The 56,107-nt window shown below is 50.5% G+C and carries 61 protein-coding genes (2 of these 61 only partly in view); 34 read left to right on the forward strand and 27 right to left on the reverse strand.

Annotated elements, in window-relative coordinates:
* A protein-coding gene (locus BZG84_RS04410) for a DUF2956 domain-containing protein (protein WP_077480218.1) crosses the window boundary here: on the forward strand, positions 1 to 47 show its final stretch. 301 nt of this gene lie to the left of the window's left edge; only the last 47 of its 348 coding nucleotides appear in the window; its start codon lies off the left edge, out of view; its stop codon occupies positions 45 to 47.
* Between the two features lie 71 nt (positions 48 to 118).
* Positions 119 to 490, forward strand: coding sequence for a DUF1499 domain-containing protein (locus tag BZG84_RS04415; RefSeq protein ID WP_158011465.1), 372 nt, complete (start codon positions 119 to 121; stop codon positions 488 to 490).
* Here BZG84_RS04415 and BZG84_RS04420 read toward each other — a convergent pair.
* Complete coding sequence (locus BZG84_RS04420) at positions 487 to 765, reverse strand: winged helix-turn-helix domain-containing protein (protein ID WP_025740011.1); 279 nt, start codon at positions 763 to 765, stop codon at positions 487 to 489. The two genes, BZG84_RS04415 and BZG84_RS04420, sit on opposite strands and share 4 nt — an antisense overlap.
* 233 nt (positions 766 to 998) lie before the next feature.
* Between BZG84_RS04420 and BZG84_RS04425 the strand changes: the two genes are divergently transcribed.
* The 4 genes from BZG84_RS04425 to BZG84_RS04440 are packed head-to-tail and all read left to right on the forward strand — an operon-like array spanning position 999 to position 3,383.
* The gene (locus tag BZG84_RS04425; RefSeq protein ID WP_069587405.1) at positions 999 to 1,346 is read left to right on the forward strand and encodes an ArsC family reductase; all 348 of its coding nucleotides are present in this window, start codon (positions 999 to 1,001) and stop codon (positions 1,344 to 1,346) included.
* A gap of 38 nt (positions 1,347 to 1,384) precedes the next feature.
* Positions 1,385 to 2,518 carry a succinyl-diaminopimelate desuccinylase gene (dapE, locus tag BZG84_RS04430; RefSeq protein WP_069587406.1) on the forward strand — a complete coding sequence of 378 codons (1,134 nt, stop codon included), beginning with the start codon at positions 1,385 to 1,387 and terminating at the stop codon, positions 2,516 to 2,518.
* Complete coding sequence (locus tag BZG84_RS04435; RefSeq protein ID WP_108743590.1) at positions 2,515 to 3,213, forward strand: M15 family metallopeptidase; 699 nt, start codon at positions 2,515 to 2,517, stop codon at positions 3,211 to 3,213. Before dapE ends, BZG84_RS04435 begins: the two co-directional genes overlap by 4 nt.
* Positions 3,201 to 3,383 carry a DUF2897 family protein gene (locus BZG84_RS04440; protein ID WP_077480220.1) on the forward strand — a complete coding sequence of 61 codons (183 nt, stop codon included), beginning with the start codon at positions 3,201 to 3,203 and terminating at the stop codon, positions 3,381 to 3,383. The genes BZG84_RS04435 and BZG84_RS04440 overlap by 13 nt, the downstream gene beginning before the upstream one ends.
* Before the next feature lie 62 nt (positions 3,384 to 3,445).
* Here BZG84_RS04440 and purC read toward each other — a convergent pair whose 3' ends face one another.
* Genes purC through dapA form a run of 3 tightly spaced genes read right to left on the reverse strand, consistent with a single transcriptional unit; the run spans position 3,446 to position 6,144 of the window.
* The gene (gene purC / locus BZG84_RS04445) at positions 3,446 to 4,159 is read right to left on the reverse strand and encodes a phosphoribosylaminoimidazolesuccinocarboxamide synthase (protein WP_077640509.1); all 714 of its coding nucleotides are present in this window, start codon (positions 4,157 to 4,159) and stop codon (positions 3,446 to 3,448) included.
* A gap of 59 nt (positions 4,160 to 4,218) precedes the next feature.
* On the reverse strand, positions 4,219 to 5,250 hold the full coding sequence (gene bamC, locus BZG84_RS04450; RefSeq protein ID WP_077480222.1) for an outer membrane protein assembly factor BamC: 1,032 nt from the start codon (positions 5,248 to 5,250) through the stop codon (positions 4,219 to 4,221).
* 15 nt (positions 5,251 to 5,265) lie between these two features.
* The gene (gene dapA / locus BZG84_RS04455; RefSeq protein WP_069587411.1) at positions 5,266 to 6,144 is read right to left on the reverse strand and encodes a 4-hydroxy-tetrahydrodipicolinate synthase; all 879 of its coding nucleotides are present in this window, start codon (positions 6,142 to 6,144) and stop codon (positions 5,266 to 5,268) included.
* Between the two features lie 271 nt (positions 6,145 to 6,415).
* On the opposite strand from dapA, the gene bcp reads away from it, so the two are divergent.
* Complete coding sequence (gene bcp, locus BZG84_RS04460; protein ID WP_077480223.1) at positions 6,416 to 6,886, forward strand: thioredoxin-dependent thiol peroxidase; 471 nt, start codon at positions 6,416 to 6,418, stop codon at positions 6,884 to 6,886.
* Between the two features lie 81 nt (positions 6,887 to 6,967).
* On the opposite strand, the gene BZG84_RS04465 is transcribed toward bcp, so the two are convergent.
* From BZG84_RS04465 to BZG84_RS04475, 3 genes are all read right to left on the reverse strand, one after another.
* Complete coding sequence (locus BZG84_RS04465) at positions 6,968 to 8,404, reverse strand: FAD-dependent oxidoreductase (protein WP_077480224.1); 1,437 nt, start codon at positions 8,402 to 8,404, stop codon at positions 6,968 to 6,970.
* A 104-nt stretch (positions 8,405 to 8,508) separates the two neighbouring features.
* Positions 8,509 to 9,588 (reverse strand): AI-2E family transporter, encoded by a 1,080-nt coding sequence (locus BZG84_RS04470; protein ID WP_077480225.1) that lies wholly within the window; start codon positions 9,586 to 9,588, stop codon positions 8,509 to 8,511.
* Between the two features lie 10 nt (positions 9,589 to 9,598).
* Positions 9,599 to 9,820, reverse strand: coding sequence for a sulfurtransferase TusA family protein (locus tag BZG84_RS04475; protein WP_077480226.1), 222 nt, complete (start codon positions 9,818 to 9,820; stop codon positions 9,599 to 9,601).
* 168 nt (positions 9,821 to 9,988) lie between these two features.
* On the opposite strand from BZG84_RS04475, the gene BZG84_RS04480 reads away from it, so the two are divergent.
* From BZG84_RS04480 to BZG84_RS04495, 4 genes are read left to right on the forward strand one after another with little or no spacing between them, the layout of a single operon-like run.
* Complete coding sequence (locus tag BZG84_RS04480; RefSeq protein ID WP_077480231.1) at positions 9,989 to 11,467, forward strand: beta-barrel assembly-enhancing protease; 1,479 nt, start codon at positions 9,989 to 9,991, stop codon at positions 11,465 to 11,467.
* Between the two features lie 24 nt (positions 11,468 to 11,491).
* Positions 11,492 to 11,848, forward strand: coding sequence for an arsenate reductase (glutaredoxin) (gene arsC / locus BZG84_RS04485; RefSeq protein ID WP_069587416.1), 357 nt, complete (start codon positions 11,492 to 11,494; stop codon positions 11,846 to 11,848).
* Positions 11,845 to 12,435: an NAD(P)H:quinone oxidoreductase gene (wrbA, locus tag BZG84_RS04490; RefSeq protein ID WP_077480227.1), complete on the forward strand. Its 591-nt coding sequence runs from the start codon at positions 11,845 to 11,847 to the stop codon at positions 12,433 to 12,435. Before arsC ends, wrbA begins: the two co-directional genes overlap by 4 nt.
* A gap of 36 nt (positions 12,436 to 12,471) precedes the next feature.
* The gene (locus tag BZG84_RS04495; protein WP_077480232.1) at positions 12,472 to 12,879 is read left to right on the forward strand and encodes a DUF2069 domain-containing protein; all 408 of its coding nucleotides are present in this window, start codon (positions 12,472 to 12,474) and stop codon (positions 12,877 to 12,879) included.
* 54 nt (positions 12,880 to 12,933) lie between these two features.
* Here the strand turns inward: BZG84_RS04495 and BZG84_RS04500 are convergent, their stop codons facing one another.
* The gene (locus tag BZG84_RS04500; RefSeq protein ID WP_077480228.1) at positions 12,934 to 13,419 is read right to left on the reverse strand and encodes a zinc ribbon-containing protein; all 486 of its coding nucleotides are present in this window, start codon (positions 13,417 to 13,419) and stop codon (positions 12,934 to 12,936) included.
* 107 nt (positions 13,420 to 13,526) lie between these two features.
* On the opposite strand from BZG84_RS04500, the gene leuS reads away from it, so the two are divergent.
* The 12 genes from leuS to lipA all read left to right on the forward strand — a co-directional run bounded on the left by leuS (position 13,527) and on the right by lipA (position 25,831).
* Complete coding sequence (gene leuS, locus BZG84_RS04505) at positions 13,527 to 16,103, forward strand: leucine--tRNA ligase (RefSeq protein ID WP_077480229.1); 2,577 nt, start codon at positions 13,527 to 13,529, stop codon at positions 16,101 to 16,103.
* A gap of 15 nt (positions 16,104 to 16,118) precedes the next feature.
* On the forward strand, positions 16,119 to 16,742 hold the full coding sequence (locus BZG84_RS04510; RefSeq protein ID WP_077678001.1) for an LPS-assembly lipoprotein LptE: 624 nt from the start codon (positions 16,119 to 16,121) through the stop codon (positions 16,740 to 16,742).
* A complete protein-coding gene (holA, locus tag BZG84_RS04515; protein ID WP_077479440.1) occupies positions 16,742 to 17,764 on the forward strand; it encodes a DNA polymerase III subunit delta in 1,023 nt (340 codons plus the stop codon). The genes BZG84_RS04510 and holA overlap by 1 nt, the downstream gene beginning before the upstream one ends.
* Positions 17,765 to 17,834: 70 nt before the next feature.
* The gene (rsfS, locus tag BZG84_RS04520; protein ID WP_069587421.1) at positions 17,835 to 18,152 is read left to right on the forward strand and encodes a ribosome silencing factor; all 318 of its coding nucleotides are present in this window, start codon (positions 17,835 to 17,837) and stop codon (positions 18,150 to 18,152) included.
* A 3-nt stretch (positions 18,153 to 18,155) separates the two neighbouring features.
* Entirely contained in the window at positions 18,156 to 18,626 is a 471-nt protein-coding gene (rlmH, locus tag BZG84_RS04525; protein ID WP_077479405.1) for a 23S rRNA (pseudouridine(1915)-N(3))-methyltransferase RlmH, read from the forward strand.
* 6 nt (positions 18,627 to 18,632) lie between these two features.
* Positions 18,633 to 20,519, forward strand: coding sequence for a penicillin-binding protein 2 (gene mrdA / locus BZG84_RS04530; protein ID WP_077479406.1), 1,887 nt, complete (start codon positions 18,633 to 18,635; stop codon positions 20,517 to 20,519).
* A complete protein-coding gene (rodA, locus tag BZG84_RS04535; RefSeq protein WP_077455581.1) occupies positions 20,516 to 21,634 on the forward strand; it encodes a rod shape-determining protein RodA in 1,119 nt (372 codons plus the stop codon). The genes mrdA and rodA overlap by 4 nt, the downstream gene beginning before the upstream one ends.
* 5 nt (positions 21,635 to 21,639) lie before the next feature.
* Positions 21,640 to 22,458 carry a septal ring lytic transglycosylase RlpA family protein gene (locus tag BZG84_RS04540; protein WP_069587425.1) on the forward strand — a complete coding sequence of 273 codons (819 nt, stop codon included), beginning with the start codon at positions 21,640 to 21,642 and terminating at the stop codon, positions 22,456 to 22,458.
* 112 nt (positions 22,459 to 22,570) lie between these two features.
* Positions 22,571 to 23,722, forward strand: coding sequence for a serine hydrolase (locus tag BZG84_RS04545; RefSeq protein ID WP_415752717.1), 1,152 nt, complete (start codon positions 22,571 to 22,573; stop codon positions 23,720 to 23,722).
* Positions 23,723 to 23,864: 142 nt separating this feature from the next.
* A complete protein-coding gene (gene ybeD / locus BZG84_RS04550; protein ID WP_069587426.1) occupies positions 23,865 to 24,134 on the forward strand; it encodes a DUF493 family protein YbeD in 270 nt (89 codons plus the stop codon).
* A gap of 84 nt (positions 24,135 to 24,218) precedes the next feature.
* Entirely contained in the window at positions 24,219 to 24,869 is a 651-nt protein-coding gene (gene lipB, locus BZG84_RS04555; RefSeq protein WP_077479407.1) for a lipoyl(octanoyl) transferase LipB, read from the forward strand.
* Positions 24,866 to 25,831: a lipoyl synthase gene (gene lipA / locus BZG84_RS04560; RefSeq protein ID WP_069587428.1), complete on the forward strand. Its 966-nt coding sequence runs from the start codon at positions 24,866 to 24,868 to the stop codon at positions 25,829 to 25,831. Before lipB ends, lipA begins: the two co-directional genes overlap by 4 nt.
* 82 nt (positions 25,832 to 25,913) lie before the next feature.
* On the opposite strand, the gene BZG84_RS04565 is transcribed toward lipA, so the two are convergent.
* From BZG84_RS04565 to BZG84_RS04590, 6 genes are all read right to left on the reverse strand, one after another.
* The gene (locus tag BZG84_RS04565; RefSeq protein WP_077479409.1) at positions 25,914 to 27,167 is read right to left on the reverse strand and encodes a glutamate-5-semialdehyde dehydrogenase; all 1,254 of its coding nucleotides are present in this window, start codon (positions 27,165 to 27,167) and stop codon (positions 25,914 to 25,916) included.
* A gap of 19 nt (positions 27,168 to 27,186) precedes the next feature.
* A complete protein-coding gene (gene proB, locus BZG84_RS04570) occupies positions 27,187 to 28,341 on the reverse strand; it encodes a glutamate 5-kinase (protein ID WP_077479410.1) in 1,155 nt (384 codons plus the stop codon).
* Positions 28,342 to 28,426: 85 nt separating this feature from the next.
* Positions 28,427 to 28,828, reverse strand: a complete 402-nt coding sequence (gene crl, locus BZG84_RS04575; RefSeq protein ID WP_077479411.1) for a sigma factor-binding protein Crl — start codon at positions 28,826 to 28,828, stop codon at positions 28,427 to 28,429.
* Positions 28,829 to 28,942: 114 nt separating this feature from the next.
* Positions 28,943 to 30,196: an esterase FrsA gene (frsA, locus tag BZG84_RS04580; protein ID WP_077661855.1), complete on the reverse strand. Its 1,254-nt coding sequence runs from the start codon at positions 30,194 to 30,196 to the stop codon at positions 28,943 to 28,945.
* 157 nt (positions 30,197 to 30,353) lie between these two features.
* Positions 30,354 to 30,809: a xanthine phosphoribosyltransferase gene (gpt, locus tag BZG84_RS04585; protein WP_069587432.1), complete on the reverse strand. Its 456-nt coding sequence runs from the start codon at positions 30,807 to 30,809 to the stop codon at positions 30,354 to 30,356.
* A gap of 56 nt (positions 30,810 to 30,865) precedes the next feature.
* Positions 30,866 to 32,158: an NCS2 family permease gene (locus BZG84_RS04590; protein WP_077479412.1), complete on the reverse strand. Its 1,293-nt coding sequence runs from the start codon at positions 32,156 to 32,158 to the stop codon at positions 30,866 to 30,868.
* Positions 32,159 to 32,909: 751 nt separating this feature from the next.
* Here BZG84_RS04590 and BZG84_RS04595 point away from each other — a divergent pair.
* On the forward strand, positions 32,910 to 34,373 hold the full coding sequence (locus tag BZG84_RS04595) for an aminoacyl-histidine dipeptidase (protein ID WP_108743591.1): 1,464 nt from the start codon (positions 32,910 to 32,912) through the stop codon (positions 34,371 to 34,373).
* Here the strand turns inward: BZG84_RS04595 and dinB are convergent.
* From dinB to bolA, 10 genes are all read right to left on the reverse strand, one after another.
* Complete coding sequence (gene dinB / locus BZG84_RS04600; protein ID WP_077455575.1) at positions 34,370 to 35,419, reverse strand: DNA polymerase IV; 1,050 nt, start codon at positions 35,417 to 35,419, stop codon at positions 34,370 to 34,372. The two genes, BZG84_RS04595 and dinB, sit on opposite strands and share 4 nt — an antisense overlap.
* An 82-nt stretch (positions 35,420 to 35,501) precedes the next feature.
* Positions 35,502 to 35,723 (reverse strand): (Na+)-NQR maturation NqrM, encoded by a 222-nt coding sequence (gene nqrM / locus BZG84_RS04605; protein ID WP_069587436.1) that lies wholly within the window; start codon positions 35,721 to 35,723, stop codon positions 35,502 to 35,504.
* Positions 35,724 to 35,753: 30 nt separating this feature from the next.
* Positions 35,754 to 36,770 (reverse strand): FAD:protein FMN transferase, encoded by a 1,017-nt coding sequence (locus BZG84_RS04610; RefSeq protein WP_077479415.1) that lies wholly within the window; start codon positions 36,768 to 36,770, stop codon positions 35,754 to 35,756.
* An 84-nt stretch (positions 36,771 to 36,854) separates the two neighbouring features.
* On the reverse strand, positions 36,855 to 38,078 hold the full coding sequence (nqrF, locus tag BZG84_RS04615) for an NADH:ubiquinone reductase (Na(+)-transporting) subunit F (protein ID WP_077479416.1): 1,224 nt from the start codon (positions 38,076 to 38,078) through the stop codon (positions 36,855 to 36,857).
* A gap of 31 nt (positions 38,079 to 38,109) precedes the next feature.
* On the reverse strand, positions 38,110 to 38,706 hold the full coding sequence (gene nqrE / locus BZG84_RS04620; RefSeq protein WP_069587439.1) for an NADH:ubiquinone reductase (Na(+)-transporting) subunit E: 597 nt from the start codon (positions 38,704 to 38,706) through the stop codon (positions 38,110 to 38,112).
* Positions 38,707 to 38,712: 6 nt separating this feature from the next.
* On the reverse strand, positions 38,713 to 39,345 hold the full coding sequence (locus tag BZG84_RS04625; protein ID WP_069587440.1) for an NADH:ubiquinone reductase (Na(+)-transporting) subunit D: 633 nt from the start codon (positions 39,343 to 39,345) through the stop codon (positions 38,713 to 38,715).
* Complete coding sequence (locus BZG84_RS04630; protein WP_077455572.1) at positions 39,338 to 40,141, reverse strand: Na(+)-translocating NADH-quinone reductase subunit C; 804 nt, start codon at positions 40,139 to 40,141, stop codon at positions 39,338 to 39,340. The genes BZG84_RS04625 and BZG84_RS04630 overlap by 8 nt, the downstream gene beginning before the upstream one ends.
* On the reverse strand, positions 40,131 to 41,372 hold the full coding sequence (locus BZG84_RS16165) for an NADH:ubiquinone reductase (Na(+)-transporting) subunit B (RefSeq protein WP_069587442.1): 1,242 nt from the start codon (positions 41,370 to 41,372) through the stop codon (positions 40,131 to 40,133). The genes BZG84_RS04630 and BZG84_RS16165 overlap by 11 nt, the downstream gene beginning before the upstream one ends.
* Positions 41,373 to 41,375: 3 nt before the next feature.
* Positions 41,376 to 42,716 carry a Na(+)-translocating NADH-quinone reductase subunit A gene (locus BZG84_RS16170; protein WP_108743592.1) on the reverse strand — a complete coding sequence of 447 codons (1,341 nt, stop codon included), beginning with the start codon at positions 42,714 to 42,716 and terminating at the stop codon, positions 41,376 to 41,378.
* A 410-nt stretch (positions 42,717 to 43,126) separates the two neighbouring features.
* Entirely contained in the window at positions 43,127 to 43,435 is a 309-nt protein-coding gene (gene bolA, locus BZG84_RS04640; RefSeq protein WP_077479418.1) for a transcriptional regulator BolA, read from the reverse strand.
* Between the two features lie 193 nt (positions 43,436 to 43,628).
* Between bolA and BZG84_RS04645 the strand changes: the two genes are divergently transcribed.
* The 7 genes from BZG84_RS04645 (at position 43,629) to BZG84_RS04675 (ending at position 49,953) form a co-directional block, all read left to right on the forward strand.
* Positions 43,629 to 44,756, forward strand: coding sequence for a methyltransferase (locus BZG84_RS04645; protein WP_232111986.1), 1,128 nt, complete (start codon positions 43,629 to 43,631; stop codon positions 44,754 to 44,756).
* Positions 44,757 to 44,775: 19 nt separating this feature from the next.
* The gene (locus BZG84_RS04650; RefSeq protein ID WP_069587446.1) at positions 44,776 to 45,345 is read left to right on the forward strand and encodes a YajG family lipoprotein; all 570 of its coding nucleotides are present in this window, start codon (positions 44,776 to 44,778) and stop codon (positions 45,343 to 45,345) included.
* 2 nt (positions 45,346 to 45,347) lie between these two features.
* Entirely contained in the window at positions 45,348 to 45,908 is a 561-nt protein-coding gene (locus BZG84_RS04655; protein ID WP_077479420.1) for a peptidylprolyl isomerase, read from the forward strand.
* A gap of 21 nt (positions 45,909 to 45,929) precedes the next feature.
* On the forward strand, positions 45,930 to 47,321 hold the full coding sequence (locus BZG84_RS04660; RefSeq protein ID WP_077479421.1) for an AmpG family muropeptide MFS transporter: 1,392 nt from the start codon (positions 45,930 to 45,932) through the stop codon (positions 47,319 to 47,321).
* Positions 47,322 to 47,536: 215 nt separating this feature from the next.
* Entirely contained in the window at positions 47,537 to 48,352 is an 816-nt protein-coding gene (locus BZG84_RS04665; RefSeq protein ID WP_077479422.1) for a nucleoside-specific channel-forming Tsx family protein, read from the forward strand.
* 108 nt (positions 48,353 to 48,460) lie between these two features.
* A complete protein-coding gene (locus BZG84_RS04670) occupies positions 48,461 to 49,348 on the forward strand; it encodes a 2-dehydropantoate 2-reductase (protein ID WP_077678002.1) in 888 nt (295 codons plus the stop codon).
* Between the two features lie 2 nt (positions 49,349 to 49,350).
* Positions 49,351 to 49,953, forward strand: a complete 603-nt coding sequence (locus BZG84_RS04675) for a DJ-1 family glyoxalase III (RefSeq protein WP_077479424.1) — start codon at positions 49,351 to 49,353, stop codon at positions 49,951 to 49,953.
* Positions 49,954 to 50,009: 56 nt separating this feature from the next.
* Here the strand turns inward: BZG84_RS04675 and thiI are convergent, their stop codons facing one another.
* The 3 genes from thiI to pomA all read right to left on the reverse strand — a co-directional run bounded on the left by thiI (position 50,010) and on the right by pomA (position 53,356).
* Positions 50,010 to 51,458: a tRNA uracil 4-sulfurtransferase ThiI gene (gene thiI, locus BZG84_RS04680; RefSeq protein ID WP_077479425.1), complete on the reverse strand. Its 1,449-nt coding sequence runs from the start codon at positions 51,456 to 51,458 to the stop codon at positions 50,010 to 50,012.
* A 157-nt stretch (positions 51,459 to 51,615) separates the two neighbouring features.
* A complete protein-coding gene (locus tag BZG84_RS04685; protein ID WP_077661866.1) occupies positions 51,616 to 52,551 on the reverse strand; it encodes a flagellar motor protein MotB in 936 nt (311 codons plus the stop codon).
* Between the two features lie 43 nt (positions 52,552 to 52,594).
* The gene (gene pomA / locus BZG84_RS04690) at positions 52,595 to 53,356 is read right to left on the reverse strand and encodes a flagellar motor protein PomA (protein ID WP_077479427.1); all 762 of its coding nucleotides are present in this window, start codon (positions 53,354 to 53,356) and stop codon (positions 52,595 to 52,597) included.
* Positions 53,357 to 53,578: 222 nt separating this feature from the next.
* Here pomA and xseB point away from each other — a divergent pair, with 222 nt between their 5' ends.
* The 3 genes in view from xseB to dxs are tightly spaced (at most 27 nt apart) and all read left to right on the forward strand, a layout consistent with a single transcriptional unit that may run on beyond the window.
* Positions 53,579 to 53,824 carry an exodeoxyribonuclease VII small subunit gene (gene xseB, locus BZG84_RS04695; RefSeq protein ID WP_069587455.1) on the forward strand — a complete coding sequence of 82 codons (246 nt, stop codon included), beginning with the start codon at positions 53,579 to 53,581 and terminating at the stop codon, positions 53,822 to 53,824.
* Complete coding sequence (gene ispA, locus BZG84_RS04700) at positions 53,817 to 54,716, forward strand: (2E,6E)-farnesyl diphosphate synthase (protein ID WP_077479428.1); 900 nt, start codon at positions 53,817 to 53,819, stop codon at positions 54,714 to 54,716. Before xseB ends, ispA begins: the two co-directional genes overlap by 8 nt.
* Before the next feature lie 27 nt (positions 54,717 to 54,743).
* A protein-coding gene (gene dxs / locus BZG84_RS04705) for a 1-deoxy-D-xylulose-5-phosphate synthase (RefSeq protein ID WP_077678003.1) crosses the window boundary here: on the forward strand, positions 54,744 to 56,107 show its 5' portion. Its footprint extends 517 nt past the window's final position; 1,364 of the gene's 1,881 nt are visible here — the first part of the coding sequence; it begins with the start codon at positions 54,744 to 54,746; its stop codon lies beyond the right edge, outside the window.

Below are 56,107 nucleotides of genomic sequence, written 5' to 3' on the forward strand. Positions count from 1 at the left end.
TGGTGATCAGTTGGATTGGCTTTATTAGTTACCTATGGGTGGGATAATGATACGAACACGGACATTGGGGTTACTCGTGGCATTGACGCTTACAGGGTGCTCGACAGGAGACAAGATCATGAAACAGCCGCCGGTCACCGCCTGCGAAGACAGTCCTAACTGCGTATCAAGCAAGGACACTCGACCCAAGTTTGCATTATCACCTTTCACGCTGACCAGTGAGTCTGTCCGGTTTGACGATATCGTCAACACCATTGCCAGTTTGTCAGGCGCGACGCTTATCTCACAACAAGATAGCTATGCCCACTTCACCTTCACGACCCCAGTGCTGCGCTTTGTCGACGACGTCGAGATATCAGTGCACGGCACAGAGCTGACGCTGCGCTCCGCATCTCGTATTGGCTACTATGATTTTGGTGCCAATCGACGACGCGCTGACGCAATTCGTCAGGCGTTACGCGATAGCAAACTCATTACACCGTCGCCTTAGTTGATATAAGAACGAATATCGCGCTTCTTATCTTCAACCCAATCACGGCGGAAGGGGCCCCAGTCTTTTAGCTGGTAGTACCCATCATTATGGCGTTTGCCATCTTGGATAAAGGTCATGTCGATTCCCAAGCCCGATAATGACTTTAAGACATCTTGAATAGTGCGACGTGGCCAGCCCGTCGCTTCAATCAAGCGCGGAACATTAGGACGTTCCATTTCTTCAACAAGCGCGGCGAGATACAAGCGCCGAGCAAACACAGGATTTAGTTCCATACGAACCTCCGAAAGTTCTGATTAATCCCATTATTCATGTCGGGTAATAGGAGGTTTTGCGTTCGATCAAAACGCCATCAAATCGACGTGCTGCAGACCTATTTAGCGGGAGAATTCACACTCTGCGCGAGATCTCTACCTTGCTATTCATCAGCACATCGATCCCGCGCTAGGTATTGCGTTCACTCTCAACCAGTGTCACTCTTTAATCATGCAAAAACACGACCTAAAAAATCATGACAACTGTATTTGGCATTAAAAACTGCGACACCCTAAAAAAAGCGCTGAAATGGTTAGATAACCAAGGCATCGACTATCAGTATCACGATTATCGCAAGGATGGCTTAGACGCGTCGCTGCTGCGCACCTTCGTTGCTGAGCTCGGCTGGGAAGCGTTGGTGAATAAACGCGGTACGACCTACCGCCAACTGAGCGATGAGCAAAAAGCCAGCCTCGATGAAGCCAGTGCGATAGCCATCATGCTCGATAACCCTGCGATCATTAAACGCCCCCTACTCGTACACAAGGGTAGCTACTATCTCGGCTTTAAAGAGAACCAATACGCTGACATTTTTGCGTAATGTAATGTTCCGTTCATTCTCGTTGTAAGGAAACTAAGATGACTGACAGTGCTACCCTGTCTTTGGCAAAAGATTTGATCAACCGTGAATCAGTCACCCCAGAGGATGCGGGCTGCCAAGATGTAATGATTGCACGCTTAAAAGCATTAGGCTTTACCATTGAGCCGATGGTCTTTGAAGATACCACCAATCTGTGGGCTCGCCGAGGCACCCAAGGGCCATTATTTGCCTTTGCCGGTCATACCGATGTGGTGCCTGCCGGACCGCGCGATCAGTGGCACACGCCACCGTTTGAAGCCGTGGTGATTGACGATCATCTCCATGGTCGCGGCGCCGCCGATATGAAAGGCTCACTGGCCGCAATGGTGGTGGCAGTTGAGCGTTTTGTCGCTGAAAACCCAAATCACCCCGGCTCGATTGCCTTTTTGATCACTTCGGATGAAGAAGGACCATTTATCAATGGTACGACCCGCGTGGTTGATACACTGGTCGCACGCGATGAAATCATTGATATGTGCATTGTTGGTGAGCCTTCGAGTACCCATCATGTGGGGGATGTGGTCAAAAATGGCCGTCGTGGATCGATCACCGGCGATTTGTATGTGCAAGGCACTCAAGGGCATGTTGCCTATCCTCACTTAGCCAATAACCCCGTGCATCAGGCTATGCCTGCCCTTACTGAGCTCGCGCAAACAGTGTGGGATAACGGGAATGACTTCTTCCCGCCGACCAGCTTTCAAATTCCCAATATTCAAGCAGGGACTGGGGCTGCGAATGTGATCCCGGGCGAGTGTCATGCACAGTTTAACTTCCGCTTTAGTACCGAACTTGATAGCGAAACCATCAAGCAACGGGTCTATTCCATCCTTGATGCTCACGGGTTGGAGTATCGTCTTGAATGGACTCATAGCGGCGACCCCTTTTTAACCGACAAAGGCACCCTACTCGATGCGGTGGTCGAAGCGGTCGAAGAAGTCAATCATCAAACGCCCCAGCTGTTAACCACAGGCGGCACGTCTGATGGTCGCTTTATTGCTAAAATGGGTGCACAAGTGATTGAACTGGGTCCGGTGAATGCCACGATTCATAAAGTGAACGAGTGCGTTAGCATTCCCGATCTTGAAAAGCTCACCGACATGTACCAAAAAGTGCTGGAGAAAGCCCTACGTTGACCTTAAGTCTTGCACAATTAACCGGGCAAGATATGCAATTTCTCGTGCCAATCAATGCCCGGCCGAATGCGCCTTGTTTGCACCCCGAGGTGCTTGAGCACCTTGAGGCGTTGCGCCATAGTGCGCAAAAAGCCGGCTTTACGCTAACCATCGCCAGTGCTCATCGGTCTTTTGACAGACAACTGGCGATTTGGAATGGCAAATACCGAGGCGAAAAGCCGGTCTTAGACGACCACGGCCAACCGATTGACATTCACACCCTCACCGATAACGAGCGAGTGCGAGCAATCTTGCGTTGGTCCGCCCTTCCGGGCACCAGCCGTCACCATTGGGGAACGGATTTGGATGTGTTTGACCAACAGGCATTGGCACCCGGTGAATCGTTAGCGCTGACACAAGCAGAATACGATCATGGGCCTCAGGCCCGATTCGCAACCTGGCTGCACGCTCATGCGCCGCGCTACGGATTTTTCTTCCCCTATGCGCAGGACCAAGGAGGCGTTGCTCGCGAGCCGTGGCACATTAGCCATATCGCCACCAGCCAACCTCTGCTTAATGCCTTGACCTTAGATGGCTTGCATCGCGTGATTGAGCAAGCGCCCATTCTGGGACAGCAGGCTATTCTTGAACAACTAGATTGGATATATTCAACCTATGTCACCAACATCTGCGAGGTGCACTCATGGAATGGCTAACCAATCCTTATGTGATTATCGCGATTGTGGTCGCGGTCGTGGTCAGCAATATTATGGCGCTTAAGTACACAGCGAATGCTAAGTTTGGGCTTAAATATAAAGATAAACCTGACGATAAAACCGACGCTGACGAAACACACCCCAACGACACACCATCGACAAAAAAATAGCGCCATGATGGCGCTATTTTCTCTTAAAAAAACGCAAACGTTTGCGTTTTTAAGCCAAAAAATTACAGGTTCAGGCCAATACGCTTCGCCACTTCGATGTAGGCTTCAACAACGCCACCCAAACCTTGACGGAAGCGGTCTTTATCCAGCTTTTCTCGGGTGTTGGCATCCCACAAGCGGCAGCCATCTGGGCTAAACTCGTCACCGAGGACAATGTTTCCTTGATGGTCAACACCAAACTCGAGTTTGTAATCCACCAGCAACAAGTCACCTTCAGCAAACAAAGCTTTCAGCACATCATTAACCTGATAGGTCAGCGCTTTCATGGTCTCCAGTTGTGCTTGTGTGGCAAATCCTAGCGACTCACAGAGCGATTCATTGACCATAGGGTCATGCAACGCATCATTTTTAAGAAACAGCTCAAATGTCGGTGGCGTCAACGCCGTGCCTTCTTCAACGCCTAGGCGGCGACACAAAGAGCCAGCGGCAATATTGCGGACCACACATTCTACTGGGATCATCTCCAGTTTTTTTACCACCGCTTCGGTATCAGACAGTAGCTGATCCATTTGGGTCGGGATACCAGCCGCTTCCAGCTTTTGCATGATGAAGTGGTTAAACTTGTTATTCACTTCCCCTTTGCGATCTAGCTGCTCTACTCGCTCACCGTCAAACGCAGAGGTGTCGTTACGAAAGTGCAGAATAAAGCGGTTTTCATCATCAGTTGCATACACAGACTTCGCTTTACCGCGATACAACTCAGCACGTTTTTCCATTACCTATACTCTCCATTAGGCGCTAAAAACGAGGGACGCCATAAGGCGTCCCTGGGTGATTATGGGGTTGGCGCATTGCCAAGCTGGGCAATAACCGCTTTCAGTGCAGGACTCAAGGCTTTGAGCGTTTCCTCTTTCACTGGTTTCCCTTTGCTGGTGGTCACGTTGATTGAGGTTCGGTTCCCCAAATCGCCTAACAGCAAGGTATAGCTATTATCGCTTAAACTAATTGGCGCAACGCCCAACGCTTGCCAGCTTTCATCGCTGGGCGCGACGTGGCGTGTTTTCACAGTGCCTTGCGATTGATTGCTGCTTTCAATCGAAAAACCGAGCGGCTTGATGATCGCTGGCAGCTTTTCCCACACCACATCATACGGCGCACGGGCAATAATAACCGGCAAACCGCTGCGATCAGTGCCAAAGCTGATTGGAATATCAGACTGCTGCTGCTGCGCGATACGGCGAGCCTCAGCACGTAAGGCAGCGTCATGACTCACCGTGATCAAATTAGTCATCAGGGTGTTATAACGTTCGCTTAGCGCGGGGGTCAGCGGTTGCTCACCTTTTTGCGCACGCCATTCAATCAAGTTGACACCGAGGGCGAAACGACGGCCCTGCTCTAGGCGGGCAATACGAAAGCGCGCCTGATGCTCGCTGTCTTCTTTTTCCCACGCAATCCAGCCCGTCTCGAGCTGATTCTCTTCGCGCTGAGCAACCGGGATGGTGCCGTCATCCGCCAAGCGCTCCACAGTTTGCCAAAGTGACGACAGCTGCTTTTCATTCACCACCGCTAAGGTAACCCCGCGGCTGTCTCGCTCAATACGTGCTCCCGGCACAAGGTCCAACACCTGACGCGGCGGACGAATGTCTACGTCTTTGCCCACCTCTCCCTCAAAATCTTGTGATGGGATTTGGTAATTGGTTGAAAAGTAGGGCGCTTGGTCTGGCAAAGTTTGCCATTCTGAAAGCGGGGTCGTGTTTAAATAGTCGAAATCATCTTTCGCCTGACGACGTTGCTCGGCGCCACCACTGCAAGCAACCAATCCGGTTACCATGATGGCACAAAGGCCGAGCCTAAATACTGGTTTCATTCGCACTCCAACAGCTTAAACAACACCTGCAACCTGCATGGCCTCGCGCACGGTGGGGCGCAAGTGTTCGCTTAATTCGGTTAATGGCAGACGTAGGTGGCCATCCTCAATCAAGCCCATTTCACGGACTGCCCATTTCACAGGAATCGGATTGGCCTCGTCAAAGAGGTGGCGATGCAATGGGATCAAGGTTTCGTTAATCGCGTGTGCTTGGTCAGCCTCTCCAGCACGGGCGAGTTGGATCATTTTCGCCATCTGTGCCGCAGCCACGTTATTGGTCACGGAGATCACACCGTGGCCCCCTGCAAGCACAAAATCGAGCCCTGTTAAATCATCGCCACTGAATAAGAGGAAGTCGTCGCCACAAAGTTCCTTATGAATGGCTACGCGGCTCACATCTGCGGTAGCATCTTTTAAGCCGATGATGTTGTCAAACTGCGCCAAACGCGCCACGGTTTCGGGTTGTAAGTCGACCGCGGTACGCCCGGGCACGTTGTACAAGATTTGCGGTAAATCGCTTGCTTCGGCGATCGCTTTGTAATGCTGGAACAAGCCTTCTTGGGTCGGCTTGTTGTAGTAAGGGGTTACGCTCAAACACGCCGCGACGCCTGAACCTGCAAACATTTTACTGAAGGTAATAGCTTCATGAGTGGCATTGGCCCCCGTCCCCGCGATCACAGGGATACGGCCATCGGCGAATTCCAAAGTCTTTAAAACAACCTTGATATGTTCGTCAACCGTAACAGTCGACGACTCACCGGTCGTACCAACTGCGACAATAGCATCGGTTCCCGATTGGATATGGAACTCGACCAGTTTTTTCAGGCTAACGTAATCAACTTCGCCGTGTGCATCCATTGGTGTGACAAGCGCCACAATGCTTCCAGAAACCATGTTTGTCTCCCTTCGTGTTAATGATGCAATGTTACTTTTGGCGTCTGGCAAACACAAGAACAACCCTACGCGCAACACAGGATTAGCAGAAAATTTTTTCGTCGCTGCCAGACCGTGTGATTAAGGTACCATTCAAGGTGACCACCATGGGGTTAATTTCCGGTCAAAGGATGTCAGCGCACAGTGATCGCCACATCAGCGGGTTGCGTAAATTCGTCAAGTCCCTATCATCGTTGAATAACTCGCGAACAACAAAAAGGAAACCTCTCGCATGCAAACCTTGACTGCTGGCGCCACCGCGCCTGACTTCTCACTACAAGATCAAAATGGCGATACGGTCACGCTTAGCCAATTCAAAGGCGACAAGCGTGTTCTGGTTTACTTTTACCCAAAAGCCATGACCCCGGGCTGTACAACGCAAGCTTGCTCACTGCGTGATACCAAAGCAGAACTGGATGCGTTGGACACCGTGGTGTTGGGGATAAGCCCCGATCCGGTAAAAAAACTGGCGCGCTTTGTTGAGCGTGACTCACTGAATTTCACCTTGTTAAGCGACGAAGACCACGCTGTCGCGGATGCTTTTGGCGTTTGGGGACCGAAGAAATTCATGGGTAAAGAGTACGATGGCATTCATCGCCTCAGCTTTTTAATTGGCAAAGATGGCAATGTTGAACATGTGTTCAACAAGTTTAAAACCAAAGACCATCACCAAGTTGTGTTGGACTACTTACAGCAAGCCTGATAGCGGTTATCGCCGTCCATTTCCCTTAACGACAAAGAGCATGGCAAACGCCATGCTCTTTTTTGGGGAGCCAATACACCATTAACCCACGGGTTTGGCTAATCCTTCTGGGTAGCCCCGCTCCGTCGCTAATTGACACGCGGTCGCAACAATCTGCGCGTGACTCGGACGCGGCAAAGGATAGGTTGCGTCAGGCGAAAGCCATCCAACATCTTCAAAGTGCGAGAGAATCTTGTTGATAGCAGTCAGTGCCGAAGAGGCTTTGACAATCTCTAAACGTGCATAACGCTCACCGTCGAACGACACATCAGAGGCACGCAAAGACGGGTCGTCTCCGGGGATCTGTTGTGCGCCACACAGTGGTTTGCCCCCCACTTCAGCGTCCTGAAAATCAGGGAGCCACTGCGCGAAGTGCGCAATTGCCCGCTCGGTGCGCTCGCAGGCATGTGACCATGACCAACCTTTATCGATATTTTTCACATACTCAGCAGCCACAGCCGGCTGCGCCGAGTCGTGGGTGCTACTGACTAAGCCACCTTCGAACAAAGTAATGTCTTTGGTCATGCCATGGAGTTGGAAAAAGCCATCAGGATACGGCGTCAGCTGCGCCATGCCTTGTGGCGTGCCGCGTTCACCGTGAACAATAATTTCTGGCCACTGACAAGTGCTGCTTGGCCAATGGGCAATGTAAGCCGCTTTGTATTCGACAAGACGACGACGCGCAAAGCCCGCTTGATCATCAATGGTGCCGGTTCTAAAACCCGCCGCATTAATCAGATAATCCACATCCGTTGATTGAACTTGCCCGTGTGCATCTTGGTAGGTGACTGTCCACCCCGCGCCATTTGCTTGGGTGTTAATCACTTTATGATTAAACGCGAGCTGGCAGTGCGAGACATCGGCAAGGGCCAGTTGCGCTTCAGCAGCAAGGCGGAAGACACTCAAACCATACTCTTGCACCAATACCAGCGGATACTTCATGCTATCGAGGCGCAAGGACTGCGCGACAGGCCACATCCAGCGTTCGGCCGCGTCGGTCAAACTTTCATACTCTCGCTGTTTCAGCGCAGCTAAATCGGCTTGATGAAAGAGGCGAAAATAATCTTCGGGCTCGCCCATTACCTTGTTAGCATTATCCATCTCGACAAGTTGCGCGTAGCGTGCTTGAAGGGTCTCTAGGCGCGCAACCACGCTATCCAGAGATCCTTTATCTTGCTGAGGAACCGCCAGAACCGTAGGACGGCGGTTGACTGAGTGTGGATACATGCGCACTGTCGCGACAGACTGCTCGAGCAAGGTTAAGCACTGATCGAGTGAAATCTCGCGGTAGAGGTTGCCCCCTGCATGCAAGTGGCAGATAGGTGGACCATTCACTAACCCAGTGCCTGCTTCAAACAACTGGGTGTCGATGCCACGCTCTGCCAGCCGCATCGCCGCCGTTGTTCCCGCGACACCGCCACCAATGACCGCGACACGAAACCGATTTACCTGTGTTTGTTGTTGCCTTTGTTGTTCCATGCCAACTCTTTTATATGTACTGCTTTTCTGGGCCAAACTGGTGCGGAAAAGGCACGCGCTTCCCCGCTCAACCTTGTTTATTAGAGCGGCGAACGTGGGATGGATCACTGACCATCAGGTTTCGGATCGTCCTCAAGCTCAATCACAGGCAACGCCTGCCAAACCGCCTTCACCAAGGTCGCCAATGGAATAGCAAAAAATACGCCCCAAAAGCCCCAGAGTCCACCGAAAACCAGTACGGCTATTATGATGGCAACGGGATGCAAGTTAACAGCCTCAGAAAACAGCACAGGCACTAATACATTGCCATCAAGCGCTTGAATCACGCCATAAGCAATCATGACGTACCAAAATTCAGGCGTGAGCCCCCACTGAAACAGCGCCACAATTGCGATCGGTAAGGTGACAACCGCCGCGCCGATATAGGGGATCAGCACTGAGAACCCGGTCGCTACGCTAAGTAGCACCGCATACTCGAGCCCCAACACGCTGAACGTCACATAGCTCACGCTACCTACGATCAAAATTTCCGTGACCTTGCCACGAATATAATTGGAGATTTGTTGGTTCATTTCATGACCCACACGCGAGGCTAAGCGTCGGTTACGGGGCAATAAACCTTTAAACATGGCCAACATTTCTTGCTTATCTTTGAGCAGGAAAAATACCAACAGCGGCACTAACACGAGATAAACCGCCAAAGCAACCAAGTTCACTAACGAAGACAGGGATCCTTTCACCAAGGTTTCGCCCATGCGCAGCACGTTATTTTGCAGCGTATCGACAAAGGTGTTGATCATATGAGGCTTGATCAATTCAGGGTAGCGTTCAGGCAAGCTCAGCATCAGCGCCTGCACGTTATTAAACATATTGGGCACATCCGCCACCAAGTTCACCCCTTGGTTCCAAATGGTCGGCACTAAACCAAAGGCCGCCATCATGGTCATGCCCACGAACAAAGTGCTGACCACCATCACCGACAAGGTGCGCGGCAAACCAATACGGGTTAAGCGATTAACAGGCCAATCCAGTAAGTAAGCAATCACAATGGCAGCCAGTAACGGCGCCAGCAAATTGCCAAAGAAATAGATAGTGATAAAGCCAACTAGCAAGATGGCAACCAAGCTCACTGCATGTGGGTCGGAGAAGCGCCGCCGATACCAGCGGTTTAACATATCAAACATAATCGATCCGTTATTCTTTGGTTACTTTCAAGCGCGCCTGTTGCGGCCTATCCAGCCACTCGATGGTAAAGGTTTGCTGTTCAAAATAGCGCGGAATGTCTTGTTGCGCGCCAGCATCCCCCAGCAAAATGATAAGCTGATCACCGTGTCCTAACTGTGCGGCAGCACGTTTGGCAAGCAGTAATGCCATCGGGCAGACATGCTCACGTAAATCAAGCGTTTGACATTCCATTCTGTCTCACCGGTAGGTATTATCGCCTGCATTGTAATGGACATTAGACAGAACGCCAACGAAACCCACACGCATTTTATTGGTCTGTATCCTAGGTTACATTCCGTTTGCTAACGAAAGGTTCACGCTATCATGCCGCTACGTGCTTTGCGCCATTCACACTCTCTTATGCCGTCTAAACGGTCGGGTCGCCGCTTGTTGGCCTATCTTTTAGCGGGCCTTTTGGCTACCGCCCCTGCTACCGCCAGCACCGAGCAATATGGATTCGATTTACCGGATATCGGCACCGCCGCTGCGGGAACGCTGACCATTGCGCAAGAGAAGGAATTTGGTGATGCCTATATGCGGATGCTGCGCGCCAGTAAACCCATTATCAGCGACCCATTGCTTTCTGAGTATGTGAATGCGCTCGGCCATCGTCTTGTCGCCAATGCCAATGATGTGCGCACGCCGTTTCAATTTATTCTCATTAATAACCAAGCGATTAATGCATTCGCGTTCTTCGGCGGTTATGTTGCTATGCATTCTGGCTTGTTTTTACATGCCAATACTGAGAGTGAACTTGCGTCCGTCATGGCGCATGAAATCGCCCACGTGACCCAGCGTCACTTAGCCCGCAGCATGGAAGACCAAGCCAAGAAATCCCCACTGACAGTGGCCGCATTGGTGGGGTCGCTAATGCTCGCCATTGCCGCACCAGAGGCTGGTATTGCCGCTGCCCATGCTGCCACAGCAGGCACCATTCAAAGCCGTATCAATTATACGCGCCGTAACGAAGAAGAAGCCGATCGGATCGGCATCGACACCTTAGCCCGCGCCGACTTCGATGTCAGCGCAATGCCTCGCTTTTTCACTCGACTGGCCGATGAATATCGCTATGCCAGTAAGATGCCGGAATATTTCAGCACTCACCCGTTACCCGAATCACGTATCACCGACTCTCGGGCTCGAGCGCGGCAATATCCTCAAAAGCGTGTGCCTCTGTCGCCCGACTACCACTTGGCACGCGCTCGCATTGTGGCCCGTTATAGCGGCATCGCCGCTGAATCGGCAATGGATTGGTTCACGCGTAAGCTGAAAAAAGCATCACCGGCGGAAAAGCAAAGCCTCAATTACGGCGTGGCGCTCTTGCACATTGATGCGCACCGCTTTGATGAAGCACGCGCTTTGCTGAAGCCACTTATCCAAGCGCAACCGAACAATCGCTTTTTTATCGATGCAATGACAGATCTTGATATCGGCGAGAAGCACTTTGACAAAGCACTTTCACGGCTGAATGATGCACTCGCCAATCAGCCCGATAATCGCGTCCTTCTCCTGAACCGTGCTTATACCTACGTCAAAGCCCAACGGGGTCAGGAAGCGATTCCGGCGCTCGAGCGTTATACCCACCAATATCCCGATGACAGTAATGGCTGGTTTTTGTTACAACAAGCGTACGAGAGTACCGGTACGCATCGGGATGGCGAGCTTGCCGCCCAAGGCGAGCGCTACGCGTTGCGTGGTCAATGGTCAAAAGCCATTCGTAATTACACCCAAGCCAGCCAACTTGTCGAGTTGGGAAGCTTGGCACAAGCACGCTATGATGCGCGGCTTGATCAGCTTCGTCATCAGCAAGCGCGCTTTAACGCCCTAAAAGATCGTTAATTCATTCAAATAAGGATATCTGTCGTGACCACTATTACGCTTTATCACAACCCGCGTTGTTCCAAAAGCCGTGAAACACTTGCACTGCTCGAATCCAATGGCGTGCAACCAAACATCGTTAAGTATCTGGAAACGCCTCCGTCTGCCGACACCTTGACCGCCTTGAAAGATAAGCTCGGCATCCGCTCATTTCGCGACATGATGCGCACCAAGGAAGCAGACTATAAAACCGCTCAGCTGGGTGATGCCAGCGTGACGGAAGCACAACTGCTCGACGCAATGGTCAACAACCCTAAACTCATTGAGCGCCCTATCGCTGTTAAGGCTGAGCGTGCTGTTATTGGTCGTCCACCAGAAAACGTTTTGGATCTTTTGGCATGACAAAAGTACTGGTGCTTTACTACAGCCGCTCAGGCAATACCCGCAAATTAGCGCAACAGCTAGCGCGAGGCATTGAATCTCAGGGCGTGGAGGCCGTGTTACGTACGGTGCCAGAATTGCCGAGTTACACAGACGGAAAAACACCGGCCCATTCAGCCAGCGATCCTTTTGTGACTCGCCAAGACTTGCTCGACTGTGACGGGCTAGCCTTGGGTAGCCCGGTGCGTTTCGGCAATATGGCCGCGCCACTCAAGCATTTTATCGACAGTACCAGTGCCGAGTGGCTCTCTGGGGCCTTAATCGATAAACCTGCCGCCGTGTTTGGGGCCGGCTCTATGCTTCATGGTGGACAAGAAACCACCCTGCTCACCATGACGGTGCCCCTGCTACATCACGGTATGATTCTTGTTGGCGTGCCGCACAGTGAAAGTGCACTGCACACCACCCAAGGCGGTGGTTCGCCCTATGGAGCCTCGAGTGTGAGCAACGCTCAAACCCCTTTGCTCGCCGATGAGAAAAAAATAGCCAATGCACTCGGCCAACGGCTCGCTTCACTCGCACGCACGCTCAACCCCACTAGCTCGTAAAAGGACATCACAGTGACTGACCCTCGTCTTGCATTGATGCGTAAACTCTCGCTTGCCAGCAACCTTGGCCTAATCGCTTGGGTAGCGCTTTGGCACGCCTACCTATCTCCTCACCCGCACTTAAACGCGTGGGCGGTCACGATCGGTTGGCTGGTGCCTTTGCTGTTGCCACTGCCTGGATTGATTAAGGGCAAAGCGTTCACTCACGCCTGGGCCAACTTTATTTTAATGTTTTACTTTTTACATGCCCTAACCCTGATATATGTCGATGAGGGCGAACGCTGGCTGGCGGTAGCCGAGCTTGTGCTGGTCAGCAGTGCATTTTGGAGCAATATTGTGTTTGCTCGCTGGATGGGAAAAGCGCAAGGACTCAAATTGCCTCGACTATCTCAGGTTGAGAAAGAAGAAAAAGCACGCTTTGAAGGTGCCAAAGGTGAAGAATAAGCCCGCCTGAGGCATGGATAACGCAAGGGCCGGGGTTGCCGGCCCACTTTTGCTTTAGGCTGGGTAAGCGCGACGGGTAAAAAAGCGATGCCCGCATTTCACACAAGGATGAATCACATCCACGCGATTATGGCGAGTCTGGTGCTGGCATTGTTCACATTGCAATATACCTAACCCCACAATCTCCCCGGCTTCGTACACCCCTTGATGCTGCAAATCATCAAACACTTCACGCCATTCCAGCTGCGTTCGATCGGTGATCTCCGCCAGTTGTTCCCAAATGGTGTCAGCAATCAGGTCGTTAAAAACCTCACTGTCTATCTCATCGGCCTGTGATTTGTCATATTGCGCGCCAAACGCTTTCACATCACGTTTGAAGTACGCCTCAATCAATGCCCATTCATCTTTGGTTAAATCCGCTGCGGCCTTAAGGTATTGCTCCGACAACTCCACCCAGCGCGCAAGGGATTCAGGACTGTTTTCCAGCGCTTCTTTAACGCGCTCGATGATGCTTTGTTGGGTATCTTTCTCTTTATTCATCGTCCTGCTCCTGATTCAAGTGTTGTTGCGGTCTTTGCCTTTCGTTATTCTATGACGATATTTCTCTTTCAGGTTTTACCTTTCTCACAGAATCTCGGAAGCCATCGATGCAAGAACAATATAGCCCGCAAGATATTGAACAAAAAGTTCAAGCCCATTGGGACGAAAATAAAACCTTTGTGGTTCATGAAGACCCTAACAAAGAAAAATTTTATTGTCTTTCTATGTTCCCATACCCCAGTGGTCGTTTGCACATGGGACATGTGCGCAACTACACCATCGGTGACGTCATTTCACGCTACCAGCGCCTGCAAGGTAAAAACGTGATGCAGCCTATCGGTTGGGACGCCTTTGGCCTACCCGCTGAGGGCGCGGCGATTAAAAACAAAACCGCACCGGCACCTTGGACCTACGAAAACATTGATTACATGAAAGGCCAGCTGAAAATGCTGGGCTTTGGTTACGATTGGAACCGTGAAGTCGCCACCTGTAGTCCAGATTACTACCGCTGGGAACAAGAGTTCTTCACCAAGCTTTACAACAAAGGCTTGGTATACAAGAAAACCTCGTCGGTAAACTGGTGTCCGAATGACCAAACCGTTTTGGCCAATGAGCAGGTACACGAAGGCTGCTGCTGGCGTTGTGACACACCGGTTGAGCAAAAAGAAATCCCTCAGTGGTTTATTAAAATCACCGACTATGCAGAAGAACTGTTGCAAGACATCGATAAATTGGATGGTTGGCCAGAAATGGTTAAAACCATGCAACGCAACTGGATTGGCCGCTCTGAAGGGGTTGAACTGACCTTTGAAGTAGAAGGCGATCACCCTGCACTGGATGTGTACACCACGCGTCCTGATACCCTGATGGGCGTCACCTATGTGGGCATTGCCGCTGGTCACCCACTCGCGGATGCCGCTGCCAAACAAAATCCAGCGTTGGCTGAATTTGTACAAGAGTGCCGTAACACCAAGGTTGCTGAAGCAGAGCTTGCAACCATGGAGAAAAAAGGCATGGCAACCGGCTTGTACGCGACACACCCTCTAAACGGTCGTCGTGTGCCTATCTTTGTCGCCAACTTTGTCTTGATGGATTATGGCACAGGCGCCGTCATGGCCGTGCCAGCACACGACCAGCGCGACTTTGAGTTCGCCAGCAAATACGGCCTCGATATTGAACCGGTGATCCTTGACGAAAATGGCCAAGCGCCAGATCTGTCCGAGCAAGCGCATACCGAGAAAGGCAAACTGTTTAACTCTGGCGAATTTGACGGCCTAGACTTTGATGCCGCGTTTAATGCGATTGCCGCCAAGCTTGAATCGCTGGGTAAAGGCAAGAAAACCGTTAACTTCCGTCTGCGTGACTGGGGCGTTTCTCGTCAGCGCTACTGGGGTGCACCTATCCCAATGCTGAACACAGAAGACGGTGAAGTGGTGCCTGTCCCTAGCGATGAGCTGCCTGTCATCTTGCCAGAAGACGTGGTTATGGACGGCGTGCAAAGCCCGATCAAAGCCGATAAGCAATGGGCGCAAACCCAGTATCAAGGCAAGCCTGCGCTGCGTGAAACCGACACCTTTGATACCTTCATGGAGTCATCTTGGTATTACGCACGTTATTGTTCGCCACAAGCAGACCAAATGCTCGATCCAGCCGCCGCGAACTACTGGCTGCCGGTGGACCAGTACATTGGCGGAATTGAACATGCGTGTATGCACCTGCTTTACTCACGCTTCTTCCATAAACTGCTCCGTGACGACAACATGGTCGACAGTGACGAGCCTTTTAAGCAGCTACTTTGCCAAGGCATGGTGCTTGCCGACGCCTTCTACTACAACGACGAGAAAGGCGTGCGAGTTTGGGTCTCGCCCACCGATGTGACCGTCGAACGCGACAGCAAAGGCAAGATCATCAAAGCTATCGACAATGAAGGACGCGAAGTCGTGCACACTGGCATGACCAAGATGTCAAAGTCGAAGAACAATGGTATCGACCCGCAATTGATGGTCGAAAAATATGGTGCCGACACCGTACGCTTGTTCATGATGTTTGCCGCGCCAGCAGAAATGACCCTTGAGTGGCAAGAGTCAGGCGTCGAAGGCTCTCACCGCTTCTTGCGTCGCGTGTGGAAATTGGTTTACGAGCACAGCGCCAAAGGTGCCGTCGCAGCACTCGATGCTAGCGCCCTGAACAATGAGCAGAAAGCACTGCGCCGTGACGTTCACAAAACCATTGCTAAGGTGAGTGACGACATGGGTCGTCGTCAGACGTTCAACACTGCGATTGCTGCGATTATGGAGCTGATGAACCGTTTGGTGAAAGCACCACAAGAGAGCGAGCAAGACCGAGCCGTGCTGGATGAAGCGCTGAAAGCGATTGTTGTGATGCTCTATCCAATCACCCCACACATCAGCTTTACGCTGTGGGAAGCGCTGGGTGAACAGAACATTGATGACGCCCAATGGCCACAGGCTGACCAAGATGCCATGGTTGAAGATGAAAAGCTCATCATCGTCCAAGTTAACGGAAAACTGCGTGCCAAAATCACCGTTGCCGCTGACGCCGAAAAAGATGCGGTCGAAGCACAAGCGATGGCTGATGAAAATGTGGTTAAGTTTACTGACGGGAAAACCGTGCGCAAAGTCATCTATGTACCAGGTAAACTGGTTAACATTGTTGCTAACTAAACAAGGAGCAGTAGCGTGACCCTGTTTCAACCTGTGTTTCGCTTCCTGCTTGTTGCGGTGGTCGCTTTGACCACCGCCTCTTGCGGGTTTGCCTTACGTGACAGCTACAACTTACCGGACGAGGTCACGCAAGTGTCGTTAACCAGCGTCGACCCTTACGGTGAGCTCACTCGCCAGCTGCGCAATCAACTCAATCAACATAAGGTTGAATTGGTTGCACCAGCCAATACAGTGACCAATATTCACCTGCTTGGCGAAAGCAATAGCGAACAAACCCTATCGCTTTACCAAAACAGCCGTGTCGCAGAGAAAGAGTTCCGCTACGTCGCTCGCTACCGGGTGACTGTGCCGCAAAAAGGCAGTTATACTTTTTCAACCACGCTAAGTCGTAACTTCCTCGATAACCCGCTGACTGCATTGGCTAAATCGGTCGAGCAAGACAAGCTGGTTGCGGAGATGCGGACCGAAGCAACACGCCAGATTATGCGTCAACTCTCACAGCTTAAAGGTGATATTGCCGAATTTGAGCGCCGTGAGGCTGAACAAGCAGCGTTGGAACAGCTTGAACAAGGTGAGCGTCCAACCAAGCCAGAAATCATTATTGAAACGCGTCAGACTGAGACTGATACCGCGCAATGATGAGAACCTATCCAGAACAATTGGCGCAGCAGCTCAAGCAGCCACTGCGCCAAACCTATCTCGTGTTTGGCTCTGATCCTCTGCTTAAACTCGAATCACGCGATGCAATTTGTCGCTCCGCTCGAGAGCAAGGGTTTGAAGAGCATCATCGCTTTATCATTGATGCTCAGCTCAATTGGCAGGAGGTGATTGATTGTTGCCAAGCGCTGAGTTTGTTTTCTTCACGCCAGATTATCGAAATCACCTGCCCAGAAAACGGCCTTAACACCACACAAGCCAAGCAATTGGCTGACATCGCGCAATGGCTTAATCCTGATATTTTATTGCTGGTGCAAGGCGAGCGTTTAAATAAAAAGCAAGAGTCTGCCAAGTGGTTCACCGCCTTGTCTCAGCATGGGCTCTATGTGGTGTGTAACACACCCGATGCCCGCCAGCTGCCGCGTTTTATCGAGCAGCGCTGTCAAGGGCTGGGGCTTAAACCGGATCAACCGGCATTGCAGCTATTAGCGCAATGGCATGAAGGCAACTTACTGGCGTTGGTACAAAGCCTGCACATTCTGCAGTTGCTCTATCCGGACGGCGCCTTAACGCTCCCTCGCATTGAAAGCGCCCTGTCGCGCCATCATCATTTTACGCCTTTCCAACTTACCGATGCGTTATTAGAAGGAAAAGCGCAGCGCGCGCAGCGTATTTTGGAGCAGCTCTATGCAGAAGGAAACGAGCCCACCTTGTTGCTACGATTGATCCAAAAAGAGCTCAAGCAGCTTTATGTGATTCATGAGCAAGGCCAACAAGGGCGGCCATTGAACAAAATATTCGACCAACTGCGGATCTGGCAAACACGCCGACCCATGATGATTGCCGCGCTGAATCGCTTAACGCGACCGCGTCTGACTCAACTTCTGCGGCAACTGGCTCAGCTCGAAATCGGTCTAAAAACCGATTACAGCAGCGATCCTTGGCCTGAATTGCACTATTTTTGCGCACTCATGTGCCAAATGCCTGAACCTCAGCCGCGCTAATGTGTCCAATTGGCAAGTGAGTGATATACTCGCTTGCCAGTAATCCAAACGGTAACCATAGAGGTCTCTTTTGCAAGCTACCGAGTTACAACAGTTTGTGGCCGATAAGGTCGATGATATGAAAGCCAGTGACATTGTGACACTGGATGTCCGTGACAAATCTTCCATTACCGATTTTATGGTGCTGTGCACCGGTAACTCCCGTCGCCATGTTGCTTCCATTGCAGAGCATGTGCGTGACGAAGCCCAAGCTATCAATATCGGCGCGATGGGCATGGAAGGCCAAGACGACAGCGAGTGGGTCGTGGTCGATTTGGGCGATGTGATGGTGCATGTGATGCAAGAAGAACAGCGCCAGCTCTATCAACTGGAAAAGCTCTGGAACTAATTGATGAAGATTCAGTTGATTGCCGTCGGCAATAAAATGCCGAAATGGGTCGAGCAAGGCTTCGCCGAGTACCAGCGTCGTTTTCCCAAAGATATGCCTTTAGAGCTGATTGAGATCCCCGCGGGAAAACGGGGCAAAAACGCCGACATTGCCCGCATTCTGCAAAAAGAAGGCGACGCTATGTTAGCCGCGGTCAACCGCGGTAGCCGTATCGTGACACTCGACATTCCCGGTAAACCATGGGATACCCCGCAATTGGCTGAACAGTTAGAGAAATGGAAGCTTGACGCTCGTGACGTGGCGATCTTAATTGGCGGGCCAGAGGGATTGGCACCAGAATGTAAGGCCGCTGCGGAACAAAGTTGGTCTTTATCGCCACTGACACTGCCCCATCCGCTGGTACGTATTGTCATGGCTGAGAGCCTTTATCGCGCGTGGAGCTTAACGACTAACCATCCTTACCATCGAGAATAATCACGGATGAAGCGCCAACGAAGTCAAATTCGCGACCATAGCGCCGAAGCGGCGCTGTTTGTCCGCCGAGCGATTGTCTGCTTCATCGGGATTATTGCCTTAGTCGGGATCTTGCTTACCAACCTCTATCACATTCAGGTCGTTGAACACCAAGATTATCAGACGCGCTCAAATGATAACCGGATTAAAGTGGTGCCTGTCGCGCCCAACCGCGGTCTTATCTATGATCGCAACGGCAAATTGCTCGCAGAAAACCGGCCGGTATATCATCTCGAAATCACCCCTGAACAAGTCGATGATATGCCCGCCACCTTGGCGCGCTTACAGTCATTACTGTCGCTGTCTGACAGTGATATCGACAACTTCCAAAAAGAACGTAGACGTTCGCGTCGCTTTAATGCGGTGCCGCTAAAGACCCAGTTAACCGATAAAGAGGTCGCCATCTTTTCTGCCCACCAGCACCAATTTTCCGGGGTGGAAATCAAGGCGTATCTAAAACGCCACTACCCTTACGGCGATGCGCTGACCCATGTGCTGGGTTACGTTGCAAAAATCAACGACCGTGATATCGCCAAGCTGCGTCAAAAAGATGTGCTCAATAACTATCGCGCGACGCGTGACATCGGCAAACTCGGCATAGAAAAATATTACGAGCCCGTGTTGCATGGTAAAGCGGGCTATCAAGAAGTCGAGGTGAATAGCCGAGGTCGAATCATCCGCACCTTAAAATATGTGCCACCCGTGCCGGGTAAGGATTTGATCCTCAATCTCGATATTGATTTACAACTTTATATCCGTGGCATCCTAGGCGATCGCCGTGGCGCTGTGGTTGTGCTCGATCCGAAAACATCTGGCGTTTTAGCCATGGTATCGACCCCCAGCTATGACCCGAACCTTTTTGTTCACGGCATTTCCAGCACCCAATACAGTGCCCTGCTTAATGATAGAGACAGACCATTGGTAAACCGTGCGACATTAGGCATCTATCCGCCGGCGTCGACGGTGAAGCCCTTTATTGCTGTCGCTGCACTGGAAGAAGGGATTATTACCACCAAGACGACCCGCAACGATCCCGGTTATTGGCGGATCCCCAACTCTAACACTCGCCCTTTCCGTGACTGGCTTCCATGGGGGCATGGCCGCGTAAATATTGTCCAATCGATTGAAGAGTCGGTGGATACCTTCTTCTACCAAATCGCCTATGACATGGGCATTGATAAGCTCTCGTCTTGGATGGAGAAGTTCGGCTTCGGCCAATACACTGGCATAGATATCCAAGAAGAAAGCAGCGCCAATATGCCTAACCGAGAATGGAAAATGAGCCGCCACCGCCAACCTTGGTACAAAGGGGACACCATTCCTGTCGGCATAGGTCAGGGCTACTGGACGGCGACCCCAATGCAGATAGCGAAAGCACTCACGGTAGTATTGAACCGCGGCGAAGTCAAAGCGCCTAAATTACTGATGCTGTCGCGCGATGAAGACGGTATGCATAAACCCAAGCCAGAACCTTATCCTCCGATACAAGGAGTAAGCGATAAGTATTGGGACGTCGCCCTTGAAGGGATGCGATTGGTTAATCATGGTCGTAAAGGTACCGCTAGACGCTCGTTCCGCACCGCAAAGTATGTCTCTGGCGGGAAGTCCGGTACCGCGCAAGTGTTCGGTTTGGGCGAAGATGAAGAATACAACGCCGACGAGATTGCTGAGCACTTACGCGATCATGCGCTTTACATTGGCTTTGCTCCCTTTGAACATCCCAAGGTGGCAGTCTCTATGGTATTAGAAAACGCCGGAGGCGGGTCAAGCAACGGTGCGCCCATCGCCCGTCGTATTTTTGATCATATCTTGATTGAAAAAGACGCTGAAGAGAACAAAGAGGCAAAACAATGAGTTCTTTAGCCCAAGTAAGCAGTAAGCGCTCGTTATTCGATCGCTTGCACCTCGACTTGCCCTTGCTCATTGGCATTTTATTACTGATGGGCTTTGGTCTTGTCGTTATGTACAGTGCCAGTGGCCAAAGTATGGCAATGATGGAACGCCAAGCGGTTCGGATGCTGCTAGCCCTGTCGGTAATGTTTGCGCTGGCACAGGTGCCGCCACGCCATTACGAGTTTTGGTCGCCGTATTTATATGTGATTGGTGTGGCCCTACTGGCGGCGGTCTTACTCGTGGGTGAAACGGCAAAAGGCGCTCAGCGTTGGCTCGATCTTGGCGTGGTTACTTTCCAGCCTTCCGAAATAATCAAACTTGCTGTGCCTTTAATGCTGGCTCGTTTTATCGGTAAGGATCCGCTCCCGCCGAAGTTTACGACCTTGCTGATCGCGCTCTTTTTGTTGTTTATGCCCACCATTATGATCGCGAAGCAACCCGACTTAGGTACCTCTATTCTTATTGCCGCGTCAGGCGTCTTCGTACTCTTTCTCGCCGGGATCAGTTGGAAGCTGATTACCGCAGCTGTCGTTGCAATCGCGGGGTTTATTCCTGTGCTGTGGTTTTTCTTAATGCACGACTATCAGCGCACTCGCGTGCTCACGCTCTTTAATCCAGAGTCCGACCCACTGGGAGCGGGCTATCATATTATTCAATCTAAAATTGCAATTGGTTCCGGAGGGCTGGCCGGAAAAGGTTGGCTGCATGGCACACAATCGCAGCTCGAGTTTCTCCCTGAGCGCCATACCGACTTTATCTTTGCGGTCATTGCCGAAGAATGGGGATTAATTGGTGTATGTGCCCTGCTCGCCTTATACCTGTTTTTGATTGGGCGTGGACTGATGTTAGCCAGCCGAGCCCAAACTGCATTCGGCCGTATGATGGCCGGGAGTATCGTGCTCAGCTTTTTTGTTTATGTTTTTGTCAATATTGGTATGGTCAGCGGCATTTTGCCTGTGGTTGGGGTACCCTTACCTCTGATCAGCTATGGCGGTACCTCTATGGTGACCTTGATGGCTGGTTTTGGCATTCTCATGTCCATTCATACTCATCGAAAAATGCTATCTAGGGCTTAATAAACATGCGAGCGATTGTAATTCTTTTCGCCATGCTCCTGAGCGCGTGCAGTACGCAACAGGGCCGATATCAAATGGCTGACGACCAAGCACCCGAACGCCTTCCTGAGCAGGTGCACACTGATGATGCCCAGCCAAGGTATGAGCCTTATAGCTTAGCTGGCAACAAAGATTACACCTTAAATGGTCAACGCTACGAAATACTCCGTGAGCCTCGCGGTTACCAAGAGGCGGGTATTGCCTCTTGGTACGGCCAAAAATTCCACGGCCATAAAACCTCTAATGGCGAAGTGTATGACATGTATTCCATGTCTGCGGCGCACAAAACCTTGCCTTTGCCGAGCTACGTCGAAGTCACCAATCAAAATAACGGTAAGAAAGCGATTGTACGCGTCAACGATCGCGGCCCTTTCCATAACGAGCGCCTGATTGATCTCAGCTATGCGGCTGCAAAAAAGCTTGGTGTTTTGCAAACGGGTACCGCACCAGTCGCACTTCGTTTAATCTCCCCAGAGAAACCCGCGCAAGATGAGTGGCATTCGGCCCGTCATCATGCGTACTATGTCCAGTTGCTTGCATTGTCCGATGGCTTAAAAGCCAGCCAAAGTGCGGAACAATTAGCGAAAGCACACGGTCTACCTACCCACATTGCTCGCCGCGACCAAGTGTATCGTGTGCGTTTTGGTCCGTTTTACGACCGTGGCCAAGCTCAGCAAGCGATGCAAGTCGCTAAACAGCATCAACTGCCGGGCGCTTTTATCGTCACCGAAGCACTTGTTAATGACGACACATCTGTCACAAGTGCTAAAACAAACAATCAGTGAGTTAAAGGAATCGAGCCTGTCTCTCTGTGCCCAATTTGGTATAGTGAGCTTACAGTATCGACATCGATAACCGACAAAAGTACTAAAAATGATGAAAAAATCCGTTTCCCGCATGCGTACATTGCTATCTGCTGCGCTTTTCGTATCAGTGACGGCCCAAGCTGCGCCCGCTGTTGTACCCGATGCTCCACAAATTGCCGCCAAGGGCTACGTGCTTATGGACTACCACTCCGGTGAAGTCCTTGCCGAAAATAATGCCTACAAACGCCTTAACCCGGCCAGCCTCACCAAGATGATGACCAGTTATGTGATTGGCCAAGAGGTTGAGCGCGGTAACATCTCCATGGATGATGACGTGGTGATCAGCGAAAATGCGTGGGCGAAAAACTTCCCGGGTTCATCCAAGATGTTCATCGAAGTCGGGACCACGGTGAAAGCAGCCGACCTTAACCGAGGCATTATCATTCAATCAGGCAACGATGCCTGTGTCGCGATGGCGGAGCATGTCGCGGGCTCGGAAGATGCGTTTGTAGATCTGATGAACCGTTGGGGTGAAACGCTGGGCATGGACAGCACACATTTCTCGAACGTGCATGGCCTCGACTCTAAAGATCTTTATACCACCCCTTATGACATGGCGTTACTGGCGCAGGCGCTGATCCGTGATGTGCCGGGGGAATACCGCATTTACAAAGAGAAAGCGTTTACCTACAACGGGATTACCCAATACAACCGCAATGGCCTATTGTGGGACAAGAGCCTTAACGTTGACGGTATCAAGACGGGCCATACCGATGGTGCCGGCTATAACTTGGTGAGCTCAGCCACTGAAGGCGAGATGCGTTTGATTGCTGTCGTGATGGGCACCAAAAGTGCTAACGCACGTAAAGCTGAAAGTAAAAAGCTATTGAACTATGGCTTCCGTTTCTTCGAAACCGTCGCGCCACACAAAGCAAATGAAACCTTTGTGACTGAAAAAGTGTGGATGGGGGATACCGATGAAGTGTCACTCGGGGTGACCGAAGATACCTACGTCACACTTCCTCGCGGCAAAGCACAAGATCTAAAAGCGAGCTTCGTACTGGAAAAAACCCTTGAAGCACCGATCAGTAAAGGGGATGTGGTAGGCAAGCTGTTCTATCAAGTGGATGGCGAAGATGTAGCCGAATACCCACTGGTTGCGTTGAACGACGTCGAAAAAGGCGGATTATTCAGCCGGTTAATTGATTACATTGTTATGATGTTTCAAAACTTACTGGGCTAAGCCACTTACCATTTAGTCCCATTCCCGCCCACCAACTTGGTGGGCGGCTTGTTTTCTGTCCCAGAGCAGATTAGTATTTCGCGTTAATCGTGATCCATCGCACATAGGTATGCCGTTCTCGGCCTGCCCATTGGGAGTTAACATGCAAGAGCAACCAAAACTAAAAGACTTGCTGGAGTTTCCTTGTCAGTTTACTTACAAGGTTATGGGCCATGCTAAGCCTGAACTGCCGGACCTTGTTCTAGGTGTGATCCAGCAACATGCGCCAGGCGACTACAGCCCAAAGGTGAAACCTAGCGCAAAAGGTAACTATCACTCGGTATCTGTGACCATTACTGCCACCTCTATCGAGCAAGTAGAAACCTTGTATAAAGAACTTGGCGAGATCGAAATCGTTCGTATGGTTCTTTAATCAGAATACCCACACGGCTGGCGGCTTTTAATCACGCCGCCAACCTCTATAATACCCCCACAGATAACAATATGGGTAATCGGTTTGCAGCACCAACTAGTTGTTAGATATCTGGGCCGCCGACCTTATCCGCAAACCTGGCAGCAGATGCGTGACTTCACGGATAGCCGTGATTCACGTACTTGTGACGAAGTCTGGTTGGTCGAACATGATCCCGTCTTCACCCAAGGTCAAGCGGGTAAACCGGAACACGTTTTGGTCCCTGGAGACATCCCCGTCGTACAATCAGATCGAGGGGGACAAGTGACCTATCACGGTCCCGGTCAGTTAGTCGTTTACTTTTTAATTGATTTAAAACGTAAAAAAGTCGGCGTTCGAGAACTGGTTAGCCATATTGAAAATCTCGTTGTCGCTACCCTCGCCCATTATGGCGTAACCGCCTACGCGCGTCCCGATGCGCCCGGTGTGTATGTGGATAGCGCAAAAATCTGTTCCCTTGGGCTCCGTATTCGTCGCGGGTGCTCATTCCATGGACTGGCACTCAACATCAATATGGATTTATCTCCATTTCAGCGCATTAACCCCTGTGGGTATGCGGGGATGGCGATGACGCAACTGAGTGATCAGGTTGAAGGCGCAACCCTAACAGACGTCCAACCTGTGCTAGTAGACACTTTAACTCAACAACTGGGATATACTCAGGTTGAGGTTACAACGGAAAGCAGCGATTTATGAGCAAACCGATTCAGATGGAACGCGGCGTTAAGTACCGCGATGCCGAAAAGATGGCGCTTATCCCGGTCAAAAATATGCCGACCGAGCAAAAAGAAGTGCTGCGCAAGCCTGATTGGATGAAGATCAAGCTCCCTGCCGAGACCTCTCGCATCAAAGAAATTAAAGATGCGATGCGCAAAAACAACCTTCACTCTGTGTGTGAAGAGGCCTCCTGTCCAAACTTGGCAGAGTGCTTTAGCCACGGTACCGCCACTTTCATGATTTTGGGTGCGATTTGTACCCGTCGTTGCCCATTTTGCGACGTCGCCCATGGCCGTCCGGTTGCCCCTGACGCCGACGAGCCAAAGCATCTGGCGCAAACTATTAAAGACATGAAGCTTCGTTATGTCGTGATCACCTCAGTTGACCGCGATGACCTTCGCGATGGCGGGGCACAGCATTTTGCCGACTGTACCCGTGAGATCCGTGCGCTCAATCCAGAGATCAAAATCGAAACCTTGGTACCTGACTTCCGAGGCCGAATGGATCGCGCCCTAGATATCCTGCGCGACAATCCACCGGATGTGTTTAACCACAACCTAGAAACGGCACCTCGCTTGTACCGTAAAGCGCGTCCCGGTGCGAACTATCAGTGGTCACTGGATCTGCTGAAAAAGTTCAAAGACATGCATCCAGATGTTCCTACTAAGTCTGGACTCATGATGGGCTTGGGCGAAACCAAGGAAGAGATCATTGAGGTTCTGAAAGACCTACGTGCCCACGGTGTCACCATGCTGACATTAGGTCAATACCTTGCGCCGAGCCGCCATCACCTTCCGGTTGAACGTTATGTGCCGCCCGAAGAGTTTGATGAGCTAAAAGCTATCGCGCTGGATCTTGGCTTTACCCATGCTGCATGTGGTCCCTTTGTCCGCTCTTCATACCATGCTGATTTGCAAGCCAAAGGTGTCGAGATTAAATAAGCCTCTATGCTGACGATACAAAAAAGCCGCGCTCGCGCGGCTTTTTTACATTTTGCATATGACTTGCGTTCGTATGCTTGGGTTATTGACGCGTCAGGTAATCTGCTTTGCCGACCCACTTATACGTGGTCAGCTCTTCGAGTCCCATCGGGCCACGCGCATGCAGCTTTTGCGTTGAAACGGCCACTTCCGCGCCTAAACCAAACTGGGCACCGTCGGTAAAACGGGTTGAAGCATTGACATAGACAGCAGCCGAGCCCGCACCATTGATAAAGGCTTCGGCAGCATCAATATCATTGGTCAGAATCGTATCTGAATGGCTCGCATTGTGTTCGCGCATATGACCGAGCGCGTCGTGCACATCGTCAACCACAGCAACACCGAGCGTTGGACCCAACCATTCAGTATCAAAGTCTCCCTCAGCGGCTTCACGAAGCTGTGCGACACCGTCAAGGTAGGGCAAGGCACTGTTTGCTGCGACAACCTTCAGTTGCTGTGCGTTAAGCGCTGGGATCAGGCGTGTAAACAACTGTGCCGCGACTTGCTTGTGCACCAATAACGTATCCAAAGCGTTACAAGCGGATGGACGATGCGTCTTCGCATTAATGATCACATCCGGCGCGCGTTCAAGATCGGCACTTTGATCCACATACAAATGGCTAATCCCAAAACCACCAATAATCACCGGAATCGTGCTGTTTTGTTTACACATTTTATGCAAACTGGCACCGCCGCGCGGAATAATCATATCCACGTGCTCGTCCATGGTCAGCAGCTCTGCGACCAATTCTCGATCAGGCTTGTCGATGTATTGCACCGCTGATTGCGGTAGTTCAGCCTTGCTCAGTGCAGATTGAATCACAGTGACCAACACTTGGTTGGTCGCAAAGGTTTCTTTACCACCACGTAAGATACTGGCATTGCCCGTTTTTAGGCACAGTGCCGCAATATCAATGGTGACGTTAGGGCGCGCTTCATAAATCACACCGACAACACCCAGTGGCTCACGGCGCTTCGATAAAGAAAGGCCATTTTCGAGCACCTTATGGTCAAATTCTTGCCCAACCGGATCGGGCAACGACACCACATTGCGCACATCTGCAGCAATCGCCGATAAACGTGCAGGCGTGAGTGCTAAGCGGTCGATCAACGCCTCACTCATGCCCGCTGCGCGTGCCGCCTCTAAGTCCGTTTGGTTAGCCGCTAAAATACTCGCTTGTTGCGCCTCTAATTCATCCGCAATGAAGGTCAGCGCGCGATTTTTTTTCGTAGTGGAAGTTGTCGCGAGTTGGTAAGCCGCCTCTTTGGCCGCTTTCCCCATCATTTGTAAACTCATGTTGTGTGCATCTCTTTTATTAATCGCCAATAACGACAAGGTCGTCTCGGTGTATGGCTACCGGTCCATACTCATAGCCTAAAATATCTGCGATTTGTTGGCTATGTGCGCCTGCAATACGGCGAAGATCGGCTGCTGAATAACGGCAAATACCGCGCGCAAGGCATTGCCCCTCTACAGAGTAAATGCGCGCGACTTCGCCACGCGCAAAGTCACCTTTAACGCTTACGATGCCTTTACTTAGCAGGCTGCTACCTTTTTGCGTCACTGCCGTCACCGCACCGGTATCAATGGTAATATCTCCCGCAGGAGGTGGTCCGGCTAGAATCCAGCGTTTACGGCTTTCTAGTGGGCTCTCTAGCGGCAAGAATCGAGTGCCCGCGCTGTTACCGGCGACCACGTTTTGGATCACTTCAGGCTTGCTGCCAGCGGCAATCGTGACTTCTATGCCCGCACGTCGCCCAATATCTGCAGCCTGCAGTTTCGTTGCCATGCCACCGGTGCCAAGACCTGTGACACTGCCTCCCGCTAATTTGCGTAAGGTTTCATCAATCGTATGGACTTCCCGAATAAGCTCGGCATCGGGTTGCGTTCTCGGATCCGCCGTAAAGAGTCCGGGTTGATCGGTAAGCAGCAATAATTTGTCTGCGTTGGCTAAAATCGCAACCAGCGCTGAGAGGTTGTCGTTATCACCGACTTTGATCTCAGATGTCGCCACCGCATCATTTTCATTCACAATGGGAATGATGCCGTTATCGAGTAACGCATGGAGCATGTCTCGCGCATTGAGAAAACGCTCGCGGTGATCCAAATCGGCGCGGGTCAGCAGCATCTGTCCGACTTGAAAGCCATAAAGACTGAAAAGATGCTCCCAGGTTTGAATTAAACGGCACTGCCCGACGGCTGCGAGCATCTGCTTGTTGGCGACCGTGTCAGCCAACACCGGATAATCAAGGTGCTCTCGCCCAGCAGCAATCGCTCCCGATGAGACAATGATCACTTGATGGCCTTGTTGGCGCAGGCGCGCGCACTGACGAACCAACTCAACCATGTGGGCTTGGTCAAGGCGTTGCGAACCGCCAGTCAGCACACTGGTGCCTAATTTTACAACGATGGTTTGAGAAGAGACGGTGGCTGCAATGTCACCGTCTCGAAGCGCGTCTTGAACTGTCATGATTGCCTGATTGACTAAAAGATAGATGTCTCTTTTATCAATCCCATGCCCATTTAACAAGGACTGAAATCAGGCAAATCACGTTTTAGTTAGAAAGGGCGAGTTCTGGCTCGGTCAGTTTTTGACTTGGGGAAAGGGAAAGCGATAGGTCATCGACCACTAATTGGCATAATTTGGTGTAGAAACTATCAAGGGTTTTCTCAACCTCCGCGCGCTGTTTGGCAGGGACGGCTTTTGCTAACCATTCCCCATGCTCGTCATAGAGGCCATACCCGTAGTGATAACGGAACCCATCGTCTTCTGGGGTCAACACTAACCACCATCCCCAGAATTCGCGTGCATCGGGCTCTTTTTTCGCATCGACGCAGACAGACAAGCTATCGAAAAAGTAGCTTTGTTCATCAGATTGCCCATCACGAAAATACGGGCCTAGCGCAGTAAAACGTGTTTTCAACCGTCCATGAGAAAGCGGGAGCGTTTGGGTCATGGTGTCCTCCAGTGGCACTCTATCTACCTAAGCTCAAGGTATATCATGACGTTATCGGTCAGGTGAACGCCAATCCCCCGCTTTCCGCACTTGATCACACCTTCGCCACCTTGGTTACAAAATATTGGCAAACCACGAGACGGTCTCGCTCAGCGCACGATGGTAGCCGTCATGCAAAGGCGTATTCGGCAATGTCACCGCTTTACCGCCACGACTATAGGTTGCAATCAGTTTGTTGTCGGACTCCGGACAAACCGGATCATCTTTCAAACTCAAGGCTAAAATGGGCACTTCGGTTCGCCGTCCGGTGAGTAAGCCTTGGTTTTTGAGTGACCACGCCTGTAGCCGTGTCCGAAGCGTGTCGATAGGAATATGGCGACCGAGCCGCGACCCTAGTGTATCGAGGTACATGGGTGGCATTTTTTTCATCATTTGTGCATTGGTTAATAGCGAATGCACGATGCCTCCCAGCGCCGCACTCGCTTTGACTCTGTGTGGTTCAAGAAAGGCTAACCGTACCGCCGGATTCGCGCCAAACCGGATCCCCATGGTGCCCACACGGTGGTGATCCACCCAAGGTACCTCCGCCAGTTTATCTAACATGGCACGATGTAAGCGGCTGGTATCTTCATTGAGATGCCAATGACTGCTGTGACCCACTGATGGCATATCTAAGGTCAATACCGCGATATCTGCGGGGGCAAAGTAATCGACGAATACCCGCCATAAATCGGTTTGCAAACTGTCTAAGCTGCCACTGAGAATGACCACCGGCAGGGTCGCATCGGTTCTTGGCAGATACAGGTAACCTTTTAGCGATTTGCCATCGAGCGTTGTTTCTACGGTTTTAACCGTGAAGGGAAGTTTATCCATCGCATGCTCAAAGGCTTTATAGGCCAGCGTTTCCGATTGCAAAGCGAGCGTATCGCCTTTGAGGTGAGGATACGCCGCGATACCGAAATAGGTACAGGCTTGCAGCCATTGCTGACTCGCCGCTTGATGCTCCCCTTTGTCTGCCAGCGCTTGGGCGCGCTTTTGATGCTGCATGCCCACTGCTGTCCACTCGTAGTTCCAATTTCCCGAGCGGTAGCCTTCTACCGTATCCAGCAGACTGTCGACGGAGCGTGAATTATCCGAATGAGCAATACGGGCAAAAATGGCTTCCATCTCTACCGGATCTACTCCTTGCCACGTCCATTGTCCACGACGCCGCATTCGATACCAGCTGCGCTCGCTGTCTCCATCAAACGCCGAATAACTCGCTTGATCGATTTGCTGGATAGCGCCAAACAATGTCGACGTTTCTTTGGCATGTCTGTGTTTGGCAAACAGCTTGACCGACAAATTTTGAGATTCGCTTTCCGACACGTTCACTCCCGAGCGTTCAGTTTATGACGCTCCTAGTGTAAACCATACTCACAGCAAGGCCATGATTTTCAGTCAATCGCGTCCCTAGAAACGAAAAAACGCCGCAACTGTGTGCGACGTTTTGTTGACAGCAGATTATCAATAACCTTGCTAGCTATTATTTGGCAATCGGATCCACATAGCTCACCGCCATATCCCATGGCTGCTCAATCCATGTGTCTTGCGCAATATCGACGATATAATCGTCAACAAGATGCTTACCCGCAGGTTTGGCGCTTACAGTCACAAAGCGTGCTTTGGGATAGAGTTGGCGTACCATTTCTGCGGTTCCGCCTGTATCAACCAAGTCGTCCACCACAATAAAGCCTTCACCATCCCCCGGTGCTTGTTTCACGACACGCATATCGCGCTGATGATCATGATCGTAGCTCGAGATACACACCGTATCGACATAGCGAATGCCTAGCTCACGGGCAAGAATGGCGGCAGGCACCAAGCCACCGCGACTCACAGCAATAATTCCCTGCCACTGGTCAGCGGGTAGCAGCCTCTCCGCCAATTGGCGTGTGTACATCTGCATGTTGTCCCAGGTGATGATGAACTTGTTACTCATGATGAAAACCTCGTGGCGTTTCTCGCCTTGTTATAACGTCAATGTGGGCGGCTGTTTTACACCAAGAAAACGAACTTGAGTAAGAACAATCCAGCCAAGATCCAGATACTGACAGGGACCTCACGCCCTTTGCCCGCAAAGGTTTTTACGGCACAAAACGCAATAAAGCCAAGGCCAATCCCGCTCGCAATCGAGTAAGTGAGCGGCATCAGCAAGCACACCACGACCACAGGTGCGGCTTCGGTCAAATCTCGCCAGTTAATCCCTACAAGACCTGACATCATCAAAATCGCAACATAAAAGAGAGCGCCAGCTGTTGCGTACGCTGGGACCATACCTGCGAGCGGCGCAAAAAATAGCGCAAGCAAGAATAAGATCCCTACAACAACAGCAGTGAGTCCTGTACGGCCACCCGCTGCTACCCCTGACACACTTTCAATATATGAGGTTGTATTCGACGTGCCTAAAAGCGCCCCGACCGATGTCGCGGTACTGTCTGCCAGTAATGCACGATTTAAACGCGGCAGTTTACCATCTTTGTCCAAAAGTTCCGCGCGCTGTGCCACACCCACTAAGGTTCCTGCGGTATCAAAGAGGTCAACAAACAAAAATGCGAACACAATAGACACCAAACCAACTTCAAGGGCTCCGGCAAAATCAAGCTGCATAAAGGTCGGCGCGAGGCTTGGTGGCGCAGACATCACACCGTGGTAAGGGACATCACCCGCGACAATACCAATCACAGTGACCACTAAAATCGCAATCATGACCGCCCCTTTTAGGCCACGATGCACCAAACCAATTGTGAGGAAAAAGCCGAGTGCTGCCATCGCTGGCGCAAATGCCGTCACATCACCCAGTGCGACCAGGGTTGCCGGGTGATCCACAACGATCCCCGCATTTTGCAGTGCGATGAGCGCTAAAAACAAACCGATACCCGCCGAGATACCGGTGCGCAGTGACATAGGAATCGAGTTGATAATCCACTCACGAATTTTCAACACACTGAGTAGAATAAAGCACAAGCCCGAAATAAACACCGCAGCCAGCGCAACCTGCCACGAGTGGCCCATTTGCAGCACCACTGTGTAGGTGAAGAAAGCGTTAAGGCCCATACCTGGCGCTTGAGCGACCGGATAGTTGGCGACAATTCCCATCACAAAACAGCCGACGGCAGCAGCCAAACAGGTGGCAACAAATACGGCGCCCTTGTCCATTCCTGCTTCAGCCAAAATAGATGGGTTCACGAAAATGATGTAGGCCATGGTGAGGAAGGTGGTCACACCGGCAATAACTTCGGTGCGAAGATCCGTGCCATGCTCGCTGAGTTTAAATAAACGCTCTAACATCGTTGGTATCCCGAATAAAAGGTGGCGCATCATAAGATGCAAAAGGAAAACGTTTGCGTGTCAAAAATTGGCGCAAATCTTACCGATCGATGAAGGAAATTTCCAGCACGAAACCGCATGAATTGATCGGAATGTCATGACTCTCGTGATGGTTGCCAACAAGATTGTCTATCATGACTGGCTTATCAGGCATCTGACATACTACCCATAAAAAAAACGCCACAACTTTGTGTGGCGCCAGAACTAAAGCGTTTGCTTCTGGATCAGAAATGTCTCTGTAAGAGCGGGGGAATCGTAAAACTTACTTGCGGTACCCGAACGGCGCCGGATACGTGAATCCTTTGGTATATACTGACTGTTGGTTCCAGTAGTAGTTAGATACCATACCTTCCATCGTTTTTACCTCTCTCAAGTTTAAACCTAATGTTGTTCACATTTTGTCTCGGTTCCTTGGAGGCGAATACTCGGGTTCACTCCATGAACAATCGATAACCTGTGTTATCAGTGTCTAGATAATAACCCACACGTAATTATATTACAAGCAATAGAGTGACTAGAGTCACAAAAAGTTCATATTTTGTAGTTTTATTACGCCCACCACGCCTAGATATCCGGCATGCACTCTGTTTTTCCTTCCCTTGATCCTGCGACTGTCACCACCTAGTCGACAGTGGTATGCTTGGTAAAGTCCATCTATTTCAGTAAGGCCTACTGTTTAAAAGGCCAACAATAAAATAAAATGGAGTCTACCGTGTCTGAGATCAGCCAATTATCACCCCAGCCTGTTTGGGCTTTTTTTGACCAGATTTGTGCTATTCCACATCCCTCTTACCACGAAGCACAATTGGCAGCATTCATTGTCGATTGGGCGAAAGGCCGAGGTTTAGAGGTTCGCCAAGATCCCACTGGCAATATTTTTATCCGCAAACCGGCGACGCCGGGAATGGAAAACCGCAAAGGTGTAGTACTACAAGCCCACCTTGATATGGTGCCGCAGAAAAACGAGCACACCGAGCACGACTTTACCACCGATCCGATTCGCCCTTATATCGATGGCGAGTGGGTCACGGCGGATGGCACGACATTAGGCGCCGATAACGGTATTGGGATGGCCTCCTGCCTTGCCGTCTTAGCGGCTGATGACATTGAACATGGCCCACTCGAAGTGTTGCTTACCACCAATGAAGAAGCTGGGATGGACGGTGCATTTGGCCTAGAAGCAGGCTGGCTTGAAGGGGAAGTGTTACTGAACACAGACTCCGAACAAGAAGGGGAAATCTACATGGGCTGTGCGGGCGGCGTCGATGCTAGCATGCACTTTCCGGTCGAGCGTCACACCATCGGCGACAATTTTACGCGTTTTACCGTCGGTATAAAAGGCCTAAAAGGCGGCCACTCTGGGGTGGATATTCACACGGGTCGCGCCAATGCCAATAAGCTACTTGCACGCATGCTCAGCCATCACCTCAGTGAGATTGATGTCAGCCTGATTGCATTGCGAGGCGGTACATTGCGTAACGCCATCCCGCGTGAAGCCTTTGCAGATATTGCCGTGCCAGTCGAGCAAAAAGACGCATTAGCCGCGGCGATAGATAACTACGCGCAGTTGCTTCACGATGAGTTGGGACGCTTGGAGGAGAACGTCACTGTCGTACTCGATGCGTCTGACAATCAAGCCGACCCATTGACCCGAGCCGTACAATCTCGGCTACTCGCGGCCTTAAACGCGGCGCCAAACGGTGTCATACGGATGAGCGATGATGTTCCGGGTGTGGTAGAAACCTCACTGAACTTAGGCGTTATCCAAACCGATGAGCATACTATTACGGGATTGTTTTTGATCCGCTCATTGATCGATTCAGGGCGAGAAATGGTGCAAGGCATGCTGCACTCACTGGCTGGTTTAGCGAACGTGACCGTCGAGTTTTCCGGCGCTTACCCGGGATGGAAGCCTGATCCAGACTCTGAAATCATGCATATTTTCCGTGATACCTATGAAGCTATCTATCAGCGTAAGCCTGATATCATGGTGATCCACGCGGGATTAGAGTGCGGTCTATTTAAAAAACCTTACCCGGATATGGATATGATCTCGTTTGGTCCAACGATTAAGTTCCCTCACTCACCTGATGAGAAAGTGAACATTGAAAGTGTGGGTCACTATTGGCAACAAATGCGCGCTATCTTAAAAGCGATTCCTGAAAAGCGCGCTTAAGCGAGTAAACTTAGCTGGGGGTCATTATCGTCCCCCAGCCCTACCGACAAACCAATTAGCCGCACCGCTCTACCCTCGCCTCGATAAAACGCTTCATGCAACAAGGTATCAAATAGTCCTCGATCTAACCGCTCACAGCGGTGTGCAACCGTTGTGGTTTGAAAGTCGTTGAATTTGAGTTTGACCCCTTGGCGGCAAATCCGTCCATTCGCATCGGCTTTTTCGAGTCGCCGTTGGAGCTCTTCGTATAAAGTGTCTAACCACTGTAAACAATCATTCAGCGCCGCAAGATCTTGCGATAAAGTGCGCTCTACGCCAACGGATTTACGTATCCGCTCCACTTGCACTGGACGTCGATCAATACCGTGTGCTCGCTGCCATAGTACCTGCCCAAATTTACCAAACCGCTGGATCAGTTCACCATGATCGCTACACTGCACATCTCTACAGGTAAACAAATTCAGTTCATGAAGCTTGGTTAAGGTGACACGTCCTACGCCCGGAATGCATTGCAAAGGGAGTTCAGCCACAAAGGTGTCGACCTCGTCAGGGGTGATCACGCATAAGCCATCCGGTTTGTTGATATCTGAGGCGACTTTGGCGAGAAACTTGATTGGCGCGACGCCTGCCGACGCGGTTAATGATAGCTCGTCGCGAATGGTGTGACGAATCGCTTCTGCAATACGGGTTGCCGAGCCTTGATGACTGTCGCAATCTGTAACATCTAAGTAAGCCTCATCAAGAGAGAGGGGCTCAATAATATCGGTATAACGATGAAAAATAGCATGAAGCTGCTGAGAAACGGCGCGGTACTTGGCCATATTGCCACGCATGACCGTCAGACCGGGACATAGTTTAAGTGCTTGAGCTGTCGCCATCGCGGAACGGATCCCAAAGCGACGCGCGGGATAATTGCAGGTAGCAATCACCCCTCGCCCATCAGGTGACCCGCCAATAGCAAGAGGCACCTGTTGCAAGGCAGGGTTATCACGCATCTCCACTGCCGCATAGAAACAATCCATGTCGATATGGATGATTTTCTTCATGACAATCCTGCATGGCCACCAGATAAGACAGAGTGACTCACTGGTGGCTATCTACTGTACACCTGATCGCGTCAGGTCTCGGCTAGATAATTTGGTTTTTCTTCCACTCACGGGTTTTCTCTGCACGCGCTTCTCGCTTTTTACGTGCATCACACGGCTCTGGGCAGTCGCATTCTTTTTCAATACCGATTGCGCCTAGGCCACCACAGCTCCCACTGATGGTTTTTTGCTGTACGATGTAGCCGATCGCCATCCCTGCAATCACAAGTACAAAAACAGCAAAGGTGATAAGAAATACTGACATAATTGCTCACCTACTATCGTTATTGCGTATTTAACGCTTTAAATAAGGCTTAAACGCCTCAGATGCGATTTCTTTAAAACCGTCATCCGTTTTCACTACCATAAAGGCAGGAATATTGGCTTGATTTGCCAATGCAACGGCTTTCTCTGGTCCAAGTACCATGAAGCCTGTTGCCAAACCATCCGCCGTCATACAAGACGGGTCCAACACTGTGACAGACACTAAGCGATGATGAATCGGTCGTCCTGTTGCTGGATCAATGATGTGCGAATAGCGTACCCCATCATGCTCAAAGTAATTGCGATAATCCCCTGAGGTAGCAACCGCCATATCCCCAGGCTCAATAATCTCTTGCACCGACTGTGTGCCGGCACTAGGCTTTTCAATCGCGATGCGCCAAGGTACGCCGTCTTGGTTCACACCTTTTAATTGTAACTCACCACCAATCTCAACCAAATAGTTATCGAGCCCAAGTGACGCCAAATAGTCAGCGACCACATCTACGCCGTATCCTTTGGCGATCGTTGACAAGTCGACATAAAGGTCAGGATTGGTTTTGGTCAACTGATTGCCCGATAAAGACAGACTCTCTAACCCCGTCATCGCCATTCGCTGTGCGATTTCTTCGTCGGTCGGAATATTCTCTGGTCGTTTTTCAGGGCCAAAGCTCCAAAGGTTCACTAACGGTCCAACCGTGACATCTAACGCGCCATCGGTGAAGGCGTTAAGACGCATCGCTTCTTTCACCACTTTCGCCGTCGCGTCAGATACCTCAACCGGAGAGTCAGCACGATGTTGATTGAAACGGCTCAGCTCCGAATCGTCTCGATACGTCGACATCTGGTCATTCACCAGCTCCAAACGCTTATCGATTTCTTTTTGGATCACCGCCTTCTCGGGCGTGTTTTCCGTTGCAATGTACTTAATGGAGTAATACGTGCCCATTGTACTGTCATTAAGATGGACCAGCTCAGGTGAACGCTCACAACCGACCAAAGCCACGAGCAGTGTCAGCGTTGCCACACAGCCTAACCAAAACTTCTTCATATGGGTGTCCTTCGACGCGAGGTTGATACGTAAAATGGCTGACCCAAAGGCCAGCCATTAAAAGGTAAGTCACACGTTGCGATCTTAGCCGCCGAAGTCATCCAGAAGGATGTTTTCGTCTTCAACACCTAAGTCTTTCAGCATACCGATAACGGCTGCGTTCATCATTGGTGGACCACACATGTAGTATTCACAGTCTTCTGGCGCTTCATGATCTTTGAGGTAGTTCTCATAAAGCACGTTATGGATAAAGCCTGTGTAACCATCCCAGTTATCTTCTGGTAGTGGGTCTGACAGTGCGCAGTACCACTTGAAGTTATCGTTCTGCTCTTGAAGCATATCGAAATCTTCAACGTAGAACATTTCACGCTTAGAACGTGCACCGTACCAGAAGGTGATCTTACGATCTGAGTTCAGACGTTTAAGTTGGTCAAAGATATGCGAGCGCATTGGTGCCATACCGGCACCACCGCCGATAAAGACCATTTCAGCGTCGGTATCTTTCGCGAAGAACTCACCGAACGGCCCTGAGATCGTACACTTATCACCCGGCTTCAGTGACCAAATGTAAGACGACATTTGGCCTGGTGGCACATCAGGGTTACGTGGTGGTGGCGTTGCCACACGCACGTTCAGCATGATGATGCCTTCTTCTTCAGGGTAGTTCGCCATTGAGTAAGCACGGATGATTTCTTCATCCACTTTTGACTCATAGCGGAACAAGTTGAACTTCTCCCAGTCTTCGCGGTATTCCTCAGGAATATCAAAGTCTGAGTACTTAATGTGGTGCGCTGGCGCTTCAATCTGAATATAACCACCTGCACGGAAAGGTACAGACTCACCGTCAGGTATACGCAGCTTCAGCTCTTTGATGAAAGTGGCTTTGTTGTCGTTAGAAATAACTTCACAATCCCACTTCTTCACGCCAAAAATTTCTTCTGGCAATTCGATCTTCATGTCTTGCTTTACAGCAACCTGACATGACAGACGCTCACCTTCACGTGCTTCACCTTTGGTGATGTGATCAAGCTCGGTTGGCAGAATATCACCGCCACCTTCTTTGATTTTTACGCGGCACTGGCCACATGAGCCACCACCACCACAGGCAGAAGAAACAAACACACCAGCACCGGCCAGTGCACCAAGCAGTTTACCGCCTGGCTGAGTAACGATCGCCTTTTCAGGATCGTTATTGATATCAATTGTGACGTCACCGGTTGGTACCAGCTTGGACTTGGCGAACAAAATCACCAATACCAGCGCCAGTACAATCAGAGTAAACATCACTACACCAAGAATAATGTCCATTGACTATTCCTTTTCTCGCAGTTTACCCGGCTTACAGTTGCACACCAGAGAAAGACATAAAGCCCAATGCCATCAAACCAACTGTGATAAAGGTGATCCCCAAACCACGCAGTGCTGGCGGCACGTCTGAATATTTCATTTTCTCACGGATACCCGCTAGGGCGACGATGGCTAGCATCCAGCCCACCCCAGAACCGAAGCCGTAAACCACTGACTCTGCGAAGTTGTAATCACGCTGAACCATGAATGATACGCCACCGAAGATGGCACAGTTCACCGTAATAAGCGGCAGAAAGATACCCAGCGCGTTGTAAAGCGGCGGGAAGAAGCGGTCGAGTACCATCTCAAGAATCTGTACCAACGCCGCGATAACGCCGATGAAGGTAACAAAGTTCAAGAAACTCAAATCGACGCCTTTCACCAGCGCGTCTTCACGCAGAACCAAGTTGTACACCAAGTTGTTAACCGGCACTGAGATGGTCAGTACCACAACCACGGCCACACCCAGACCAAATGCGGTTTTTACTTTCTTGGATACGGCCAAAAAGGTACACATACCAAGGAAGAATGCCAGCGCCATGTTCTCGATGAAGATAGAGCGCACTAGCAGGCTCAAATAATGTTCCATGTGCTATTACTCCTTCGCTTCAACTTGTTCAGGTTTGAAGGTACGCACAATCCAAATCAAAAAGCCGATGAGGAAGAATGCAGATGGGGCCAGAAGCATCAAACCGTTTGGCTGATACCAACCCCCTTCATTGACCACAGGTAGAATAGACACACCAAACACTGAGCCAGAGCCCAGTAGCTCACGGAAGAACGCGACTGTCATCAGCACAAAACCGTAGCCCAGTGAGTTACCAATACCGTCAATAAATGATGGCAATGGCGACGACTTCATCGCATACGCCTCAGCACGACCCATCACGATACAGTTGGTAATGATAAGACCAACGAATACGGACAGCTGCTTAGAAATGTCGTACACGAACGCTTTCAATGTTTGGTCAACCACGATTACCAACGACGCGATGATCGCCATCTGAACGATGATACGTACGCTGTTAGGAATGTGGTTACGGATCAAAGAAACACACAGGTTTGACATCGCCGTTACGAACATCACCGCCAACGTCATGACAAATGCCGTTTGCATCTGTGTGGTCACCGCCAACGCCGAACAAACACCGAGGACCTGTAAGGCAATCGGGTTATTGTCCAGTACCGGTGACAGAAGGTTTTTCTTCAGTTCTTTAGCTTCAGCCATCGATCAGGCCTCCCTCGCGAACTTTTGCTAGGAATGGACCAAAGCCCATGTCACTTAGCCAGAAGTTAAACTGGTTCTGAACACCATTACTGGTTAGAGTCGCTCCCGACAATGCATCGATACCGTGCTCACTACCTTGAGGAGCGCCGCCTTTAACGATGCGAATTGCTGGCTCGCCCTGCTCGTTGAATAGCTTTTTGCCATCCCACTGTGCGCGCCATTTCGGGTTTTCAACTTCACCACCTAGCCCTGGTGTTTCACCTTGCTCGTAGTAAACGATGTCAGCAACTGTATTACCGTCGGGTTCTACCGCTACGAATGCGTACATCATGCTCCAAAGACCGGAGCCATTGACGGGCAAAATCAAACGCTGAGTTTGACCTGCCTCGTCTTTGACTAAGTACACCTTAGCGACGTCAGGACGACGACCGATATCGGCAATGTTTTCATCGCCACTCAGCTTTTTCGACAAGGCCGGATCATTGGCAGCCGCACGCTGATCGTAATCAGCTGCTGATTCAACATTGACCGTCTCAGGGCTAACAAATTCACCGTCGTCTAGGCTGACCAAGCGGGTTTCAATGTACTTGTTGTAAGCATCATTGATCGCACTTTTGCCACCCGTGACATCAATACCAGCCACCGAAAGGATGTTTTTCTGTACGTCTAGCTTTGCATTAATTTGTTGCAAAGGACGTAGCGCTACTGCTGCACCAGACACCACAATCGAGCACACCAAGCTCAATGCGATAACAACGAGCAGCGTCTTTTTAATACTATCGTTACTACTTGCCATTACGAGCCAGTCTCCGTTTGATGTTGCCCTGAATCACCAGGTTATCGAACAGTGGTGCAAACAGGTTCGCGAACAAGATCGCCAGCATCATTCCTTCTGGGTATGCCGGGTTAACCACGCGAATAATCACGGCCATCGCACCAATCAAAATGCCGTACCACCATTTTGCTTTATTGGTGAACGCAGCAGAGACAGGATCCGTCGCCATGAACATCATACCGAACGCAAAACCACCCAGTACAAGGTGCCAATGAGCAGGCATGCTAAACATTGGGTTGGAATCAGAGCCAATCACATTGAACAAGGTTGCCGCGGCGACCATACCGAGGAAGGTACCCAAGATGATTCGCCATGATGCAATGCGCATGTAAACCAGCGCCGCACCGCCAATCAAGATGGCAAGCGTCGATACTTCACCCATTGAACCTGGGATATTACCAATAAAGGCGTCCATCCAAGTCATGGTTTGACCGGTCACGTTGTGCATCAGCGCCATTTCACCGCCGGTTGACCATTGACTCAGTGCAGTCGCACCCGAGAAGCCGTCCGCAGCGGTCCATACCAAATCACCAGAGATTTGAGCAGGATAGGCGAAGAACAAGAATGCACGGCCAGCCAACGCAGGGTTCAAGAAGTTACGGCCTGTACCACCAAAGATTTCTTTTGCAACCACCACACCAAAGGTGATACCCAAAGCGGCTTGCCACAATGGCAGCGTTGGCGGAACGATCAGTGCAAAAAGAATCGAGGTCACGAAGAAACCTTCGTTCACTTCGTGCTTACGGATAATACAGAACAGTACTTCCCAGAAACCACCCACGATAAACACGGTGGCATAAATAGGCAGGAAGTAGGTGGCACCCAAGACCATTTTGGTGCCCCAACCTGCACTCGCAAGCGGCCCCGCAATCGCCTCAGTCAGCCAATAGTGCCAGTTCCCTTCAATGATTTGCGCAAGCTGCGCGCCTTCATATAAATGGTTCAGGCCCATAATGGCTTGGTTACCTGTGTTGTACATACCCCAGAACATTGCGGGGAACACAGCAAACCACACCATGATCATGATGCGTTTCAAATCGATGCTGTCACGCACGTGAGCGCCAGCTTTGGTCACCATGCCTGGCGTGTACAAAATGGTCGCGACCGCTTCATACAGGGCAAACCACTTCTCGTGTTTACCGCCTGGCTCAAAGTGTGGCTCGATTTGCTCTAAAAAGTTTTTCAGGCTCATCTGTTACCCTTCCTTCTCAATTTTTTCCAGGCTCTCGCGGAGCATTGGGCCAAATTCGTACTTGCCAGGGCAGACAAATGTACAAAGTGCCAAATCCTCAGGATCTAACTCCAGCGCGCCTAACTGTTGCATACTATCTGTATCACCGGCACAGATATCACGCAGCAGCATAGTCGGCTCGATATCCAGCGGCATTACTCGCTCATAGTTACCGATTGGCACCATGGAACGATCACTACCGTTGGTCGAGGTGGTCATATTGAAAAGTTGGCCTTTAAACAGGTGGCCAAGGTACGCACGGGTCACAGAGAAGCGGTTTTTGCCGGGAGATAACCAACCGAACAGCTCTTTCTCATTACCTTCGCGTAATACAGACACTTGCAGGTGGAAACGGCCAAGATACGCATGAGGACCAGTCGCTTTGGTGCCCGAGAGTACAGAGCCTGAGATAATGCGGCTCTCGCCGGCCATCAACTCACCGTCCGTCAGCTCATCGAGGTTAGCGCCCAGTTGAGTACGTACCAAGCGTGGCTTATTGACCATAGGGCCAGCTAAGGCAACCACGCGATCGGTGTTAAGTTCACCGGTCAGGAATAAATGACCAAATGCAATGACGTCTTGGTAGTTTAGGTGCCATACCATTTTTTCCATACTTGCTGAGCGCAAGTGGTGGATATGGGTACCGACAAGACCAGCTGGGTGAGGACCAGCAAAGACATGCTGCTCAACGTTTGATTGCTTGCTAGTCGGTAACTCTACGTCTGCTTTACAAACGAATACCGTTTTTTCGGTAAGGCGAGAAACCACATCTAGGCCAGCAACGAAAGCCTCTTTTTGCTCATCAATGATCACTTTCGGATCCGCGGCAAGCGGATTGGTGTCCATGGCATTGACAAAGATAGCTTCCGGTACGGAATCAACCGCAGGCGACTTGCTAAAAGGACGAGTACGAAGCGCTGTCCACATGCCAGACTCGACCAGTTGGTCAACAATGACTTGGCGATCTAGCGATGCCAACTGTGAGGCTTCATATTTATTGAACGTGACTTGCTCGTTTCCATCGACTTCAATGACGACAGACTGAAGAACACGCTTGGCACCGCGGTTAACTTCAACCACTTTACCAGCTGCTGGTGCAGTAAATTTCACGCCCGGATTCTTTTTATCTTCAAAAAGAATCTGACCTTTTTTCACTACATCACCCACACGCGCGTGCATGGTGGGGCGCATTCCAACGTACTCTTCGCCAAGCAAGGCGACTTTCTTGACGGCTGGGCCGTCATTTATCACCTGAGTAGGAGTCCCGGCAATAGGGATATCCAAACCCTTTTTTATTGTAATCATACGCACTTGCACTACATTAACGGGAAAAAGAATTCTGTTATTGCGCAGTTAAAGACACGACTTTCGACTGTTTGGCGGCCATGACGGCCCACCGTCGCAACATCCTGCTAACCAAATCGTTACACAAAGGTAGCCTAGGTTAGTCTTTAAGCGCCGTATTCTATCACTAACCCCAGCGTTGATTCTATGGGTATTGTCACTGGAGCGTGGCAATTATCCATACCTGTACAAACAATACTCGCTGTAAGGTCACAGTTTCACTGCTGTTTTTTTGTTCACCTTAGCAGGCAACGTGAATGCTCGCCTGTGCTAACGAAACAAAAACCCCGCGCAGTTACCGCCCACCAATTCGCTCATATTTGTGTAAGAATTTGTTGCCACAACGTGAAAACTCACCATCACCGCTGACGCTATTTTCCCCCACCGCGACAAGCGGGTGAGTCAGGTGCTTGCGCTTGTGACGCCCACTCTTGCGGCGTATAAGTGTGGATCGCCAACGCATGAATATGATGAGCCAATTCATCTGATAGGGTCGTATTCACAGCTCGGTGACGTTGAATTAAACGCTGACCGTCAAATGCCTCTGATACCACCACGACTTTGAAATGGCTCTCTGACCCTTCTGGCACGTTATGCATAAAGCTTTCATTACGCACATCCAGAAAGCTAGGCGAAAATGCCTGCTCTAGCTTCTCGGTGATCTGTGTTTGTATTTTCATTTTGCTTCCCACATTTTACACGGGGAGCACGGGTGCTCTCAGTGTAGATGCTATTGATGATTTTGCGACTTTCGCGGTGGCGTGAGCTTTCAACACCAGAGATGACGCCACGTTTTAAATTGCAGTCTCTGGCTGAGTACGACAATATACCTACTTTATCTAGCGCGACGCAAAAACTCCGATGAAGACTGAAATGACGACGCCTGCGGGCCAGCCATTAATACTCCACCGTTACCCCCGACGTAAAAACGAAACGCTGCAAGCGTTCGATGCAGCCGACGAATACTTGATTGAGCACGTGGCTGAGTTGTCATTACCGGCCGGTGCGCGTGTGTTGATCATCAATGATCACTTTGGCGCGCTAAGCTGCTGGGCGTCACAACAAGGCTATGACACGATTCAAGTCAGTGATTCTGTGGTGGCACAACAAGCAACTGTCCAGAATTTAGCCGCCAATGCCCTGCCTAGCGTCGTCCAATTAACCAGCTTAGAGCCGCTGCCAGAGCGCGTCGATGTGGTGCTATTACGGATCCCGAAAAGCACACGCATGTTGTCATGGCAATTACAACAACTTGCCGCAATCACCGATTCGTCCATTCCCGTCATCGCTGCGGCGAAGACCAAAGAGATTCACACCTCAACGTTAAACCAGTTTGAGCACCAGCTCGGCAACACAGTGACCTCACTGGCGAAGAAAAAAGCACGCTTAGTATTTTGCACGCCGCGTGACGACAAACCCGAGTTAATCGACCAGCTACATACGTTCGATGTGCCTGATTACGCCATGACACTGGCGAATTTCCCCAATGTATTCTCTGCGCAAAAACTGGATATTGCGGCGTATTTGATGTTACCGCACATTCCGAGTGAACCCGGATTAAAAAGGATTGTCGATCTAGGGTGTGGTAATGGTGTGCTTGCCTTGCAAGCGGCTCGAAACAATCCAAATGCCTTTATTCATGCCGTTGACGAGAGCCATATGGCGGTCGCATCGGCGCAACGTAACCTTTTAGCGCATCACATTGCGCCTACTCGCTTTCAGTGTGAAGCGCGGGATTGTTTGAGCGAGTTTGCACACCATGATGTGGACTTGGTGATGTGTAATCCACCATTCCATCAACAACAAGCCATTACCGATCATATTGCTTGGCAAATGTTTTGTGACGCAAAACGTGTTCTGACCAATCATGGCCGCCTTTTAGTCATCGGAAACCGACATCTCGGCTATCATGCTAAGTTAAAACGCCTTTTTGGTAATGTCTCCGTCATTGCGTCGAATAAAAAATTCGTTATTCTTCAAGCAGTACACGCCCAACATTAAGTAAAGGATGCTGAACACAATGAAAAAACTGCTCGTTGCCGCTGCCGTGCTTATCCTAGCAGGCTGTTCATCGCCGCGTGATCCGCAACTAACTATCGCGCCCAAACCCGCCACCTCAAACCAACAGCAAGTGAATAACTTGCCTGTAGTTGTGAAAAGCCGTGATCTGCGTACCGCCCAGTTTGTGGCTGTCATTGACAGTGGTCGCTCTAACGTGAAGCCCCTGCATGCTAGCCAGAATCTGCGCGTTGTCTTAGAAGATACCCTTTCTCGCCAACTTTCTTCGCAAGGCTTCCGTGTAGTGGCGAATGGCCCGGGAACACTGCGCCTCGATATTCTTGATGCCCTCGTGCGTGTAAAACACACAGTGTTTAAGCACAATATGGAAGCATCGGTCCAGCTTCAGCTGGTCGCTGAATCTCCTGATGGTCGCTTCGTGAAGCGTTACACTGGCAAATCAACCCAAGAAGGGATCAGCAGCGCATCGCCTGATGATATCGAAATGGCCCTAAACAACTTGCTTGAGGCGGTGCTGCAAGATATTGCCAACGACGAGCAGTTGCTTAAGCACATGAAAGAGCACTTTTAATCATGCGTACCTTCTGCATGATGTGCATGCTTGCGTTGGCTGCATTGCCAGCGCAGGCGGAAGTGTTGGTGAAGGTGGATACAACGCTCGGCGCATTTACGCTCAGTCTTGATGAGCAAAAAGCGCCCAAAACCGTGGCTAATTTTCTCCGTTATGTTGATGATGGCAGCTATGTTGGCTCTATATTTCATCGCGTGATCCCGGGGTTCGTAGTACAAGGTGGCGGGTTTGATAAAGACCTTGAACGCCTGCCGGTATATGACACGGTTGATAACGAATCCACCAATGGCTTAAGTAACCGGCGCGCCACAATTGCGATGGCCAGAACCAATGACCCCGATTCGGCTACGCGTCAATTTTACATTAATATCAATGATAACGGCTTTCTAGACGCCACGCCCAACAAGCTTGGCTATACCGTTTTTGGTCATGTAGTTGAAGGCTTTGTCACGGTGCAAAACATTTCATCTCAATCAACCGTGACGATCCCAAGCAAGCGGATGCAAGACGTACCACAACAACCCATTGTGATAAATAGCATCTCTCGAATATCTTCTCAGTAGCTGACAGACAGGCTTGCGATCATGTTATCTAATCTTAAAGGGGCGCTTGCGCCCTATGCCGACCGCCGACTCCTTTACGTGTTCTTGATGGGCTGTTGTAGCGGCTTTCCTTGGGTGTTAATCGGCTCCAACTTAAACGGCTGGCTCGCGGATGAAGGGCTCTCTCGCACCGCTATTGGTCTATTCGGCTCGGTGTTTGTGCTGTATGCGGTGAACTTTCTCTGGGCGCCTTTGATCGATAGACTCAAAGTGCCCATGCTTAATGAGCGCTTCGGACAGCGCCGCAGTTGGATATTGCTCACCCAAGCGCTGATTCTGATCGCAACCTTAGCCTTATCTCAACTTAATTTACACGGCTTGACGGCCATCGATCCTTGGGTGACTACTGTGGTGCTTTCATCGCTGATTTTTGCGATTGCACTAGCCTCTGCCACCCAAGATGTCGCCATTGATGCCTTTCGCATTGATAATTTTGCTGAGCATGAAACCGATAAATTCCCACTTGCTTCAGCCATGTCGGTCATAGGATGGTGGACGGGGTATTCAGTGCCCGGTTACATCGGTTTTATCAACGCTGACGCCATCGGTTGGAATCAAGTGTATGTGATTATGGCAGGTTTCGTAGGCTTAATGTTACTGGCAACCTTGTACGTAAAGGAGCCTGCCAGTGACCGCGACCAACGCCAAGATGCCGCGACCCGTTACTATCTAGGGAAAGGATACAGCAGTGCACGCACTTGGTTAGCAGTGACTGTGTTTGAACCTTTTGCCGAGTTTTTCCGCCGCAACGGTGTAAAAGTTGCGTTAGCCATTCTGTTGTTTGTTTTTCTCTTTAAGATTGGCGAGGCCTTTTTGGGCCGCATGTCGATTGTCTTTTACAAAGATGTTGGCTTCAGCAATGAGCAAATTGGCTACTATTCCAAACTCATTGGTTGGGGGCTGACGGTGGTGTACACCTTAATCGGTAGCTACATTAACTTGCGCTTTGGGGTGATCAAAGGCCTGTTTATTGGCGGTGTAGCTATGGCCTCCAGTAATTTGATGTTTGCTTGGCTTGCCGTGGTGGGGCCAGACGAGCACCTGCTGCTAGGCGCGATACTGGTGGATAACTTCACCTCGGCTTTCGCCACTATTGCCTTTGTATCTTTCTTGACCTTCTTAACTGGGCGAGCTTTTTCCGCCACTCAATACGCACTGCTTGCATCCTTGGGTAACCTTGGCCGCACCTCTCTTGCATCGTTCAGCGGTATGATGGTGGACTGGCTAGACAGCTGGTCAACATTTTTCGTAATAACCTCATTAATGGTGATCCCAGGTCTAGTCATGCTGATCTATATTGGTAGACATTTTAGAAAACAATCATCGCATCATGACGCCTCTTCTGGACAATGCCTAAAAACCCGGCAGGACTAGCTTTCAACCATCACAGCGGAGTGCAAAAAATTGCGCTCTGCACCCCATTAATTTGTAATTAAGATCACATAAAAATGACATGTAATCGGATACATGCCATCTTCAGTCACATCTATAATTCTTGTCTACATTTGTTACATTCTATGCAGTGAACTTAATCAATATACTGCCTCCATTGAATTCAACGGTTACACACTTAAGCAGAGGCAGTCACCATGAAAAAGTCCCTACTCGCACTTGCCGTCATGGCAGCTAGCGCGGCACCTATCGCCAACGCAGCTGATTACTCAGACGATATCTATAAAAACGATCATAAATGGCTTCAGTTTAACGCCATGTATGCCATCAACGAGAAACCTCAGTTCGGTACTGACACCGATAAGGATCATAATTACCTCGAGATGGAATTTGGCGGCCGTAAGGGCGTGGTTGATCTCTATGGCTATGTGGACATCTTCGATCTTGCCGAAAGCGATAGCGACAACAACAATAAAAAAGGCGCGCCTAAAGCCTTTATGAAGCTAGCACCACGCTTCTCAATTGACGGCATCACCGGACAAGACTTGTCGTTTGGCCCTGTACAAGAAGTCTACTTTTCAACTCTGTTTAACTGGGGTGGTGGCGATAGTGACACTAACAACTCGTTCTGGGGTGTCGGTGCCGATGTTGAACTGCCTTGGTTTGGCAAAGTAGGCATGAACCTTTACGGTTTGTATGACATCAACAAAAAAGATTGGAACGGTTACCAATTCTCGACCAACTGGTTTAAGCCTTTCCACTTCTTTGACAATGGTAGCTTCCTGTCTTATCAAGGCTATATCGATTACCAGTTCGGTGCCGATGACACTTTCAAAGGCAACAGCCAAGCGACCCACGGCGGCGCGATGTTTAACGGCCTATATTGGCACTCAGACAACTACGCCCTCGGTTATGGCCTTAAAGCCTATAACGATGTCTACTTGATTGAAGATGGTGGCACAACGGAAAGCTCAGGTATTTCCCACTACCTAAGCGCCACCTACAAGTTCTAACTGACTGCGCCGGCCTCTCGGCCGGCGCTTTTTTTCTCCCCAACTTGTTTCTCTGTCTTGCTCCTGCCTCGTGATAAACTATGCACTTTTAACCGCTCTGAGCTTGTCATGAACATAACTTTTATCGGTGCAGGCGCAATTGGTACTTTGTGGGCAACCCAATTAGTGCAAGCCGGTCATCGCGTGCAGGTGATCACCCGCAAAGGCACGGAAGTGTGTCGGCAATTGGTACTCGACAGCCATACCGTAACGGTCCCCGCTAACCAGCCACAAGCCATTACCGATTGCGATCTATTAATGGTGTGTACCAAGGCTTATGACGTCATGCATGCCTTGCAACCTCTCATCGAGCAGCTTCATCCCGATACAATCATCGTCTTAATGCACAATGGGATGGGACCGCATGCGCAAATCAACACGCTAGTGAGCCCGTCGCAACCTTTATTGCTCGCCACCACGTCACACGGCGTCTTTAGCCCCTCTCAAGGGAGCTATCAGCATACCGGCCACGGAGAGACTTACATCGGCGCGGCAAATCAGGCAGGTCAGCAGTGTGCCTTTGTCGCCGAAGTGTTAGATCATGCCTTATCGCCAGTGCACTGGCACGAAGCGATTATCCATCAGCTATGGCATAAGCTGGCGGTTAATTGTGTGATCAATCCACTCACCGCGATTCATCAAGTGAATAACGGAGCATTGTTATCTGCCGACTACCAAGACACCATCCAGTTACTTTGCCAAGAACTTGCCCGTGTAATGCAGGCTGACGGAATCGCTACCCATGCCGAACAGCTAAAAACACAAGCACTGACAGTGGCACGCGCCACCGCAAATAACTACTCATCAATGAATCGCGACTGCTATCATGGCAGAAAGACAGAGCTTGAACAGATCACAGGCTATTTACTGGCTCGAGCGGCACATCATCAGATTAAGGTGCCTACTCATCAGGCGCTGTATGATGCCGTAAAGCAACGTGAGGTACAAAAAGGATAATCATGAAACCGATTAACGTCTTAGTATGCGTGGCACCCGGCAGCGAGGAAATGGAAACCGTCACCGCCATTGATGTGATGAAGCGGGCTGGTTTTTGTGTCACCGTTGCCAGCGCCGACCCTGAAGGTTCACTCACTTTGACCTGTTCTCGTGGCGTACAATTAGTGTGCGATGCACCTTTGGCGAGTGTGGCCGACCAGCCGTTTGATTGCGTCATTTTACCCGGGGGCATTGACGGGGCGCAGTGTTTAGGCGATAGCGCGATCGTGACAGAAATTATCAAACAACAGCAAAGTGACCATGCATGGGTCGCGGCTATCTGCGCGGCTCCCGCGCTTGTCTTGCAGCGCCACCAGCTTTACCCCACCTCTCATATCAGTTGCCACCCCAGTGTCAGCGATCAGATCCCAGAGCAATGGCGCAGTCGTCGCCGTGTGATGACTGATTATGATCACAAGTTGATCACCAGCCAAGGCCCGGGCTCTGCGCTCGAATTTGCCATTGAGATTGTTCACGTCTTGGCAGGGAAAGCTCTGGCTTGGCAGGTTGCCGAACCTATGGTCCCCCTCCCAAACTTGCAGTACGAGAAAAAATTCGCCGAATAAAAAACAGGCAGCGAGGCTGCCTGTTTTTCTTTGCTTAAATCGAGCTTTTTTCGCGATTAGCCGCGATAGACTTTGACATTTTCAAAGCCCATATCTTTTAGATACAGCGCTTGAAGGCGGCTCATCACACCACGCTCACAGTACAGCAAGTAGGTTTTGCTTTGGTCTAGGTCGCCAAAGCGGGTCGCTAATTTAAAGAAAGGAATATGAACAACGTCAGTGCCGTCGATGTTCAGTGGCTTTTCCTCTTCGTCATCACTGCTGCGAATATCAATGACAATCGCGCCTTGCTCGGCCTCGTTAACCAGTTCAACCTCGGGGACCTTTTCCTGACTGAGTTTCTCGATATCGCGAATATCCATCACCGAGGCATTGTTAACCACTTGCTCCAGTAACGCGAAGTCAAATTTCGCTTCCTCGGCCTCAAGTTTGGCTTTCTCGGCTTTAATCGTCGGGCTTTTTGAAATCACACCACAGAATTCAGGCATGGTTTTAGCGAAGTCTTCAGTGCCGATTTTACGGGCTGTCTGGATTATGTCTTCTTTATCCCAGTTGATCAGCGGACGCAAGATTAACGTGTCCGTCACGTTATCAATCATACGTAAATTGGTCAGGGTTTGGCTCGATACTTGTCCCAATGCTTCGCCGGTGACCAGAGCTTGAATACCGAAACGCTCGGCAACCATGCTCGCCGTACGCATAAACATCCGCTTTAGCACGACTCCCATCTGACCATCATCGATGTTTTCGAGGATACTGGCGACAACCGGCTCAAAGTCGATAGAAATAAATTTCACTTTCGCCGACGAGCCAAACTTGTTCCACAAGAAGTGCGATACCTGCTGCACACCCGTTTCATGGGTTTTGCCGCCTAAGTTGAAGAAGCAATAATGAACCTTGCTACCGCGCTTAATATGCAGGTAGCTAGACACCCCTGAGTCGAATCCTCCGGAGATCAGGCTCAGCACATCTTCTTGCGTGCCGAGAGGGAAGCCACCCAAGCCGGTGTGCCGGTGCTTCACCAAGTTCAGCTTATCGTGGTCCACTTCCATCATTACGGTGACATCAGGCTTTTTCAGCTGTACGCTGGCGCTCGGAACGGCTTGGTTTAATCCTCCCCCCACGTAGCGTTCCACATCAATCGAGGTAAAGTCATGCTTTCCGCGGCGTTTAGCGCGCACGCAAAAGGTTTTGCCTTCGATTTGATGACGAACGCCCGCAAGGGTGAGCTCATAGATATGGTGTAAATCATTAAATAATGTTTGCTCAACCTCAAGCACCGTCTGCACGCCAGGTGTGTTGGTTAACACATCCAGTACAAGCTGACGCTCGTTTGGTTGTTTTAACGTCACCTCAATGTGATCCCTACGGTTATATACTGCCGTATTATCTGTCCGGCGCTTTAAAATATTACGAATATTGCATTCGAGGATTTTTGTAAAACGCTTTCTGACAGACTCACTTTTGACGATCACCTCAGGGTGTATTTTAACGATAAACTTCATAACCGGTTCGATACAGCTGGAAACAAGGTCGCGGATTATACAATAACCACGCCCTAGCTGAAACCGGGCATTGTTGTGTCTGAGCAAAAGTGAAAAATCTGACCGTAATAAACGTTTTTAATCAGTCCATTACGGTCAGAATCCAGCTGAATCTGGCTTATGGGGTAGGTGCAGCCGCGTTGTCGGCCGATATTTCATCCGAGAAACTGGGTTTTCCTTGGATCACAGCAATTTCCACACGGCGATTGGCCGCGCGGTTATCTGGCGAGTTATTCGGCGCTCGCGGCTGAGTATCCGCCAGCCCTTCCACTTTCATACGCAAGTGGTTGAAGCCGGGCACCTCTTCCATTTCTTGTGCCACCGATACCGCACGCTGCGCGGATAAATCCCAGTTGGAGCGGTATAGCTCCGATTCCAAAGGTGTGCTGTCCGTGTGGCCTGACACTTTGATTTCACCGGGCACATCTTTCACCAGTTCCGCAATTTGACGTACCATGGGGCGGAATTTGGGTTGCAAAAAGGCTGAGTTCTGCGGAAACGCGCCTTTCTCACGAATACGGATCACCAGTTGTTGACCCAAGTTTTCAACTTCAACGGCCCCTTCTTCGATTTCACGTTCTAGCGCCTGCACAATCATTTTTTGCAACTGTTCCATTTGCTGCTGACTTTGTTGCTGCTCCAGTTGAGAAGCAACCTGTGCACTGGTGCCTCCCTCCATATCCGACGCAGTGCGTTGTGAGCCTCCTGAACGGTCCGACTCCCCTTCTTGGAAATTGAGTGTTCGTTGGGTCATATCGATGGTTTGCTGCATGATCACTTCAATAGGAGTCGGCTCTGGTCGCCCGGGACGGAACTCTTGCGCAATCACACTGGTGCCTTTGGGAATGTCTTTGACTTCCAAAACATTTTGTACCCCGAAGGCAAACTTCATCGACCCTGCTATCTGCTTAAACTTCAAAACGTCCATCTCAGAAAAGGACAGCAAAAGTACGAAAAAGCACATCAGCAGTGACATCAGGTCAGCGAACGTCCCCATCCACGGCGGCAAGCCGGGCGGTGGACATTTGCATTCCTCTTCTTCTTGTTGTGCCATCTAGACTCCTTACCCACGGATCACTGGCGTGAGCGGCCAATGCTTAATTATCAACATCCACTTCACGTTTGCTCTCGTTGAGGTAGTTTTTCAAAAATCCGTCGATAACACGTGGGTTTTGCCCATCCTGAATGGCCAATAAGCCATCCATAATTAAGCGCCGATTCAGTTTTTCTTGCCCTTTACGCAACGCGAGCTTGTTAGCGATAGGTGTTGCGACCATGTTGGCGAGCATGGCGCCGTACATAGTGGTCAACAAGGCCACGGCCATCGCAGGACCTATGGCTTTCGGGTCATCCATATTAGAGAGCATCGCCACCAGACCAATCAAGGTCCCGATCATCCCCATTGCCGGAGCAACATCGGCTAACGCCGCGTAAAAACTGATCCCGTGGTCATGCCGCTCTTCGGTTAGGTTGATGTCTTTTTGCAAAGTGGCCCGCACCACATCCGCATCATGCCCATCCACCAGCAAATCAACCCCTTTTTGCATAAACGAGTTACTAACTTCCATCTCTTCCAACGCCAAAAAGCCGCCTTTACGGGCGGCATCTGCCATTTCAATAATCTTTGCAATCAAGTCTTCCGGGTCATCCGACTTAAACATGAACGCCTTGCCTGCAATCTTAAAGCAAGCAAAGAACTGCCCCATGGTGTATTTGGTCAACACCACGAAAAGACTGCCCCCGATAACAATCAGTACGGACGGCACGTCGAAATACATGTTCATGGTGCCGCCCAACAGCATGGCCATAATGACGAATGCGAACGAGCCTATAATGCCGATGAGCGTCGCTATATCCACGTCAGTCTCCCTTAGATTACATCGGTTCGTTATTATTTGTTTTTGTTGTCTTTGGTTGTATCGGCAACCAATCCTATAGGTTTAGCGCAAATCCGCAAATACCAACAAGCAGAATGCGTGATTTACAAAGCGGCGTTTGGGACACAAAAATCGTCTGATGAATTTGACCCCCTGTCAGCACTGGGTTAACGTCTGCCCCTCCTTCTCTAATTTTATTGCATCATGGCTGTGAAGAAACCAGAAAATATGACCTTTGAGGACACCCTCAAAGAGTTGGATGCGATCGTCGGCGCTTTAGAGACTGGCGATCTCGCCCTTGATACGGCAATGAAGCGCTTTGAGCGTGGTATTGCGCTTGCGCGCCAAGGACAAAAAACCTTAGCAGATGCCGAACAGCGCGTTGAGATTCTGCTTTCTCAAGATGATGACGCGCCACTGACTGAATTTTCGCACGACGACAATGACTGATTCCGTTGTACAGCTCGCGCTGCGGGAGACTCAACACCGCAGCAACCAACAGCTATCGCGTTGGCTAGACACACTCTCTCACCAAGATTTACCGCTTATTAAAGCAATGCGCCACGGCTTACTGCTCGGTGGCAAACGCGTTCGTCCTTTCTTGACCTATGCTACCGGACAATTGTTTGGCGTGCCTATCACTGACTTGGACACGCCCGCTGTGGCGGTAGAGTGCATTCACGCGTACTCTCTGATCCACGATGATTTGCCCGCCATGGATGATGATAGTCTGCGACGAGGTCAACCTACCTGCCATATCGAGTTTGATGAAGCGACCGCCATTCTCGCCGGGGATGCCTTGCAAACTTTGGCGTTTACGGTGTTATCCGAAGGGTCACTCAATCCAAACGCTGAGTCTTACCGTATCGACATGATCAGAACGCTTGCAAACGCCAGTGGCGCCAGTGGAATGTGCCTGGGTCAAGCGCTCGATCTCGCTGCTGAGGGCCAACACGTCGGGTTAGAGGCGTTAAAACAAATCCACCGTAACAAAACGGGGGCATTAATTCGAGGCGCGGTAAGACTGGGGGCTTATGCCGCCGGCGAGAAAGGGGTAATACACCTTGACGAGCTAGATACCTTTGCCAACGCCATTGGCCTCGCGTTTCAAGTGCAAGATGACATTTTAGATATCACAAGCGATACCCAAACATTGGGGAAACCGCAGGGATCGGACATGAGCGCGGATAAAAGCACCTACCCTGCGCTACTCGGTTTACAGGGCGCGCAAGAAAAAGCACAGCAACTTTACCAAGAAGCACTACACGCGCTGCATGCGATCCCCTACAATACCGAACAACTGGAAGTTTTTGCCCGATATATCATCGAGCGCAACAACTAGCATTACCAATAAAAGCGCCGAACCACTATGACACTGGATATATCAAAGTACCCTACACTCGCGTTGGCTGATACGCCGGAAGAGTTACGCACCATTCCGCGTGATCACCTTCCTGAACTGTGTGATGAGCTGCGTACCTACTTACTTAATACGGTCAGCCACTCAAGTGGTCATTTTGCGTCTGGACTTGGCACTGTCGAGCTGACTGTCGCACTCCACTATGTCTATAACACCCCTTTTGATCACCTTGTTTGGGATGTCGGTCACCAAGCCTACCCACATAAAATTTTGACGGGTCGGCGCGAAAAAATGCCGACGATTCGCAAAAAGGGCGGATTGCATCCCTTCCCGTGGCGCGATGAAAGCCCCTACGATGTGTTGTCTGTAGGCCACTCCTCCACATCAATTAGCGCCGCATTGGGAATGGCTATTTGTGCCGAAAAAGAAGGGAAAAACCGCAAAGTCGTTAGTGTGATTGGAGACGGAGCCATCACCGCAGGGATGGCATTTGAGGCGATGAACCATGCTGGGGACGTGAAACCCGACATGCTGGTGATCCTCAACGACAACGAAATGTCGATTTCAGAGAATGTTGGTGCCCTCAACAATCATCTGGCGCAGCTTCTTTCTGGTAATTTGTATACCACCATCCGAGAAGGGGGCAAAAAAGTCCTCTCGGGCGCACCACCAATTAAAGAGCTGGTCCGTCGCGCTGAAGAGCACCTCAAGGGGATGGTTGTGCCGGGGACCATGTTTGAGGAGCTCGGCTTTAACTATATCGGCCCAATCGATGGTCATGACGTGGAAGAGCTGGTTAAAACGCTAAAGAACATGCGTAACCTGAAAGGGCCGCAGTTCTTGCACGTGATGACGAAAAAAGGCAAAGGCTACGCGCCTGCGGAGAAAGATCCGATTGGTTATCACGCCGTTCCTAAATTCGATCCAAGCGTACATACCCTACCGAAATCAAAACCGGCCAGCCCGACATTTTCCAATGTCTTTGGTGACTGGTTGTGTGATATGGCCGAGCAAGACGACAAACTGCTAGCCATTACCCCGGCGATGCGCGAAGGCTCTGGTATGGTGCGCTTTTCCAAGGCGCATCCTGACAAATACTTCGATGTTGCGATTGCCGAACAACATGCCGTCACTCTAGCGGCAGGTATGGCGATTGGTGAGTACAACCCTGTGGTGGCTATCTACTCCACCTTCTTACAGCGTGCGTACGATCAGCTGATCCATGATGTCGCCATTATGAACTTGCCGGTATTATTCGCGATCGACCGCGGTGGCATCGTGGGCGCCGACGGCCAAACGCACCAAGGGGCATTTGATTTAAGCTACCTAAGATGCATCCCGAATCTAGTGGTGATGACGCCAAGCGACGAGAA

Source organism: Salinivibrio sp. PR932 (assembly GCF_001996125.1).
Lineage (GTDB): Bacteria > Pseudomonadota > Gammaproteobacteria > Enterobacterales > Vibrionaceae > Salinivibrio > Salinivibrio proteolyticus.

What these genes read in the sequence shown, in the direction of transcription:
- bamC (WP_077480222.1), bottom strand. Translation starts at nt 5,250, where the DNA reads ATGAAACCAGTATTTAGGCTCGGCCTTTGTGCCATCATGGTAACCGGA.
- rodA (WP_077455581.1), top strand. Translation starts at nt 20,516, where the DNA reads ATGAGTTCTTTAGCCCAAGTAAGCAGTAAGCGCTCGTTATTCGATCGC.
- BZG84_RS04685 (WP_077661866.1), bottom strand. Translation starts at nt 52,551, where the DNA reads ATGGCACAACAAGAAGAAGAGGAATGCAAATGTCCACCGCCCGGCTTG.
- BZG84_RS04650 (WP_069587446.1), top strand. Translation starts at nt 44,776, where the DNA reads ATGAAAAAACTGCTCGTTGCCGCTGCCGTGCTTATCCTAGCAGGCTGT.
- rlmH (WP_077479405.1), top strand. Translation starts at nt 18,156, where the DNA reads ATGAAGATTCAGTTGATTGCCGTCGGCAATAAAATGCCGAAATGGGTC.
- BZG84_RS16170 (WP_108743592.1), bottom strand. Translation starts at nt 42,716, where the DNA reads ATGATTACAATAAAAAAGGGTTTGGATATCCCTATTGCCGGGACTCCT.
- BZG84_RS04420 (WP_025740011.1), bottom strand. Translation starts at nt 765, where the DNA reads ATGGAACTAAATCCTGTGTTTGCTCGGCGCTTGTATCTCGCCGCGCTT.
- BZG84_RS04440 (WP_077480220.1), top strand. Translation starts at nt 3,201, where the DNA reads ATGGAATGGCTAACCAATCCTTATGTGATTATCGCGATTGTGGTCGCG.
- BZG84_RS04480 (WP_077480231.1), top strand. Translation starts at nt 9,989, where the DNA reads ATGCCGTCTAAACGGTCGGGTCGCCGCTTGTTGGCCTATCTTTTAGCG.
- thiI (WP_077479425.1), bottom strand. Translation starts at nt 51,458, where the DNA reads ATGAAGTTTATCGTTAAAATACACCCTGAGGTGATCGTCAAAAGTGAG.
- BZG84_RS04540 (WP_069587425.1), top strand. Translation starts at nt 21,640, where the DNA reads ATGCGAGCGATTGTAATTCTTTTCGCCATGCTCCTGAGCGCGTGCAGT.
- lipA (WP_069587428.1), top strand. Translation starts at nt 24,866, where the DNA reads ATGAGCAAACCGATTCAGATGGAACGCGGCGTTAAGTACCGCGATGCC.
- bcp (WP_077480223.1), top strand. Translation starts at nt 6,416, where the DNA reads ATGCAAACCTTGACTGCTGGCGCCACCGCGCCTGACTTCTCACTACAA.
- BZG84_RS04545 (WP_415752717.1), top strand. Translation starts at nt 22,571, where the DNA reads ATGCGTACATTGCTATCTGCTGCGCTTTTCGTATCAGTGACGGCCCAA.
- gpt (WP_069587432.1), bottom strand. Translation starts at nt 30,809, where the DNA reads ATGAGTAACAAGTTCATCATCACCTGGGACAACATGCAGATGTACACA.
- BZG84_RS04415 (WP_158011465.1), top strand. Translation starts at nt 119, where the DNA reads ATGAAACAGCCGCCGGTCACCGCCTGCGAAGACAGTCCTAACTGCGTA.
- BZG84_RS04565 (WP_077479409.1), bottom strand. Translation starts at nt 27,167, where the DNA reads ATGAGTTTACAAATGATGGGGAAAGCGGCCAAAGAGGCGGCTTACCAA.
- BZG84_RS04655 (WP_077479420.1), top strand. Translation starts at nt 45,348, where the DNA reads ATGCGTACCTTCTGCATGATGTGCATGCTTGCGTTGGCTGCATTGCCA.
- BZG84_RS04645 (WP_232111986.1), top strand. Translation starts at nt 43,629, where the DNA reads ATGACGACGCCTGCGGGCCAGCCATTAATACTCCACCGTTACCCCCGA.
- BZG84_RS04625 (WP_069587440.1), bottom strand. Translation starts at nt 39,345, where the DNA reads ATGGCTGAAGCTAAAGAACTGAAGAAAAACCTTCTGTCACCGGTACTG.
- BZG84_RS04475 (WP_077480226.1), bottom strand. Translation starts at nt 9,820, where the DNA reads ATGGAATGTCAAACGCTTGATTTACGTGAGCATGTCTGCCCGATGGCA.
- bolA (WP_077479418.1), bottom strand. Translation starts at nt 43,435, where the DNA reads ATGAAAATACAAACACAGATCACCGAGAAGCTAGAGCAGGCATTTTCG.
- BZG84_RS16165 (WP_069587442.1), bottom strand. Translation starts at nt 41,372, where the DNA reads ATGAGCCTGAAAAACTTTTTAGAGCAAATCGAGCCACACTTTGAGCCA.
- dinB (WP_077455575.1), bottom strand. Translation starts at nt 35,419, where the DNA reads ATGAAGAAAATCATCCATATCGACATGGATTGTTTCTATGCGGCAGTG.
- BZG84_RS04470 (WP_077480225.1), bottom strand. Translation starts at nt 9,588, where the DNA reads ATGTTTGATATGTTAAACCGCTGGTATCGGCGGCGCTTCTCCGACCCA.
- purC (WP_077640509.1), bottom strand. Translation starts at nt 4,159, where the DNA reads ATGGAAAAACGTGCTGAGTTGTATCGCGGTAAAGCGAAGTCTGTGTAT.
- BZG84_RS04590 (WP_077479412.1), bottom strand. Translation starts at nt 32,158, where the DNA reads ATGTTAGAGCGTTTATTTAAACTCAGCGAGCATGGCACGGATCTTCGC.
- BZG84_RS04495 (WP_077480232.1), top strand. Translation starts at nt 12,472, where the DNA reads ATGCGTAAACTCTCGCTTGCCAGCAACCTTGGCCTAATCGCTTGGGTA.
- BZG84_RS04665 (WP_077479422.1), top strand. Translation starts at nt 47,537, where the DNA reads ATGAAAAAGTCCCTACTCGCACTTGCCGTCATGGCAGCTAGCGCGGCA.
- nqrM (WP_069587436.1), bottom strand. Translation starts at nt 35,723, where the DNA reads ATGTCAGTATTTCTTATCACCTTTGCTGTTTTTGTACTTGTGATTGCA.
- dapE (WP_069587406.1), top strand. Translation starts at nt 1,385, where the DNA reads ATGACTGACAGTGCTACCCTGTCTTTGGCAAAAGATTTGATCAACCGT.
- holA (WP_077479440.1), top strand. Translation starts at nt 16,742, where the DNA reads ATGAGAACCTATCCAGAACAATTGGCGCAGCAGCTCAAGCAGCCACTG.
- leuS (WP_077480229.1), top strand. Translation starts at nt 13,527, where the DNA reads ATGCAAGAACAATATAGCCCGCAAGATATTGAACAAAAAGTTCAAGCC.
- crl (WP_077479411.1), bottom strand. Translation starts at nt 28,828, where the DNA reads ATGACCCAAACGCTCCCGCTTTCTCATGGACGGTTGAAAACACGTTTT.
- nqrF (WP_077479416.1), bottom strand. Translation starts at nt 38,078, where the DNA reads ATGGACATTATTCTTGGTGTAGTGATGTTTACTCTGATTGTACTGGCG.
- xseB (WP_069587455.1), top strand. Translation starts at nt 53,579, where the DNA reads ATGGCTGTGAAGAAACCAGAAAATATGACCTTTGAGGACACCCTCAAA.
- BZG84_RS04675 (WP_077479424.1), top strand. Translation starts at nt 49,351, where the DNA reads ATGAAACCGATTAACGTCTTAGTATGCGTGGCACCCGGCAGCGAGGAA.
- wrbA (WP_077480227.1), top strand. Translation starts at nt 11,845, where the DNA reads ATGACAAAAGTACTGGTGCTTTACTACAGCCGCTCAGGCAATACCCGC.
- BZG84_RS04465 (WP_077480224.1), bottom strand. Translation starts at nt 8,404, where the DNA reads ATGGAACAACAAAGGCAACAACAAACACAGGTAAATCGGTTTCGTGTC.
- BZG84_RS04660 (WP_077479421.1), top strand. Translation starts at nt 45,930, where the DNA reads ATGTTATCTAATCTTAAAGGGGCGCTTGCGCCCTATGCCGACCGCCGA.
- dapA (WP_069587411.1), bottom strand. Translation starts at nt 6,144, where the DNA reads ATGGTTTCTGGAAGCATTGTGGCGCTTGTCACACCAATGGATGCACAC.
- proB (WP_077479410.1), bottom strand. Translation starts at nt 28,341, where the DNA reads ATGACAGTTCAAGACGCGCTTCGAGACGGTGACATTGCAGCCACCGTC.
- BZG84_RS04670 (WP_077678002.1), top strand. Translation starts at nt 48,461, where the DNA reads ATGAACATAACTTTTATCGGTGCAGGCGCAATTGGTACTTTGTGGGCA.
- BZG84_RS04500 (WP_077480228.1), bottom strand. Translation starts at nt 13,419, where the DNA reads ATGAATAAAGAGAAAGATACCCAACAAAGCATCATCGAGCGCGTTAAA.
- ybeD (WP_069587426.1), top strand. Translation starts at nt 23,865, where the DNA reads ATGCAAGAGCAACCAAAACTAAAAGACTTGCTGGAGTTTCCTTGTCAG.
- BZG84_RS04630 (WP_077455572.1), bottom strand. Translation starts at nt 40,141, where the DNA reads ATGGCAAGTAGTAACGATAGTATTAAAAAGACGCTGCTCGTTGTTATC.
- ispA (WP_077479428.1), top strand. Translation starts at nt 53,817, where the DNA reads ATGACTGATTCCGTTGTACAGCTCGCGCTGCGGGAGACTCAACACCGC.
- BZG84_RS04610 (WP_077479415.1), bottom strand. Translation starts at nt 36,770, where the DNA reads ATGAAGAAGTTTTGGTTAGGCTGTGTGGCAACGCTGACACTGCTCGTG.
- mrdA (WP_077479406.1), top strand. Translation starts at nt 18,633, where the DNA reads ATGAAGCGCCAACGAAGTCAAATTCGCGACCATAGCGCCGAAGCGGCG.
- nqrE (WP_069587439.1), bottom strand. Translation starts at nt 38,706, where the DNA reads ATGGAACATTATTTGAGCCTGCTAGTGCGCTCTATCTTCATCGAGAAC.